At 43.2% G+C, this 57,671-nt stretch carries 41 protein-coding genes, 2 tRNA genes, 2 rRNA genes and 1 other annotated feature (2 of these 46 running past the window's edge); of the genes, 25 read left to right on the top strand and 20 right to left on the bottom strand.

Annotated elements, in window-relative coordinates; translation table 11 throughout:
* From Q9G97_RS13135 to Q9G97_RS13100, 8 genes are all read right to left on the bottom strand, one after another.
* A protein-coding gene (locus Q9G97_RS13135) for an FAD:protein FMN transferase (protein WP_305899165.1) crosses the window boundary here: on the bottom strand, positions 1–854 show its 5' portion. Its footprint begins 286 nt before the window's first position; 854 of the gene's 1,140 nt are visible here — the first part of the coding sequence; its start codon is at positions 852–854; the stop codon falls past the left edge of the window.
* Between the two features lie 140 nt (positions 855–994).
* Positions 995–1,801 (bottom strand): SDR family NAD(P)-dependent oxidoreductase, encoded by an 807-nt coding sequence (locus tag Q9G97_RS13130; RefSeq protein ID WP_371747950.1) that lies wholly within the window; start codon positions 1,799–1,801, stop codon positions 995–997.
* A 147-nt stretch (positions 1,802–1,948) separates the two neighbouring features.
* Entirely contained in the window at positions 1,949–3,184 is a 1,236-nt protein-coding gene (gene nqrF / locus Q9G97_RS13125) for an NADH:ubiquinone reductase (Na(+)-transporting) subunit F (protein WP_201570614.1), read from the bottom strand.
* A gap of 112 nt (positions 3,185–3,296) precedes the next feature.
* Positions 3,297–3,905 (bottom strand): NADH:ubiquinone reductase (Na(+)-transporting) subunit E, encoded by a 609-nt coding sequence (nqrE, locus tag Q9G97_RS13120; protein WP_201570613.1) that lies wholly within the window; start codon positions 3,903–3,905, stop codon positions 3,297–3,299.
* Positions 3,905–4,576: an NADH:ubiquinone reductase (Na(+)-transporting) subunit D gene (locus Q9G97_RS13115; protein WP_201570612.1), complete on the bottom strand. Its 672-nt coding sequence runs from the start codon at positions 4,574–4,576 to the stop codon at positions 3,905–3,907. The genes nqrE and Q9G97_RS13115 overlap by 1 nt, the downstream gene beginning before the upstream one ends.
* Position 4,577: 1 nt before the next feature.
* The gene (locus Q9G97_RS13110; protein WP_305899164.1) at positions 4,578–5,540 is read right to left on the bottom strand and encodes a Na(+)-translocating NADH-quinone reductase subunit C; all 963 of its coding nucleotides are present in this window, start codon (positions 5,538–5,540) and stop codon (positions 4,578–4,580) included.
* On the bottom strand, positions 5,521–6,756 hold the full coding sequence (locus tag Q9G97_RS13105; RefSeq protein WP_201570610.1) for an NADH:ubiquinone reductase (Na(+)-transporting) subunit B: 1,236 nt from the start codon (positions 6,754–6,756) through the stop codon (positions 5,521–5,523). The genes Q9G97_RS13110 and Q9G97_RS13105 overlap by 20 nt, the downstream gene beginning before the upstream one ends.
* Before the next feature lie 5 nt (positions 6,757–6,761).
* Complete coding sequence (locus Q9G97_RS13100; RefSeq protein WP_305899163.1) at positions 6,762–8,111, bottom strand: Na(+)-translocating NADH-quinone reductase subunit A; 1,350 nt, start codon at positions 8,109–8,111, stop codon at positions 6,762–6,764.
* 1,029 nt (positions 8,112–9,140) lie between these two features.
* Between Q9G97_RS13100 and hisA the strand changes: the two genes are divergently transcribed.
* Genes hisA through Q9G97_RS13085 form a run of 3 tightly spaced genes read left to right on the top strand, consistent with a single transcriptional unit; the run spans position 9,141 to position 11,949 of the window.
* On the top strand, positions 9,141–9,893 hold the full coding sequence (gene hisA / locus Q9G97_RS13095) for a 1-(5-phosphoribosyl)-5-[(5-phosphoribosylamino)methylideneamino]imidazole-4-carboxamide isomerase (RefSeq protein WP_305899162.1): 753 nt from the start codon (positions 9,141–9,143) through the stop codon (positions 9,891–9,893).
* A 54-nt stretch (positions 9,894–9,947) separates the two neighbouring features.
* A complete protein-coding gene (locus tag Q9G97_RS13090) occupies positions 9,948–11,615 on the top strand; it encodes a mechanosensitive ion channel family protein (RefSeq protein ID WP_305899161.1) in 1,668 nt (555 codons plus the stop codon).
* Positions 11,616–11,649: 34 nt separating this feature from the next.
* Positions 11,650–11,949 (top strand): hypothetical protein, encoded by a 300-nt coding sequence (locus Q9G97_RS13085; protein WP_201570604.1) that lies wholly within the window; start codon positions 11,650–11,652, stop codon positions 11,947–11,949.
* A gap of 108 nt (positions 11,950–12,057) precedes the next feature.
* Here Q9G97_RS13085 and rnr read toward each other — a convergent pair whose 3' ends face one another.
* The 4 genes from rnr to thrS all read right to left on the bottom strand — a co-directional run bounded on the left by rnr (position 12,058) and on the right by thrS (position 18,468).
* On the bottom strand, positions 12,058–14,313 hold the full coding sequence (rnr, locus tag Q9G97_RS13080) for a ribonuclease R (protein WP_305899160.1): 2,256 nt from the start codon (positions 14,311–14,313) through the stop codon (positions 12,058–12,060).
* 183 nt (positions 14,314–14,496) lie between these two features.
* Positions 14,497–15,741 carry a toxic anion resistance protein gene (locus Q9G97_RS13075; protein ID WP_201570601.1) on the bottom strand — a complete coding sequence of 415 codons (1,245 nt, stop codon included), beginning with the start codon at positions 15,739–15,741 and terminating at the stop codon, positions 14,497–14,499.
* A 265-nt stretch (positions 15,742–16,006) separates the two neighbouring features.
* Entirely contained in the window at positions 16,007–16,504 is a 498-nt protein-coding gene (gene infC / locus Q9G97_RS13070; RefSeq protein WP_201573624.1) for a translation initiation factor IF-3, read from the bottom strand.
* A gap of 29 nt (positions 16,505–16,533) precedes the next feature.
* Positions 16,534–18,468 (bottom strand): threonine--tRNA ligase, encoded by a 1,935-nt coding sequence (gene thrS, locus Q9G97_RS13065; protein ID WP_305899159.1) that lies wholly within the window; start codon positions 18,466–18,468, stop codon positions 16,534–16,536.
* Positions 18,469–19,688: 1,220 nt separating this feature from the next.
* Here thrS and Q9G97_RS13060 point away from each other — a divergent pair.
* The 8 genes from Q9G97_RS13060 (at position 19,689) to Q9G97_RS13025 (ending at position 28,242) form a co-directional block, all read left to right on the top strand.
* Positions 19,689–21,227, top strand: a 16S ribosomal RNA gene (locus Q9G97_RS13060).
* Positions 21,228–21,309: 82 nt separating this feature from the next.
* Positions 21,310–21,386: transfer RNA gene (locus Q9G97_RS13055), tRNA-Ile, on the top strand.
* A gap of 9 nt (positions 21,387–21,395) precedes the next feature.
* Positions 21,396–21,471: transfer RNA gene (locus Q9G97_RS13050), tRNA-Ala, on the top strand.
* A gap of 325 nt (positions 21,472–21,796) precedes the next feature.
* Positions 21,797–24,743 (top strand) — a sequence feature (mutual gap in cmsearch alignment for this rRNA model is longer than 100).
* Between the two features lie 122 nt (positions 24,744–24,865).
* Positions 24,866–24,980 (top strand): 5S ribosomal RNA (gene rrf, locus Q9G97_RS13045).
* Positions 24,981–25,179: 199 nt separating this feature from the next.
* Positions 25,180–25,986, top strand: coding sequence for a HEPN domain-containing protein (locus tag Q9G97_RS13040; protein ID WP_305899158.1), 807 nt, complete (start codon positions 25,180–25,182; stop codon positions 25,984–25,986).
* Between the two features lie 55 nt (positions 25,987–26,041).
* Positions 26,042–26,308 carry a hypothetical protein gene (locus tag Q9G97_RS13035; RefSeq protein ID WP_305899157.1) on the top strand — a complete coding sequence of 89 codons (267 nt, stop codon included), beginning with the start codon at positions 26,042–26,044 and terminating at the stop codon, positions 26,306–26,308.
* 21 nt (positions 26,309–26,329) lie between these two features.
* Positions 26,330–27,495, top strand: a protein-coding gene (locus Q9G97_RS13030) for an IS3 family transposase (RefSeq protein WP_305899156.1) whose coding sequence is annotated in 2 segments (ribosomal slippage) — positions 26,330–26,588 and positions 26,588–27,495 — 1,167 coding nt in all. Because the reading frame shifts where the segments join, the coding sequence is not laid out codon by codon here.
* A 30-nt stretch (positions 27,496–27,525) separates the two neighbouring features.
* On the top strand, positions 27,526–28,242 hold the full coding sequence (locus Q9G97_RS13025) for a hypothetical protein (protein ID WP_305899155.1): 717 nt from the start codon (positions 27,526–27,528) through the stop codon (positions 28,240–28,242).
* Between the two features lie 59 nt (positions 28,243–28,301).
* Here the strand turns inward: Q9G97_RS13025 and Q9G97_RS13020 are convergent, their stop codons facing one another.
* Positions 28,302–28,562, bottom strand: coding sequence for a DUF1289 domain-containing protein (locus Q9G97_RS13020; protein WP_305899154.1), 261 nt, complete (start codon positions 28,560–28,562; stop codon positions 28,302–28,304).
* A 220-nt stretch (positions 28,563–28,782) separates the two neighbouring features.
* Here Q9G97_RS13020 and Q9G97_RS13015 point away from each other — a divergent pair, with 220 nt between their 5' ends.
* From Q9G97_RS13015 to Q9G97_RS13005, 3 genes are all read left to right on the top strand, one after another.
* Positions 28,783–29,406 carry a YqiA/YcfP family alpha/beta fold hydrolase gene (locus Q9G97_RS13015; RefSeq protein WP_305899153.1) on the top strand — a complete coding sequence of 208 codons (624 nt, stop codon included), beginning with the start codon at positions 28,783–28,785 and terminating at the stop codon, positions 29,404–29,406.
* Positions 29,407–29,533: 127 nt separating this feature from the next.
* Entirely contained in the window at positions 29,534–31,423 is a 1,890-nt protein-coding gene (gene parE, locus Q9G97_RS13010) for a DNA topoisomerase IV subunit B (RefSeq protein ID WP_305899152.1), read from the top strand.
* Between the two features lie 151 nt (positions 31,424–31,574).
* Positions 31,575–32,255, top strand: a complete 681-nt coding sequence (locus Q9G97_RS13005) for a lysophospholipid acyltransferase family protein (protein ID WP_305899151.1) — start codon at positions 31,575–31,577, stop codon at positions 32,253–32,255.
* An 89-nt stretch (positions 32,256–32,344) separates the two neighbouring features.
* Here the strand turns inward: Q9G97_RS13005 and Q9G97_RS13000 are convergent, their stop codons facing one another.
* Positions 32,345–33,013: an SDR family oxidoreductase gene (locus tag Q9G97_RS13000; protein WP_305899150.1), complete on the bottom strand. Its 669-nt coding sequence runs from the start codon at positions 33,011–33,013 to the stop codon at positions 32,345–32,347.
* 281 nt (positions 33,014–33,294) lie between these two features.
* Here Q9G97_RS13000 and Q9G97_RS12995 point away from each other — a divergent pair, with 281 nt between their 5' ends.
* Positions 33,295–34,734: a hypothetical protein gene (locus tag Q9G97_RS12995; RefSeq protein ID WP_305899149.1), complete on the top strand. Its 1,440-nt coding sequence runs from the start codon at positions 33,295–33,297 to the stop codon at positions 34,732–34,734.
* A 124-nt stretch (positions 34,735–34,858) separates the two neighbouring features.
* Here the strand turns inward: Q9G97_RS12995 and Q9G97_RS12990 are convergent, their stop codons facing one another.
* A complete protein-coding gene (locus Q9G97_RS12990) occupies positions 34,859–36,544 on the bottom strand; it encodes a mechanosensitive ion channel (protein WP_305899148.1) in 1,686 nt (561 codons plus the stop codon).
* 611 nt (positions 36,545–37,155) lie between these two features.
* Between Q9G97_RS12990 and Q9G97_RS12985 the strand changes: the two genes are divergently transcribed.
* On the top strand, positions 37,156–37,881 hold the full coding sequence (locus tag Q9G97_RS12985) for an FKBP-type peptidyl-prolyl cis-trans isomerase (protein WP_305899147.1): 726 nt from the start codon (positions 37,156–37,158) through the stop codon (positions 37,879–37,881).
* A 97-nt stretch (positions 37,882–37,978) separates the two neighbouring features.
* Here the strand turns inward: Q9G97_RS12985 and argA are convergent, their stop codons facing one another.
* Entirely contained in the window at positions 37,979–39,301 is a 1,323-nt protein-coding gene (gene argA / locus Q9G97_RS12980; RefSeq protein ID WP_201570580.1) for an amino-acid N-acetyltransferase, read from the bottom strand.
* Between the two features lie 449 nt (positions 39,302–39,750).
* Between argA and Q9G97_RS12975 the strand changes: the two genes are divergently transcribed.
* On the top strand, positions 39,751–40,344 hold the full coding sequence (locus tag Q9G97_RS12975; RefSeq protein WP_305899146.1) for a hypothetical protein: 594 nt from the start codon (positions 39,751–39,753) through the stop codon (positions 40,342–40,344).
* Between the two features lie 111 nt (positions 40,345–40,455).
* On the opposite strand, the gene Q9G97_RS12970 is transcribed toward Q9G97_RS12975, so the two are convergent.
* Positions 40,456–41,418, bottom strand: coding sequence for a patatin-like phospholipase family protein (locus tag Q9G97_RS12970; RefSeq protein ID WP_305899145.1), 963 nt, complete (start codon positions 41,416–41,418; stop codon positions 40,456–40,458).
* A gap of 251 nt (positions 41,419–41,669) precedes the next feature.
* Here Q9G97_RS12970 and recG point away from each other — a divergent pair, with 251 nt between their 5' ends.
* Entirely contained in the window at positions 41,670–44,024 is a 2,355-nt protein-coding gene (gene recG / locus Q9G97_RS12965; protein ID WP_305899144.1) for an ATP-dependent DNA helicase RecG, read from the top strand.
* 441 nt (positions 44,025–44,465) lie between these two features.
* Here the strand turns inward: recG and Q9G97_RS12960 are convergent, their stop codons facing one another.
* A complete protein-coding gene (locus Q9G97_RS12960) occupies positions 44,466–44,630 on the bottom strand; it encodes a hypothetical protein (RefSeq protein WP_201570575.1) in 165 nt (54 codons plus the stop codon).
* A 307-nt stretch (positions 44,631–44,937) separates the two neighbouring features.
* Between Q9G97_RS12960 and Q9G97_RS12955 the strand changes: the two genes are divergently transcribed.
* Positions 44,938–46,305 carry an FAD-binding oxidoreductase gene (locus Q9G97_RS12955; protein WP_305899143.1) on the top strand — a complete coding sequence of 456 codons (1,368 nt, stop codon included), beginning with the start codon at positions 44,938–44,940 and terminating at the stop codon, positions 46,303–46,305.
* A gap of 56 nt (positions 46,306–46,361) precedes the next feature.
* Here Q9G97_RS12955 and Q9G97_RS12950 read toward each other — a convergent pair whose 3' ends face one another.
* The gene (locus Q9G97_RS12950; protein WP_201570573.1) at positions 46,362–47,432 is read right to left on the bottom strand and encodes a WG repeat-containing protein; all 1,071 of its coding nucleotides are present in this window, start codon (positions 47,430–47,432) and stop codon (positions 46,362–46,364) included.
* Between the two features lie 213 nt (positions 47,433–47,645).
* Here Q9G97_RS12950 and Q9G97_RS12945 point away from each other — a divergent pair, with 213 nt between their 5' ends.
* The 5 genes from Q9G97_RS12945 to Q9G97_RS12925 all read left to right on the top strand — a co-directional run bounded on the left by Q9G97_RS12945 (position 47,646) and on the right by Q9G97_RS12925 (position 54,822).
* Positions 47,646–49,046, top strand: coding sequence for an efflux RND transporter periplasmic adaptor subunit (locus Q9G97_RS12945; protein WP_305899142.1), 1,401 nt, complete (start codon positions 47,646–47,648; stop codon positions 49,044–49,046).
* Complete coding sequence (locus tag Q9G97_RS12940; protein ID WP_305899141.1) at positions 49,043–52,165, top strand: efflux RND transporter permease subunit; 3,123 nt, start codon at positions 49,043–49,045, stop codon at positions 52,163–52,165. Before Q9G97_RS12945 ends, Q9G97_RS12940 begins: the two co-directional genes overlap by 4 nt.
* Positions 52,166–52,200: 35 nt before the next feature.
* Complete coding sequence (locus Q9G97_RS12935; RefSeq protein ID WP_305899140.1) at positions 52,201–52,824, top strand: YceI family protein; 624 nt, start codon at positions 52,201–52,203, stop codon at positions 52,822–52,824.
* Between the two features lie 92 nt (positions 52,825–52,916).
* Positions 52,917–53,849 carry a DMT family transporter gene (locus tag Q9G97_RS12930; RefSeq protein WP_305899139.1) on the top strand — a complete coding sequence of 311 codons (933 nt, stop codon included), beginning with the start codon at positions 52,917–52,919 and terminating at the stop codon, positions 53,847–53,849.
* 283 nt (positions 53,850–54,132) lie between these two features.
* Positions 54,133–54,822, top strand: coding sequence for a hypothetical protein (locus Q9G97_RS12925; RefSeq protein WP_305899138.1), 690 nt, complete (start codon positions 54,133–54,135; stop codon positions 54,820–54,822).
* Between the two features lie 93 nt (positions 54,823–54,915).
* On the opposite strand, the gene Q9G97_RS12920 is transcribed toward Q9G97_RS12925, so the two are convergent.
* On the bottom strand, positions 54,916–56,157 hold the full coding sequence (locus Q9G97_RS12920; protein WP_305899137.1) for an amidohydrolase family protein: 1,242 nt from the start codon (positions 56,155–56,157) through the stop codon (positions 54,916–54,918).
* An 817-nt stretch (positions 56,158–56,974) separates the two neighbouring features.
* Here Q9G97_RS12920 and Q9G97_RS12915 point away from each other — a divergent pair.
* Positions 56,975–57,671, top strand: partial view of a YadA-like family protein gene (locus tag Q9G97_RS12915; RefSeq protein ID WP_305899136.1) — the 5' end (the start) only. The gene runs 16,520 nt beyond the window's last position; only the first 697 of its 17,217 coding nucleotides appear in the window; it begins with the start codon at positions 56,975–56,977; the stop codon falls past the right edge of the window.

The raw sequence follows: 57,671 nt of genomic DNA, 5'->3' as shown, positions 1-57,671 counted from the left end.
CGTTTATTATCAAAAATAACAGAATTACGATAGTTGCCCGAAGTTGCTAAATGCATTTTATTGCCCATGTTCGTGGGCTGACGGATAGCAGCAATCGTCTGACGCTCGCTAACGGTACTGCCTTCGATAGGCGCGTCAAGGGCTATTTGCCAAGGCTGCTGTTGCGCGCTGACGCCAGAGGTCGCCACTTCGCCACCGATCTCCACCATATAATTACGAATCTGATAGTCATCACGCAGTACATCAGCGATGACATCGACGCCATAGCCTTTGGCGACTGCCGAGAAGTCCAAGCCAACACCGTCTTGGGTTTTGTAGATACTATCATCACGATGCAGTACGCTTTCAAAATTGACTAGCGCCTTGGCCTCAGCAATTTCTAGTGCGGATGGTGGACTTTGCAAGCGCTCAACCGTCATCGTACTACCAAAACCCCAAGTCTCAACAAGAGGCATCACCGTCGGGTCAAAGGCTCCGTTTGACTGCTCATAGACCTGTCTAGATACTGCTAGCACTTGATTAAAATCAGCGTCAATAACTATCGGTGTGTCTTTTGCTAAACGATTAAATTTTGAGATGGTGGAGTCATCTTGATAAGTCGACATACTATCGTTGATCTGCTGCAGTCGCTTATCGATAGCGGCTTGAATATCAGCCTCGTTAGCGTCACTAGCATGGTCAGGTAGCTTATAAGTAATATGATAGCTTGTGCCCATTGTCTCGCCACTAAGATAATTATACTCTGGTGGCTGCTGGCAGGCAGTTAGGCTGATAACTGCGACAGTACTGATAGCAGCTAGTAAGGGTTTATAAGTGCTGGTTTTAGTAGGTGTTAGTAACGATAAATTTATCATAAGGAGTATTGATATAGAGTAGGGGTGAATGTGATGGGTACATTTTACACCCCTTCGACTCAAATATCTTGAACAATAACTATTGAGCAAATGGCTTATGCTTTTATGTATTGTCCAAATTTAATTTAATTGTTAATAAGCTACTTGACCTTACTTGCACGAATCATTTTATATAATCTAGACGGTGAGATTCGATTGACTTTAGTGGCAAAGTTTTCTAGTCGACCACCAACGACGATATATTCATCCCCTCTGCTTAGCGCTCTAACCACTTGCTTGGCAAAATCGCTGGCTTTTAGACCTTTCTCAGTAGCTTCATCCATGGTTCCTTGGACGCTGCCATCCCCCGTTAAAGCATTCAAAGAGACATTAGTCTGGATAAAACCTGGAAAGATAGTTGCGACTTCTATTCCCTGATCAAACAATTCAGCACGTAAACTATTGGCCCACAGATGAATAGCGGCTTTGGCAGCACTATAAGCCCCGCGATATTGCGTTCCTACAAGGCCTGCTACGCTTGATATCATAATCACTTTGCCACCATCTTGAGCGAGCATATCGGGCAATACCAATCGTGTTAGACGGGTTTGCGCAAAATAGTCTATCTCCATGATCTTACGTTCAACGTCCTCATTAGTTTCCATAATAAGAGAGCGCTGACTAATACCTGCATTATTGATTAGCCAATTGATTTGTACGTTTTGTGACTTTAACTGCTCATAAGTGTTGTTAACTTGCTCGGCATCGCAAATATCAAAAGCTGCGATAATGTGCTTATCTGAGTTTTTACAGCAGTTTTTGACTAGTGCTAACTTTTTTTCATTACGACCACTCAAGATAATTCGTGCGCCTTGCTTGGCAAATTCAAGTGCCATCGCCTCACCAATACCACTTGAAGCGCCCGTTATCCAAATTGTCAATTCTTCGTAATCTGTTTTCATAGCTATTCTTTTTATAGGATGAATGAACTAGTACTATAGCAAAGCTTAGGCAAGTTACTATTCAATTTTGTAGACTGTGCCGTTGTAAACAGCCATAAAAAAAGAGCCTCAATTGAGACTCTTATTTAAATATTATTCGTTCACTTATTAGAGTTAACCACCAAAGTCATCAAGCGCGATGTTTTCATCTTCGACGCCCATGCTATGCAGCATATCGATGACCGCAGCATTCATCATCGGTGGCCCACACATATAATATTCACAGTCTTCTGGATTTGGATGACCTTTTAGATACTCTTCCAATAAGACGTTATGAATAAAGCCGGTATAACCTGTCCAATTATCCTCTGGTAGGGGATCGGACAGCGCAACATGCCATTCAAAGTTATCAAATTGCTCTTCTAGTTGATCATAATCTTCAACATAGAACATCTCACGAATTGAGCGCGCACCATACCAAAAGCTAATCTTACGATCAGTATTCAAGCGTTTGAGCTGATCAAAGATATGCGAGCGCATTGGCGCCATACCTGCACCACCACCAACGAATATCATCTCAGCTTCAGTATCTTTGGCAAAGAACTCACCATAAGGGCCTGATACGGTAACTTTATCGCCTGGTTTTAAGCTAAACGTCCAAGAAGACATCTTACCTGGCGGAATATTAGCAGGACCACGAGGTGGCGGACTTGCAATACGAATGTTGAACTTGATTAAGCCTTTTTCTTCAGGGTAGTTGGCCATTGAATAAGCACGGATAACGGGCTCATCAACTTTTGATACATAATCAAAAATACCAAACTTATCCCAATCTTCACGATATTCTTCAGCGATATCAAAGTCTTTGTAATGCACTTCATGAGGTGGCGCCTCAAGCTGCACATAACCACCAGCACGGAAGTTGACTTCCTCGCCTTCTGGGATTTTAAGTACTAACTCTTTAATAAAGGTCGCAACGTTATCATTTGAGATAACCTCGCATTCCCATTTTTGTACATCAAAGAATTCAGGATCAATCTCAATTTCCATATCTTGCTTAACAGCAACCTGACAAGCCAGACGCATATGGTTACGGATTTCACCTTGGGTAAAATAACCTTCTTCGGTAGGTAGAATAGAACCACCACCTTCGATGACTCGGCAACGACACTGCGCACAAGTACCACCACCACCACAAGCTGAAGATAAAAATATACCTTCAGCTGCAAGGGTTTGTAATAGTTTGCCACCTGCAGGGGTTACTACGTCATTATCAGGATTTTCATTAATATGGATAGTAACGTCGCCTGAGCTGACTAATCTAGAGCGCGCTGCTAAAATAATAGCAACAAGGCTCATGATAATCACAGTGAACATAGCGACGCCACCAATCGCCGTAGCATAATCCATGGTAAGTGTCCTTAATTTATGGGGTAGGGGAGCAAATATAAATCAATTTATGATTTGCAACCTTACCGAATAAATGAATTAATTATCTCAAATAGCTAATAAGGGTTATCGTTTAGATGGACATACCACCGAACGACATAAAGCCTAATGACATAAGCCCTACGGTAAGAAACGTAATCCCTAAGCCTTGTAGAGGTGCTGGAATATCTGAGTACTTAAGCTTTTCGCGGATACCAGCCAATACAGTGATTGCTAGCGCCCAACCAAAACCTGCACCGATACCATAGACCATAGATTCGCCAAAGTTATAGTCACGCTCAACCATAAATAGTACGCCACCTAAGATCGCACAGTTAACTGTAATCAAGGGTAAGAATACACCAAGCGCGTTATACAAGGCAGGCACGAACTTGTCTAAGAACATCTCTAGAATCTGTACCGTTGCCGCGATTAGACCGATGTAGCTCAGCAAGCCTAAGAAGCTTAAGTCAATCCCTGGGAAACCTGCCCAAGCCAGTGCTCCATCTTTTAGGATGAACTGAAAGAGTAGGTTATTTAGTGGTACGGTAATAGCCATAACCACGATGACGGCAACCCCAAGACCGATAGCCGTTGAGACCTTTTTTGATACCGCCAAAAAGGTACACATGCCTAAAAAATAGGCCAAGGCCATATTTTCAATAAAGACTGAGGTTATAAATAAGCTAATATAATGTCCCATTAGTGTCCGCCTCCGTGCGCCATGCCTTTAGACTGAGGCTTCATAACGAAGTCAGCTTCTTCGATCTGTTCTGGTTTCCAGATACGTATGATGACAATAAACATAGTGATAATAAAGAACGCTGAAGGCGGTAATAGCATCAGACCATTAGGTACGTACCAGCCACCATCAGTAGCAGGCTGTAATAGCGTGAAGCCAAACCAACTGCCAGCGCCAAATATCTCACGGATACTAGCGACAAACAGTAGTACCGCAGAGTAGCCAAGACCGTTACCGATGCCATCTAAAAAGCTGGGAATAGGTGGGTTACTCATCGCATATGCTTCGGCGCGACCCATAACAATACAGTTAGTAATAATCAAGCCGACAAATACCGATAGTCCCTTACTAACATCATAAGCGACCGCTTTTAGTACCTGATCCACTAAAATAACCAAAGAGGCAATAATAGTCATCTGCACAATAATACGAATACTTGAAGGTATTTTTTTGCGAATAATTGAGATAAAAAAGCTTGAAAACGCGGTCACTAATGTCAGCGCCACACTCATGACGAGAGCATTTGAGACGCTCGTGGTCACTGCTAATGCTGAACAAATCCCTAAAATCTGTAAACCAATAGGGTTATTGTCAAAAATAGGGGAAACTAAAATCTCTTTGGTATTAGCCATCTTACGCCTCCTTGCCATTGGTAGCAGTTGTAACATTGGCAGCTGGTACAACGACTGCCAGCTTGGTTACAGAATGAGTTAGGGCAGCATCATTCTGACCTAGCTTTTGATAAGGGCTGTCTTGATGTAAGCTTTGACGAGCAACTGCATCCGTACTCTCAAGTGTTTTGCCACTCTGTTCACGCTGTGCATCTAAATAAGGCTTGTAGCCTTGCTCACCCAACCAGAACTGAATCATGTTACTGACACCACGACTGGTCAAAGTCGCACCGCTAATACCATCGACCCAGTTATCTTTTGGATTACCTGCTTTGGCCACGCCAGTAGCGACTTCGCCGTTTTCATCATACGAGTGAATACCGCTCCACGTCGCACGCCATTTTGGCTCTTCGATACGCGCGCCAAGACCTGGGGTTTCTTTATGCTCATAAAAGCTAATACCTTTGATGGTATTCATATCGCTCTCAAGCGTTAAAAACCCATAAATTGTACCCCATAAGCCGTAGCCTTGAATCGGCAATACGACCAGTTCAGGCTTGCCAGCATCATCATTTTTGACATAGACTTTGGCATATTTAGGTACACGGCCAATACTAGCGGGATCGTTATCACCCAAGTCTTCACTTAGTGCCTGATTTTTGGTCGCTTGGCTGGCATTATAAGCATTGCGATCATCGATACCGACTGCGCTTAGCGCATCATCCTCAAGATAATCGCCCGCCTTCAAATCAACAATTTCGACATCGAAGTCTTTAAAGCGTTCAGCGACATCATCATTGGTATCTTGTGCTGGATCAAACATACCAGCCGCTACTAAGATGTTCTTGTTACGGTCTAAGCGCGCGTTTTCGACTTGCGATGGCTTTAAACCAACCGCTGCCGCTGAAACGAGTACTGAACATACTAAGCATAACGTTAACGCTACGCTGACCGTTTTCATGTTATTACTTTTGGGCTTGGACATAACGAACCCTCCGTGCCGTTTGACGTTTGATATTCGCTTGTGTCACAAAATAATCAAACAATGGAGCAAATAGGTTGGCAAACAAAATAGCCAGCATGATGCCTTCTGGGAAAGCTGGATTGACCACACGGATCAATACCGTCATAAAGCCAATCAAGATACCATAAGCCCAGCGACCTTTATTGGTATGCGCCGCTGATACAGGATCCGTGGCCATAAATACCGCACCAAAAGCAAAGCCACCGATGACTAAGTGCCAATAAAAAGGCAGTTCCATCATCAGATTGTCATCAGAGCCAATCATATTAAAGATAAGTGACGTGGCTACCAAACCGATAACACAGCCTGACATGATGCGCCATGAAGCAATACGCGTCCACAGCAACACTGCCGCGCCAAACAAGATAGCTAAAGTCGATACTTCACCGACACTACCTTGGATATTACCAAAAAAGGCATCGCTCCAAGTAATCGCTTGACCATAGACGTTAGTAAAGTCAGCCGGACTTACGCCAAGAGCAGCTAGGCCAAGTGGCGTCGCTCCTGAGAACCCATCGACCGCTGTCCATACCGAATCGCCTGATATATAGGACGGATAAGCGAAATAAAGAAAAGCTCGTCCCGATAGGGCAGGGTTCAGGAAGTTCTTACCCGTACCACCGAATACTTCTTTGGCAACGACAACCCCAAAGATAATACCCAAAGCCACTTGCCATAAAGGAATATCTGGTGGCATGATCAGTGCGTACAGCACTGAGGTAACAAAAAAGCCCTCATTGACGTCATGACCACGGGTAATAGCGAACAGAATCTCACAAGTAATACCAACGACAAAGGTGACGATATAAATCGGTAAGAACTGCATCGCCCCGTAAACAAAACAAGCCCAGATACTAGTCGGATCATAGCCCACCATGCCAGTGATGATAGTACGCCAGCCATCAGCCTGTAGACCAAGCTCAGCAATAGCGGTTAGCGCTTGGTGACCGACGTTGTACATGCCAAAGAACATCGCTGGAAAAGTACACATCCACACCGTAATCATAATGCGCTTTAGATCAATACCGTCGCGCACATGAGAAGAAGTAAAAGTCGTTGAATCTGGCTGACGCAAAAACGTATCGAACATCTCAAAGATAGGATAGTATTTTTCGTGCTTACCACCCTTAACAAAAGACGGCTCCATACGATCGAACATGTTGTGTAAAAATTTCATCGTGGTTAACCCTCCAGCTCAATGCGTGTCAAATTATCACGCAAGATATCGCTGTATTCGTATTTGCCAGGGGATACAAAGGTGCACAGAGCCAAATCTTCTTCATCAAGTTCTAAGACACCTAAGTCAACAGCAGTGATAATGTCTTCAACAATGAGCGCACGTAACAGCTGCGTTGGCAGATAGTCCTGCGGCATCACCTCTTCGTAAACGCCAATTGGCACCATCGCTCGCGGTGAACCATTAGTCGTCGTAGTGAAATTATATTTTTTCTTAAAAAACTGCGAGATATAAATAGGCAGCTTTGAAAAGCGATTTTTACCAGGAGTAAAGAAGTGAAATGCTGGACGCTCATGGCCTTCGGACAACACACTGACCTGGTCATGAAAACGACCCAAATAAGCGACATTGTCAAACACTTTGCGACCCGACAGTACTGAGCCTGAGATGATACGGTTATCATCACCGACCAGTTTGCCTTTAGTCAAAGCAGTAACGTCCGCGCCGCGCTCGGTTGCGACGAGATGCGGTGCTTTTACTGCAGGTCCTGCTAGGCTCAAGAGACGACGAGTATATAGACGTCCTGTGGTAAACAGCTTACCGATAGCAATCACATCTTGATAACCGATCGTCCAAACACTGACGCCGCGCATAAGCGGGTGCAAAAAGTGAATGTGCGTACCAGCCAAACCCGCAGGGTGCTTACCACTAAAGCTATGATACTCAGTGACGTTACCGGTTGCCATATTGGTGGCAGGGGTCAAATGAGCATCGCCATGATGACAGACAAAGGTCTTTGGACTTAAGGTAGATAGAGCGGATAAACCATCGTTAAATGCTTGAGTCTGCTCATTGATCAATAGCATTGGATCAAAAGCTAATGGATTGGTATCCATGGCAGTGACAAAGATCGCTTGCGGACGCGCACCGATCTCAGGCGCACGGCTGTAAGGACGCGTACGAAATGCTGTCCATTCACCTGAAGCTAGTAATTGTTTCTCAATCACTTCAGAGTCAAGAGAAGCCAGCTGCCCAGAGTCAAAACGCTCAAACTCCACTTCTTCACCCTTAGGGTCGACAGCGATCACGAGACTCTCAAATACGCGGCGCTCACCACGTTTGATAGCGATGACTTTGCCAGCAGCAGGGGCAGTATAGATAACGCCAGCACGTTTCTTATCTTCAAAAACGGGCTGACCTTTGGCTACGATGTCGCCTTCTTTGACGTTCATAGTAGGCTTCATGCCCACATAATCATAGCCAATGAGTGCCACATGTGTTGGTTGGTGCTCAGATATCTCGCGGGAGGGCTCACCGGTGATAGGCAAATCCAAACCTTTTTTGATGGTAATCATAGGCGAAAACTTAGTCCATAGTCCAAAACGATACCAGACATCCTGTTCGGCATATCGACAGTAGCAACTTTAACATTATTAAAAGCATTCAATTCTCTATCGATGACGCAAAACAGGAATTAAATGCTTTATATATACGCTTAAGTAGTACTATTAGATAAGATGATTAACGCTGATCTTAGACTCCTAAACAACACGTTAATGTCTTATACGAATTACCAAGTGGCGACTGGCTACCAAGGTATATGCTAGTATCTGCTATCTGAAAACAGGTTGATCGTTTTAAATAACAAACAGTCTATACATATAAAGTCTTTAAAATTGTCATGTCAGTTTGATTAGATAAGCAATCATCTGAATCAGTAAATGGTCAATGTGTATTATATGGAAACAAAGCTTATATAAATCAATAGCCTACAACAATATACTTGGCTAAAATTGTAAGGGTGTTATAAGCATATGCACAATAAAATTGATTGTTAGTTAACACATTTAATGATCTGAAAATCGAAAACTATTCAATGCCTATTTTGCAATTGAAATATTAGAAATTATCTAAACTATATCTGTATATAGTGTTCTTAATAGTCTCAAGCACGCTGCTATTATTTAGTTACTAGCATTTAATGGTCTTCAATAGATACCGAAAAGCGGTCTATAAAGACGGACACTTTTAGACAACTATATAGAAACATGTACAAATTTACCTAGGATTATACGCTAAATTAACCTAAAATTGCCAGTCAGTAACTCAATTTAGCTGATATTAGTCTTGATTTTAGATAGATAAACTTATGGTTATGAGTTAGGGCGTGTTTGATAATTCAACCGTGGCACTGACAGTGACTATTTTTTGAATGTTTAACACGCCCTAATCATCAGTAGTTTATTTTCTCTTGAGTACAAAACGTGATTTGAAAGTGCTAATAATCAGACTTAAATCATAAAACACCTGTTTAAACAGGATAATCAATATTCTTAATTTTGCTTGTTTTGCTAAAAATGTAAGACTTTTATAAGGAATGCTCTATGTGTGCAGTACCAGTACCAGTACCAGTAATAATCCCAGCTATTGATCTTAAAGACGGCAAATGTGTTCGTCTAAAACAAGGACGGATGGAGGACGATACCGTGTTCTCTGATGATCCAGTTGCGATGGCAGCGCGTTGGGTGCATGAGGGTGCTCGTCGTTTGCATTTAGTAGATCTCAATGGTGCTTTTGATGGCGTGCCAGTTCATAAACAAGTCGTTCATGATATTGCCAAAGCTTTCCCTAATTTACCTATTCAGCTTGGCGGTGGTGTGCGTAATATGCGCACTATAGAGCAATACATTACCGCAGGTCTAACTTACATCATTATCGGTACCAAAGCCGTTGAAGACCCTGAGTTTGTCGCTGAAGCTTGTCGCGAGTTTGCAGGTCACATTATCGTAGGTATTGATGCCAAAGATGGCATGGTAGCGACCCACGGCTGGGCCAATGTTACGGATACTCGTGCCACTGAATTGGCTAAGCGCTTTGCCGATGTTGGCGTCTCCTCCATTGTTTATACTGATATCAACCGCGATGGTATGATGCAAGGCGTCAATGTAGAACAAACGGTCAATCTTGCCCGCGAAGGGGGTCTACCTGTTATCGCCTCTGGCGGCGTCACTGATATAAAAGATATTGAGTTGCTTAAGCCTTTTGGTGATTGTATCGAGGGTATTATTACTGGTCGTGCCATTTATGAGGGTACGCTAGACTTGGGCGAAGCACAGAACTACTTAGACGGTAAATAAGCATCGGGTTTAACCTGTCTTATTGCCTTCAATACTAGGTGACAAAGGATATCTATGGCAGCTTCTCCAAATCGCCTATCATTGGCTAAGCAATTGCTGGTTTATAGTCAAATACTGCTACTAAGCATGACTTTTGGCTTGCCAGCTTTAGCTGCTGAAGAAGCGTCTACTAGTACCTCTGATAAAGTATTAGCAGATACGGCCACAGCTTTAGGGCTACCAGAAGGCGCGTTGAGCTCCAATAAAGGGGCTGAAGCTGATCCTGAGAGTGGTGCAGCTGATAACAGTGAAGCAGGCGTAGCTCCCGTAGACTCAGTAAAGACGCCACCTGTGATCAGTGGTGAGAGCACTAATAATGCACAGATAGAAACCACCCCAACCCCGCAAAAAGATAATGATATACGCGCTCGAATTAGCGGTATCTTCTCTGAGATTGACGGTCTGCAAGCGGTTACTGCAAGCGTGACGCAAGGTGTGGTTACCCTTGCAGGAGAGACCCCTAATGAGAAAAAAGCGCAACAAGCGATTAATCTAACCAATCGCTTAACCGATGTGGTTACAGTAGAAGACAAGATTGAGCGTACGCTCGATGTGCAGGACAACGTCAATACCGTATATCAAGGCCTAAAAAACCAAGTTAAGAACTTTATGAAAGCTTTGCCACTGATACTGGTCGGCTTAGTCATATTTGGCGTAGTGACTTGGTTTGGCAGCTTTCTATCCAATCGTAAAAAGTTCTGGCAGCGCCTTACGCCCAACCCTTTTGTCGCTGAACTGCTATCGCAAACCGTTAAAGTCATTTTTATCATCTTTGGCTTAATATTAGCGTTAAGTTTGATTGGCGCAGAAACTCTACTTGGAACGCTGCTTGGTGGTGCTGGGGTTATCGGTATTGCGGTAGGTTTTGCGGTAAAAGACAGTATAGAGAATTATATAGCCTCCTTACTGCTTAGTATTCGCCAACCGTTTCGGGCTCGTGATCAAATCGTTATCAATGATAAGGAGGGCATTGTCGTGCGTTTGACGTCAAGAGCCACTATTTTGATGACTTTAGACGGTAACCAGCTGCGCATTCCTAATGCCGAAGTTTTCAAAGCGACTATATTAAACTATACCAAAAACCCTGAGCGCAGATTTACCTTTGAGCTAGGCGTTGATGCTAATGACGATCCACTAGCCGCGATTAAAGTGGGCTTAGATGCTCTACGCACTTTGGACTTCGTATTAGCCAAGCCTAAGCCAATCGCAATTATCACTAACGTTGGTGATTCAAATATTGTCCTTGAGTTTCAAGTCTGGGTTGACCAGACGCAGACAGATTATCCAAAAGCACGCAGTATCGCTATTCGTGAAACCAAGCACGCCTTAGAGAACACAGGCTTTAGCTTACCTGAACCTATTTACAAATTACGCTTCGATAGCAAAGTTGAAAAAGCACTTGAGCACCTACAAAGTAATAGTGGCGAGAATGCTTTACCCGAATTGACGGTTAAATCCATAATGCCTGACCAGACAGGTGCTAATATCATTAACAATAAAAATTCTGACGATCTGGAAAAACAACAAGCAAAAGCCCGTGCTAAGCAAATCTTGCAAGGGGCTGAGGCTGATGAAGTACTAGATGCTAGTCCTGATCAGAAGCTAAAGGAAAAGGTAGAACAAGAGATTGCGGATAATACAGGCGAGACGGATCTTTTAAATAAAAACAGTCCACAAGAATAGTACAAGATGAATCATCAAACTTAAGGTTGCAATTATGCAAAGAAAACACTTGATTGCTTTTACTCTAGCCACTATTTTTATGTTGCTTGGCTTTAACATGATTAATAACTACTTTCACGAAAAGGATAGAGCTGCGCTGTTGGATAAAGATGTAGCAGCAGTTACTGAGATAAGCTCATCTATTGCAAATGACACCACTGATGGATCAGTGGATATTGCAGCACAACCATTAGGCAAGCAACCTAAAGCGATTATTGATAATACTATTAGTCAAATTGAACAAGCTCAAAACGTTGAACAGCAGCGTCTTGAGCAGATGGATAATGCTCAATAGTGAGGTTTTATTGTAATTAACAAACGATAAAATTGTGCAAAAAAAAGGCTAACGATAACGTTAGCCTTTTTGTTTATTGTTTTGAGAGCTGTTTGAAAATCTAGTAAACTAGCTTTTTTTACTTTTACTACGAGTATTCTTTTTAGCGGGTGCTTTCTTAGCAGGGCCTTTTTTGCTTTGATTCATCTCACTCGATTTGAGTTTTTCTTTTAGATCAAAATCTATCTGCAAGAGATCCATATTGACGCCAGCTACTTTTACTTTGACCAAGTCACCTAAGCCGAATAAGTTGCCTTTATCTTTACCGATAAGCTGCTGCTGCTTTTCATCATAGACAAAGTAATCATCGCCTACATTAGAGATATGCACTAAGCCATCGATATACAGATCGGTCAAAGTCACAAATAAGCCAAAGCTTGTAACACTAGTGACCACACCTTCAAAGTCTTCACCGACATGATCTTTCATGTAATGGCATTTGAGCCATGACTCAACATAGCGTGATGCTTTTTCAGCACGGCGCTCAGTATCTGACGTTTGCGTGCCAGCACCATCGAGTGAAAAGTCCATAACAGGCTGTTGACTATTCGTCACTTTGGCTTTTATTGCCCGATGGAGCATCAGATCAGGATAACGGCGAATCGGTGAAGTAAAGTGACTGTATTCATCGTAAGCTAAGCCAAAATGACCGATATTATCAGGGGCATAGTTGGCCTGCATCATCGAGCGCAATAGCATACTATGGATACTGATAGCATCAGGACGCTCTTTAGTGGCTTCAATAATGCGCTGATAGTCTGCTTGTGTTGGGCTCTCCTCTGGGAAGGACAGGCCAAAGTTCTTGGCGTACTCATGAATACGCATGGACTTTTCGCCATCGGGCTTATCATGGTTACGATATAACACAGGCAACTCATGTTTTAGCGCAAAATTCGCCGCACAAGTATTAGCCAGCAGCATACACTCTTCGATCAGCTTATGCGCATCCCCTCGTGTACGCGGCACGATAGCTGCGATACCACCAGTCTCGTTAAATTTAATATAAGTTTCAACCGTTTCAAACTCCATCGCATGGCGCTCTTCACGTTTTTTCACCAGCAAGTCATAAAGCTGATGCAGCGTATCAACAGACTTTTTGACCTCTGCATTGCCCGTTAAAGACTTAGGAATACTAGCGTCTTTTGGATCATTAAAATAGTCATTGACTTGGTTATAAGTTAAGCGCGCTTGTGAGTTCATCACCGCAGGATAAAACTCATAGCCTGTCACTTTACCCGCGCGCGACACTTTAATATCAGCGACCATACACATGCGATCAACATCAGGATTTAGTGAGCATAGACCGTTCGATAACACCTCTGGCAACATCGGTATAACGCGATGTGGGAAATATACCGAAGTACCTCGCTCATAAGCCTCTTTGTCTAGTGGCGAGTTCGGTGTGACATAATTGCTGACATCAGCAATAGCCACGAGCACTCGATAGTTACCACCAGAGCGCTTCTCTGCAAACACCGCATCATCAAAATCACGGGCATCTTCCCCATCGATAGTGACCAGGGGCATATTACGCAGATCAGTACGACCTTTTATATCTTTTTCGGTCGGCTCTTTATAGTCATTGGCTTGTTTAAGCGTCGCTGCGCTAAACTCAAAAGGAATATCGTAGTTCAGTAAAGTGGTCTCAATAATTAACTCACGATCATTATCATCGCTGAGCACTTCAGTAATCTTACCCGTCGCAAATTCGTGCTGGTTTGGCCAATCAATCACATCTACTTTGACAGGATAACCAAGCTTTACATCCATGGCTTTTACGTTGTCATCAGTAACGGTAATCGGCTGATGGTTGTTTGGGCTACCCAGCTCAACGCAATAGCCGTCTTCATCTTTAGCCAAGGTACCAATGAATTGGTTTTGTTGGCGCTCAACGACATCAACGATACGACCTTCTGTGCGACCACGATTATCTGTAGAAGTGCCTACCGCTTCAACGGTATCGCCATTGAATACCCAGCGCATTTGCTTTTCGTGCAAAAACAAATCAGGCATATCACTTAGCAGTACAAAACCGAAGCCTTTAGCATGAGCTGAGACGGTTCCTGTGACAACATCGTGTTTGGTTACCGTACGAAAGCGCGAAGGGCGTCCTTCACGGGTAATTTGTCCATCGCGCACCATAGCTTTTAGTCGATTGGCTAAGGCTTCAATTTGATCTTCATCATCAATATTAAAGGCTTTTGCCAATTTTTGGTGCGTGGTTTCACCCAGCTCATTGATCGTGCCAATGATTAGCTCGCGACTAGGGATGGGGTTAACATATCTTTGTGCCTCACTTGAGGCGTTTGGATCATTCCAACTCATAAAGTACCGTATCTGTTTTTAGGATTATTGGTTTTAAGCTTATTAGCTCTGAAATTGTTAGCTCTAAACTTGCTAGCTCTAAAAATGTTAGTATGGCTATCTTAACACGAACATTCGCTTAATAGCTTATGTCAATTGTCCACATGTCATCGATAGCCTATTATTACTAAGTAAATGCGGTCTTTAGATATCGATATCAAGACCGTCTGATTTATTCGTTATCTTTTTACTATCCAGCTCTTTTGTAACCTCAAGCACTGTTGTTTGATTCGATTTATCCAAATACTTTTGAGCTTTGTCGACTTCAGTTGTCAAAGTATTGACCGTCTGCTTCATGTTCTCAAGCGCCTCAATCTTATAATTACTGATCATATCCATTGTGTCATAGACATTATTAAAAGCGTTTTGCAGTTTATCGAGCTCAATAGTACTACTGGTCGCCTGCTCATGAATCTCGCCAGACTGACGTTTGAGCATCGCTGAGGTTGATTCAATTAAGCTGCTAGTGGTTTTGTTCAAAGCAGTAATCTGATCTAATACTAGCTTTTGATTGGTCATCGCTTGCGCAACAATAACCGCCGTACGTAGCGCTGAAACGGTCGTTGTTGTGGCGCGATCGACCCCCTTTATCAGCTCCATATTATTACGGCGAATAGTATCTAAGGCTAAATAGCCTTGAACGTTGACGGCCAACTGAGTCAAAAAGTCGGTATTTTTTTGACGCACATAGAACAGCATCTCTTCTTTTATAATACGAGCCTTTTCAGGGTCGCTCGCTTCAATAGCATAGACCTTTTGCTCGAGTTGCTCATCGATTTTCTTTCCGACATAGACGTACTGGCGAATCGACTGCATGAGCTCCCACATATTGACTTTTTCTTGCTCGATCATAGCATTGTCTTTGAGCAGCTCATCCTTACCATTATATAGACTGGTCACCACCGCATTGATATGCGACTGTGCGGATTCATATTGACGAAAGTAATCTTGTACTTTATTACCAAAAGGAATGATGCCGAATAGCTTACGCGAGCTAGTTAACTGCTTTTTGCTAGGATCTAAATCCTCTACAATACCGCGCAAATCTGTCAATGACTTAGCAATAGGGGAGTTATCAAACAAGCTGTCGTTCAGGCTTTTAGCGGGTAGCTCAAGCATACGGTTAGAGACTTGCGCGGACTCTCGAATCTCTTTTGAGCCTAAGTTGTGGATAGATTGAACATTTTGCTGAAATTCAGGACTATGTACTGAATTATTTAGAACATGATCGACAAAGGCATCGACTTTAGCATCGAGCTCTGGGATTTGGCTTTCATCCAGCTTGACCATCTGATCCGCTTCGCTCTTTTGTACTTCTTTAACAGCAGCAGGCGGGGTTAACGAAATACTAGGCGCGGCTGCATTTTCAGGTGGGGTCAATTCTTGCATGGATATTCCTTTAATAGAGGGGATTAATTTCAAAAGGTCTACTATAAGCTTTATTATTATATTGGGGTTTGTTTACAATTAGATGATATATTCTGCTTTAGATTACCTTGTAATTAGCAAGGTTAGAAGGCTGATTTTGTAAACTCGTTTATGCGTGCTGCAACATGTTTTGCTCGGCGCAATAGTAAAAAACCATCAATACACGTACGCATATTGATGGTCAAAAAATAATACTAAATACTAACCCTAAGGTTAGGGCAAGCATTTATCTTTTCTTAGTAGGCCCTAATAGCATACCCATCTGACGACCTTCCATCTTAGGGTATTGCTCAACATTTGAGATTTCAGCGGTGTCTTCGATAATACGATCAAGCTGCTTACGACCGATCTCTTGATGCGCCATCTCACGACCACGAAAGCGAATACTAATTTTAACCTTATCCTGATCTTCCAAGAAGCTAACGATTTTTTTCAGTTTTACCTGATAATCGGCCTCTTCAGTACTAGGACGCAATTTCATCTCTTTGAGCTGAGTTTGCTTTTGGTTCTTTTTAGCCTCTTTCGCCTTTTGCTTTTGATCATACAGATAATGTTTATAATCCATGATCTTGCATACAGGCGGCTTGGCATCGGGCACCAGCTCGACCAAATCTAAATTGTCTTCGCGTGCCGCTTTCATCGCGGTTTCGATATCGACTACGCCCATTTGCTCGCCGTCTTCTTTTACTAAACGGACTTCTTTGACGCTGATATCTTCATTAATGTTTAAACGATTCGACTGTTTAATAGGTATTACTCCTGATCTATTTTTGGGGTCTGTCGGCCTTTTTCGCTGACAGCTACATTTACTAAGGTAATAAACTCTGAGACACTCATCACGCCTAAATTCTCACCTTCGCGAGTTCGGACGTTGACGGTACCTGATTCTACTTCTTTATCCCCTAATACTAACATATAGGGAATACGTTCTAATGTTTTCTCTCGTATCTTAAATCCAATTTTTTCGTTACGCAAGTCACTATTAGCACGCAGACCTGCATTTTTCAGCTCTTTTACCACGTTTTCGCAAGCTTCGGCCTGTTTATCAGTAATATTCATGACAACTACTTGTTGCGGAGCAAGCCAAACAGGCATCCAACCAGCATAGTTTTCGATGAGTATACCAATGAAACGCTCGAATGAACCTAAGATAGCACGGTGTAGCATAATAGGCACTTCACGTTCGTTTTGCTCATTAACGAATTCAGCGTCAAGACGTTCAGTCATATTAGGATCGACCTGAATAGTACCGCACTGCCAAACACGTCCTAAAGAGTCTTTGAGACTAAATTCAATCTTAGGACCATAAAAAGCGCCTTCGCCTGGCAAATAATCCCAATTGAGACCTGAGCTATCGAGCGCATCAGCTAGCGCTTTTTCTGCAAAGTCCCAAGATTCATCACTACCTACGCGCTTTTCAGGGCGAGTAGAGAGTTTCATAATGATGTCTTTAAAGCCAAAGTCTTCATAAACAGCTAAAGTCAGCTTAATAAAGTCTGCCACCTCCGCCTGAATCTGCGCTTGCGTACAGAAGATATGCGCGTCATCTTGAGTAAAACCACGTACCCGCATCAAACCATGTAGTGAGCCTGATGGTTCATTGCGATGACAAGAGCCAAACTCCGCCATACGTAGCGGCAAGTCGCGATAAGACTTTAGACCTTGATTGAATACTTGCACGTGACAAGGGCAGTTCATCGGCTTTACCGCGTAATCACGGCTTTCACTAGAGGTAGTGAACATATTGGTCGCATAGTTGCCCCAGTGACCTGAGCGCTCCCACAGACTACGATCAACGATTTGCGGCGTTTTGATCTCTTCATAGCCATTATCATTTTGTACTTTACGCATATATTGCTCAAGTACTTGATAAATTGTCCAGCCATTTGGATGCCAAAACACCATACCTGGCGCTTGCTCTTGCATATGAAACAAGTTTAAGGCTTTACCAATTTTACGATGATCACGCTTCTCTGCTTCTTCAATACGTTGAATATAAGCTTTTAGCTGCTTTTTGTCTGCCCAAGCTGTGCCATAGATACGTTGTAATTGTTCGTTCTTCGCATCGCCGCGCCAATAAGCGCCTGACATCTTAGTGAGCTTAAATACTTTTAAGAATCTAGTATTAGGCACGTGTGGGCCACGGCACATATCGACATATTCTTGATGATGATAGAGACCAAAGGCATCTTCGCCTGGCATATCATTAATCAGCTTAAGCTTATAATCTTCGCCACGCTCTTCAAATATTTTAATGACTTCATCACGTGGGGTTATCTTCTTGATGACATCGTAGTCTTGCTTGATAAGCGCCATCATACGCTTTTCGATTGCTTCCATATGCTCAGGCGTGAAGGGCGTCTCGCTAAAAATATCATAATAGAAACCATCGTCAATGACGGGGCCGATAACCATTTTTACCTCAGGATATAGCTGCTTGACCGCATGACCTAATAAGTGAGCGCAAGAGTGACGGATAATGTCGACACCATCATCATCTTTTGCGGTAACGATTTCGACTTTGGCATCGGCTACTATAGGATCGCTGGCATCTACTAGATGTCCATCAACGCGGCCAGCTATCGTAGCCTTCGCGAGTCCTGGCCCAATACTTTCGGCCACTTGCATCACTGTAGTGTGACCGTCAAACTGTTTTACGCTACCATCGGGTAAAGTGATCGCTACCATAGTCTTCAATCCAATATTATTTATACGTTATCTAATGTAGACAACTATTTATTAAAACAGAAAAACCGACACAAATGCCAGCCAAAGTATCAGTATTATAGAGTTGGCGTTATTATAAACGATTTTTAGTAGCTATTCTTGCTATTTACTTATAACTAGTTTTCTCTGTAGCCTGCTATCTTATATATAGCTTATAGATAGTACTAGGACATCGAATCTATCGAAGCCAGTGGTAAAGTTATATCTACTTCATCGCTATTTGTTGATAAAGTTCTTCTATTATAAGAGCTCTTCTATATAGAACGTTATCCTATAAGAATGAAAGCAAGATTAGCTATAGTGTATAAACAGTACATTGATCAAAAAATCAACTTTACTATATATAGAGGCAAATTGGCTGATAACTAGAGTAAAGGAAGTGATCAATAAAGCAGTGACAAAGCAGCCACAGCTAAAAGCACGCGTAGTAGGAAATAAAACTTAAAGCTAAGCCCTTGATAAGAGTAGAAGTATCTCATTAACTGAAAATAACTTAAGCAATCTCACCAAAACCGCTTGACGCTCATTCAGAACTGCGTATAATGCCACCCAGTCGAGAGGGAAGGCGGATTGGGAAAGTGGTTTACCACTTACTATTAATAGCGAAGCTATTAACCAATCAGCCGATAGATTGAATGTTAAAACCAACTATCTAGGTAGCATGATAAAAACATTCAAACTAAATAAAATAAACTCTTGACAACATAATTAAAGCGTCTATAATACGCACCTCATCAAGACGAGCTAGAAGTTAAACACTAAGAGATATTAGTGATAATGACAGCAAATCGGATGAAACAAATTATAAAGAAATAAAATAAAAGCTTGACAGACTTATCGATTGTGTTATGATAGTCAGCTCGCTAAACAGCATAAGCCACATGGTTTAGAGCCGAATAGCCAGACAAGAATACTGATACAAACTACTTACTGGACGACAGAAGTGGTTACTATTTAAAAGCTTAACTAAAGAACAACTTGTGTGGATTTTTGCTGAGTCAGGATGCATAAATAAAGTTGGTTGAGACTTCTTTTCGGAGTTGATTCTAACTATAAAAATTTATCATCTAAGACAGCAGAAAAACTCAAAGTTAATTCATTACGAACATAATTTTTAGCGATTTTGCCAGAATAGATGAGCCAAGTTTAGTGACCTCTTTAAAGGGTTACATAGCAAGATTAAACTGAAGAGTTTGATCATGGCTCAGATTGAACGCTGGCGGCAGGCTTAACACATGCAAGTCGAGCGGAAACGATACTAGCTTGCTAGTAGGCGTCGAGCGGCGGACGGGTGAGTAATACTTAGGAATCTACCTAGTAGTGGGGGATAGCACGGGGAAACTCGTATTAATACCGCATACGACCTACGGGAGAAAGGGGGCAACTTGTTGCTCTCGCTATTAGATGAGCCTAAGTCGGATTAGCTAGATGGTGGGGTAAAGGCCTACCATGGCGACGATCTGTAGCTGGTCTGAGAGGATGATCAGCCACACCGGGACTGAGACACGGCCCGGACTCCTACGGGAGGCAGCAGTGGGGAATATTGGACAATGGGGGCAACCCTGATCCAGCCATGCCGCGTGTGTGAAGAAGGCCTTTTGGTTGTAAAGCACTTTAAGCAGTGAAGAAGACCATATGGTTAATACCCATATGCGATGACATTAGCTGCAGAATAAGCACCGGCTAACTCTGTGCCAGCAGCCGCGGTAATACAGAGGGTGCAAGCGTTAATCGGAATTACTGGGCGTAAAGGGAGCGTAGGTGGCTCGATAAGTCAGATGTGAAATCCCCGGGCTCAACCTGGGAACTGCATCTGAAACTGTCGTGCTAGAGTATGTGAGAGGAAGGTAGAATTCCAGGTGTAGCGGTGAAATGCGTAGAGATCTGGAGGAATACCGATGGCGAAGGCAGCCTTCTGGCATAATACTGACACTGAGGCTCGAAAGCGTGGGTAGCAAACAGGATTAGATACCCTGGTAGTCCACGCCGTAAACGATGTCTACTAGTCGTTGGGTCCCTTGAGGACTTAGTGACGCAGCTAACGCAATAAGTAGACCGCCTGGGGAGTACGGCCGCAAGGTTAAAACTCAAATGAATTGACGGGGGCCCGCACAAGCGGTGGAGCATGTGGTTTAATTCGATGCAACGCGAAGAACCTTACCTGGTCTTGACATATCTAGAATCCTGCAGAGATGCGGGAGTGCCTTCGGGAATTAGAATACAGGTGCTGCATGGCTGTCGTCAGCTCGTGTCGTGAGATGTTGGGTTAAGTCCCGCAACGAGCGCAACCCTTGTCCTTAGTTACCAGCGGGTTAAGCCGGGAACTCTAAGGATACTGCCAGTGACAAACTGGAGGAAGGCGGGGACGACGTCAAGTCATCATGGCCCTTACGACCAGGGCTACACACGTGCTACAATGGTAGGTACAGAGGGCAGCTACACAGCGATGTGATGCGAATCTCAAAAAGCCTATCGTAGTCCAGATTGGAGTCTGCAACTCGACTCCATGAAGTAGGAATCGCTAGTAATCGCGGATCAGAATGCCGCGGTGAATACGTTCCCGGGCCTTGTACACACCGCCCGTCACACCATGGGAGTTGATTGCACCAGAAGTGGGTAGCCTAACCTTAGGGGAGGCGCTCACCACGGTGTGGTTGATGACTGGGGTGAAGTCGTAACAAGGTAGCCGTAGGGGAACCTGCGGCTGGATCACCTCCTTATAGACGCATCCACTTGGCAAGAATTCACAACAAGTTGTTCTTTAGTTAGCTTAAATATTAGCATGAGGTATATGCCTCTTACAGGCCTGTAGCTCAGCTGGTTAGAGCACCGTGTTGATAACGCGGGGGTCGGCAGTTCAAGTCTGCCCAGGCCTACCATTTTATTACGGGGCCATAGCTCAGTTGGTAGAGCGCCTGCCTTGCACGCAGGAGGTCAACGGTTCGACTCCGTTTGGCTCCACCATACATTAATAAATGCTAATATAGACAATGAGTATAAATAGAAACAAATGATTCACCTTACCTGAGGGTAAGATTGATTATTTCTTTCTGTTTTATACAGAGCTTACGACTCGACGAGAGCGTAGGAACTATTTAAAAACATAGATATGAGTCTGGGTTAGAAAGAGCGTGTTCACGCGTTTCTTTCTAACCTTAATAACTCACCTCTTAACGACATCAGTTGTTATCCCAGGGGTGGGTTATTAAAAAAGTAAAGAGAACTGAATCAAGCGTATAAATTAGGTGATATCGTTATAATTGCTGACAAAGACCCTTTGGGGTTGTATGGTCAAGTAATTAAGCGCACATGGTGGATGCCTTGGCAGTCAGAGGCGATGAAAGACGTGACAGCCTGCGATAAGCTTCGGGGAGGCGGCAATATCCTGTGATCCGGAGATTTCTGAATGGGGAAACCCACCTATCATAAGATAGGTATTCCATACTTGTATGGGAAGCGAACGAGGGGAAGTGAAACATCTCAGTACCCTTAGGAAAAGACATCAAATGAGATTCCCCAAGTAGCGGCGAGCGAACGGGGAGAAGCCGATTGTTTCTAGAATAGAAGAACAGCGTGGGAAAGCTGACCGTAGTAGGTGATAGTCCTGTATTTTAAATTCTAGAGATGACATATTAAGTAGAGCGGGACACGAGAAATCCTGTTTGAAGATGGGGGGACCATCCTCCAAGGCTAAATACTCCTGACTGACCGATAGTGAACCAGTACCGTGAGGGAAAGGCGAAAAGAACCCCTGTGAGGGGAGTGAAATAGAACCTGAAACCGTGTGCGTACAAGCAGTAGGAGCTTCAATTTATTGGAGTGACTGCGTACCTTTTGTATAATGGGTCAGCGACTTATGTTCTGTAGCGAGGTTAACCATTTAGGGGAGCCGTAGGGAAACCGAGTCTTAATAGGGCGAATTAGTTGCAGGGCATAGACCCGAAACCGAGTGATCTATCCATGAGCAGGTTGAAAGTGTCGTAACAGACACCGGAGGACCGAACCCACTGTCGTTGAAAAGCCAGGGGATGACTTGTGGATAGGGGTGAAAGGCTAATCAAACTCGGTGATAGCTGGTTCTCCCCGAAAGCTATTTAGGTAGCGCCTCGGACGAACACCATTGGGGGTAGAGCACTGTTTCGGCTAGGGGGTCATACCGACTTACCAAACCGATGCAAACTCCGAATACCGATGAGTGATATCCGGGAGACACACAGTGGGTGCTAACGTCCATTGTGGAGAGGGAAACAACCCAGACCGCCAGCTAAGGCCCCAAATTCCTAGTTAAGTGGGAAACGAGGTGGGAAGGCATAGACAGCTAGGAGGTTGGCTTAGAAGCAGCCATCCTTTAAAGAAAGCGTAATAGCTCACTAGTCGAGTCGGCCCGCGCGGAAGATGTAACGGGGCTCAAACTAGGAGCCGAAGCTGCGGATTTGAATTTGTTTTCAAGTGGTAGGGGAGCGTTGTGTAAGCCTGTGAAGGTGTGTCGTAAGGCATGCTGGAGGTATCACGTGAGTGAGGGGTGGGGGGGGGGGGGGGGGTTGGGGGGGGGGGGGGGGGTGGGGGGGGGGGGTGGGGGGGGGGGGGGGGGGGGGGGGGGGTGGTGGGGTTTGGGGGGGGGGGGGGGGGGGGGGGGGGGGGGGGGGGGGGGGGGGGGGGGGTTGTGGGGGGGGGGGGGGGGGGGGGGGTTTTTTTGGGTGGTGTGGTGGGTGGGTTTTGGTTGGGTGTTTTTTGTGTTGTTTGTGTGTTGGGGGGGGTTTGGTTGGTGGGTTGTTGGGGGGTGGTTTGGTGTTGGGTGGGTGGGGGGGGGTGGGGGTGGGTTGGGTGGGGGGGGGTGGGGGTTGGGTGATGTTGTGGGGGGGGGGGGGTTGGGTTGTGGTTGGGGTGGTTTTGTTGTGTTGTTTTTTGGGGGGGGTGGGGTGGTGTGGGTTGGGGTGGGTTTGGGTTTGTGGTTTGGGGGTGGTTTTTGGGTGGGGTTGTTGTTGGTGTTTGTGGTTTGGGGTGTGGGGGGTGTTGGGGGTGGGGTTGTTTTTGGGTTGGGGTGTTGTGGTGGGGTTGGTTTGTTTTGGGGTTAGTGTGGTGGGGGGTTGTTGGTTTGTGGTGGGGGGTGTGGGGTTTTTGTGGTGGTGGGGGTTGGTGTTTGTTTGGTGGGGGGGGTTTGGGTGGTTTTTTGTTTTGGGTTTTGTTTGGTGGTGTGGGGGGTGTTGGTGGGGGGGGGTTGGGGGGTTGGGGTTGTTGTGGGTGGTGAGGGGTTGATAATGTTTTGAGGAGGTTAGTGTTAGGGAAGTTGTGATTTGAAGGGAGGGTTGGGGAAGTAAGATTGGGTTGTTGTTGGTATAGAGGGGAGATATATGGTTAGATGGTTGGAGGTTTGAGGGATGGGGTTGGGGTGAGGGGGGTAAAGAGAGTGTAGTTTGTAAAAGGTTAAGGGTAGTATGAGGTATGGGGTTAGGTAAGGTAGGGGGATGGGTGTGGGGGGGGGTAGGGTTGGAATGATAGAGTGGGGGGGGGGGGGGTGATTGAGGGGTTTGTAATAAAGGATGGGGGGGGGAGTTAAGATGTGTTATGTAAGTGTATTGGGTTGGGGGGGGGGGTGGGGTAGGGGGGAGGGAGAAGAAGTTTTGGTTAGGTGGGGTAGTTGGGAGAGATGTAAGAGGGTTTAGGGAGGTTGGAAGAATGGCAAAAGCGCGCTTAACTGCGAGACCCACAAGTCGAGCAGGTACGAAAGTAGGTCTTAGTGATCCGGTGGTTCTGTATGGAAGGGCCATCGCTCAACGGATAAAAGGTACTCTGGGGATAACAGGCTGATACCGCCCAAGAGTTCATATCGACGGCGGTGTTTGGCACCTCGATGTCGGCTCATCTCATCCTAGGGCTGAAGCAGGTCCTAAGGGTATGGCTGTTCGCCATTTAAAGAGGTACGCGAGCTGGGTTTAGAACGTCGTGAGACAGTTCGGTCCCTATCTACCGTGGGCGTTGGAAATTTGAGAGGAGCTGCTCCTAGTACGAGAGGACCAGAGTGGACGAACCACTGGTGTTCGGGTTGTCATGCCAATGGCATTGCCCGGTAGCTACGTTCGGATGGGATAACCGCTGAAAGCATCTAAGCGGGAAGCCCACCTCAAGATAAGATTTCCCTAAAGAGCCGTTGAAGACTACGACGTTGATAGGCAGGGTGTGGAAGCACAGCGATGTGTGTAGCTAACCTGTACTAATTGCTCGTTTGGCTTGACCATACAACACCCAAGTGGTTTTGTATATAAAGCATTATATCGATATCACCTTATCCTTGATTCAGTTAGGATAGTGATACTTAGTCAAATAAGTAAAACAAACAGACTCATATCTAACCCCCTTTGCTGACGACAATAGCAAGACGGAACCACCTGATCCCTTCTCGAACTCAGAAGTGAAACGTCTTAGCGCCAATGGTAGTGTGGCTCCGGCCATGTGAGAGTAGGTCATCGTCAGCTCTCTATTCTTAGACTTGCCCCCTTCGCTAACGCGAAGGGGGCTTTTCTTTGTGCTGAATTTAGTTTAATGCTTTTATATAGTACAATATGTATAGTTTGAAAGATTGGATGATGAAGCCTTTATTGCTATATTGATGAATTGCAACTTAAGTGACTAATATAATTAAAAAAATTGTTAATAAGTTATTGAGGAATAAGCTTGAAAAGACTTAACGCTTATACGAAATCATTTTTAAAATGGAAAGAGCAAACACAAGATACTTTCGAGTTTTCTGTGCTTGTCTGTAATGCTGTTCCTACTTTAAAGCGAACTTTAACCTTACACGATAAAGGGGTAGTAACATCACTTGTAAAACCTGATTATTATGGTGCATTGGAATCTCCTGATGATAAACAACAAGAAAGAGTGAAAAAACAGTTAAGAGAGAAATCTATAGGTTATAAAACGAAGCTATCCAGATACATACTTATTAGTAATTTTAGCTTTTTCGAGTCATATGTTTCCAATGTAATTGAGGAGTTAATTGAATTTCATGGAGGAAAAAACGCTTTTGTTGAAAAAGCTAATAGCAGAGCACGTAAGCAAATTTTGCGAGATGATGATGAAATAGAATTTACTAAAAAAAAGGTTCGGTTAGGTAATAAACCTGCCTATCATCAGCGATATAAAGAAGCATCGAAGAAGCTAGACAGTACAGGTTATCGATTCCCTACTGATCTTTTTACTGGGTATGGTACTAAAATGTTATTAAGTAAGTTAGCTAATATGAGCGCTAATGATATTCCTGCTGTTCTAGTAGACGGTTTTCATTTAAACTTAAGTGATGCAGAGGTTTTAGAGTTTCATAATGTTAGAGACGCTAGAAACAAAGTAGCACATGGAGAGAGTGTAGGATTTTCCATCAGTCAAGTAACTATAATGAGTAAACAATTACGTTCAATTGCATTGAAACTAGATCAGCATCTTTTAAGGTATTACTTTATTACCGAAGACTATATTGATTAACTAAACTAAAGCAGAAAACACAGACAAGTCTTAAATAAATAATAGAGAATCATTAATGAAACTAGTAGATGAAATCATTGAAATATTAAGTTCTGATGATGGTATTCTAAGTAATGCTCTGATCAAAACAAAGGTTCTTCTTCATAAGATGGGGCACAAAGAATTAGTAATATGGGTAAATAAAGAACTGAATGGGTATAGCCAAGATGATGAATTACCTGATTACCGTATTATTCCAGCCCAAGTGCGTGTTTCGGCAGCAAATGGAGCTTATCAGGTGAGCTATGCTGAAGAAACCGTAGAGATAAACTTGGTAAACTAGCGACTCGACAAGGAGTTTACCATGACCAAGAAAGTAAGAACCTACAGCGACGAATTTAAAGCCGAAGCCGTCAAGAAGATAGCGGACAACAACGGTAATATTTCAGCGACCGCAAAGCAGCTTGGCATAGCGATGCAAACCTTATCTAATTGGCATAACAAAGCCAATCAAGGCAAGCTTAAAGGGACTGAGCAGTACGATCCACAGCTTATGGCCGTGATGGAAGAGAACAAGCGCCTCAAACGACAGCTTAAAGTTGCCGAGGAGGAACGAGAGATCCTAAAAAAGGCCACCGCGTACTTCGCAAAGCACAGTTAGTGAAGTACGTCTTTATTAAAGACAACCAGCCACTCTTTAGCATTACCATTATGTGCCGCGTGCTAAGTGTTAGGCTATCGAGCTACTACGACTGGCTGAGTCGTGATATCAGCGACCAGCGGATACATCGTAACCAGTCTGAGCTATTGGTTAGAGCCGCTCACAGCGAAACTTGTGAGCGCTACGGTGTTGAGCGACTGCATGCAAAGCTGACGGAGCAAGGGCATGATATTAGCCTGTACATGGTTAGAAGTATCAAAGAAGAACATGACATCAAGTGCCGTCGTCATAAACGCTTTAAAGTCACTACTGACTCCAATCACGATAAGCTGGTCTATCCAAATGTGCTGGATCAGAAGTTTGATGCTAAGCGTCCCAATGAGTCTTGGGTCAGTGATATTACTTATATCTGGACAAATGAGGGCTGGCTGTACTTAGCCGGAGTGAAAGATTTATACACCAAAGAGCTGGTCGGCTACGCTATCAATAAGCGTATGACCGCTGATTTAGTTTGCCGTGCACTCAATATGGCAATCAAGAACAAACACCCAAGATCAGAGCTAATAGTTCACTCTGACAGAGGCAGCCAGTATTGTAGTCATGCCTACCACAAGATCATCAAGCAGCATCAGTTTACAGGCTCGATGAGTGGTAAGGGCAACTGCTATGACAATGCGCCAATAGAAAGCTTCTGGGGCACATTGAAGAATGAGCTGGTATATCACCAAGACTATAAAACAAGGTTTGTAGCGATCAGCGATATCATTGGCTATATTGAGCTGTACTACAACCAAACGAGGATTCAAAAGGGCTTGGGCTATAAAACGCCAAGGCAAGTATGGTTTGACTTTTATCGTCAGGCTGCGTAACTAAAATCTCCCAAGTTTAGTTGTACGGATTTGACAGCAGGGGTCAAGGTAAATTCACATCCTATTCCTATGAAGCATTTAGATGATGAATTCAGGCATTCGTTAGAAGAAGCTAAAATAGCTTATTCATTAGCTATAATTGAGAAAATGGTGACCGACAGTGATGATGTCATGCTTTATAGATCATTACCAATGGAATTCAATGGGTTGCTTGGTGAAGGTTTGGCTAATTCATTTATAATTCAAAGAGCATGGTCTGAAATACCAGTAGCTAGTGTTGCAAATATTCTAATGCAGGTAAGATCACGTCTATTAGATTTTGTTCTTGAGTTAAATTCTGAGTTTTCTGATATAGAATCCGACAAAGAATTAAAGGAAGCAGTTGGAAAATTTGACGCTTCAAACCTTTTTAACAATGCTATATTTGGAGACAATGTAACAATATTGTTAGGCTCAGAAAATACTCAAAAAGTAACGAATAGCATTTTAAAAAATGATTTTGAGACTTTATCTAAAATTCTACAGGAAAATGGAGTTGATAGAAGTGACGTCGACTTACTTAAAGATGCTATTGATAGTGATCAAAGTTTTTCTATAGTTGAAAAGGATAAATTTGGTCCTTCAGTCAAATCTTGGATGGAGTCAATGTTATCTAAGGCAATTAATACGAGTTGGCAGATTGAGTTAGGCGTAGCTGGAAGTTTGCTTGCTACAGCTCTAAATAACTACTATGGTTTAATTGTATGACAAAGCTTCAATAAAAAAATTGATACTGTGATAAAAATATTATCGTTTGGTTTTATTTTCTAAAACAACTCCCTAACTTCAACCACTTCCTCAAAATCAAATCCCAACTGCTGCCCTTTAAGCTGTCGCATTTGCTCAATACGCTGTTTGCGGCCTGCTATTAGTCTTAGCACCTCACGACGCTGCTCATTAGTCATGCTTAGCCATAGCTGACGCTCGGTACGACTACGCAAGCAGCCAAAGCAATAGCCCTTTTTATTGCTCGTGCAGACGCTAACACAAGGATTTGCAATATCAAATAGTTCGATTTGTTGGGTCATGGCGATACCACGCTCATTCTGCTGTCTCTAGCTACATAATACTTTAGTTTTATAAAAAGTTCACTTATGCAAAAATAGCCAAATTAGCAGCGCCATTGTGCCACTCAAGACTATCAGTGTGCCATATTGTTATTATTAAGCTCAATACCTACGTGCTATTCTCTTTAGCATCGACTTTGTTTTTATAAAAATATAACAACCCTAATAAGTGAGATCATGCATGAACCTCATATATATTCATGGCTTAGATAGCGATGCTAATTCTACTAAAGGTCTATTATTAGACGAGTATTGCCAACAGCATCATCCTGATATCAGCGTACATCGTCCTGATCTAAACCAACCGCCACAAGTAGTATTCGATAAGCTAGTACATCTAGTAGAAGAATTGGGCAAAGGCTCTAAAGTCGTGTTAGTCGGCAGCTCATTAGGCGGTTACTTTGCCACTTTAGTCAGTAATCAAACAGGCTGTCCTGCGCTACTGATTAACCCTAGCACCCAACCACATATCACCCTACAGCGCTTTGATGCTGATAAAGGCGAAGCAAATGCTCTAAAGACAGACAGCTATCAAGATAGAGTGCTACATACTACTGATGGTGGCTGGGCATTGACTAAAGCTGACTTACAATGGTTTACGCGTCACACATTATCAACCGTCGAAAACCCAAGCGATGTTGAAGTCATGATCAAGAAAGGCGATGAATTACTCGATGCGAATTTATCAGCTGCGTTTTATCGTCAGCAAGGCGCTACCGTGACCCTACAAGCAGGTGGCGATCATCGTTTTAGTGACTTTGAGGCGCATTTGCCACAACTGCTAGAAATTTTAAAACAGTTATAGTGAGCGCTGTTCATTTAACAGACGACATTATATGACGCAAGCTATTGACTATCAGTGCTGACAGCCCCATTTTTAGCTATAATAGAGTAATAGAATTAGTAGTTTATAAAAATTAAGGATAGCATTTGTGAGTCAATATACTGCGCAATCATTAGAAGTTTTAGAAGGACTAGAGCCTGTTCGTCGTCGCCCTGGTATGTATACCGACACTACGCGCCCGAACCATTTGGCGCAAGAAGTGATCGATAACTCAGTCGATGAAGCCTTAGCAGGCTATGCTAAAACGATCAAAGTACAGCTCTATGAGGACGGCTCGCTATCGGTAGAAGACGATGGTCGCGGCATGCCAACCGATATCCATCCTGAATTTAAGCAAACAGGGATTGAAATTATATTAACCCGTTTACATGCGGGTGGTAAGTTCTCGACTTCTAATTATCAAGTATCAGGTGGCTTGCATGGCGTGGGTATCTCAGTGGTCAATGCTTTGTCGACACGCTTAGAAGTCACCGTATGGCGTGATGCTATCCAGTATGATATGGCGCTAGAGAATGGTGCACCAGTTACTGGTTTAGTAGAATCAGTCAGTCCTAATAAACGCAAGCGTGGTACTAAAGTGCACTTTTGGGCGGATGGTAGCTTCTTCGATACACCTAAATTTAACATCAAACAGCTCAAACATAATCTCAAGGCCAAAGCCGTATTAGCCGCTGGTCTGACGATTGAATTCGTTGATGATATCAATAATGAAAAGATTGTTTGGCAGTTTACTGATGGTGTAGTTGAATATTTAGCAGAGCAACTAGATGGTTTAGAGACGCTACCTGATGTGCCTTTTTATTATGATCATGAAGCTCAAGATGGCGAGCGCGCTGGGATTACTTTTGCGCTATCTTGGTTGCCTGAAGGCGGTACACCTGTGCAAGAGAGCTACGTTAACCTCATTCCTACGGCTCAAGGCGGTACGCATGTCAATGGCTTGCGTACCGGTATTTTAGAGGCGTTACGCGAGTTTTGTGATATTCATAACTTATTGCCACGCAGTGTTAAGCTGACTGCAGAAGATGTATGGGATGGGGTCAATTACATCTTATCGCTCAAGTTCTCTGAGCCGCAATTTTCGGGTCAGACCAAAGAGCGTTTATCGAGTCGAGAAGCGGCTGGCGCGGTGCAAACTTTAGCTAAAGATGCCTTTAGCTTATGGCTGAATAAACATGCGGATATAGGTGCGCAAATTGCAGAGTTGGCAATTAACAAAGCAGGTCGCCGCCTAAAGTCTGCCAAAAAGGTCGCTCGCAAGAAGATCACCCAAGGCCCAGCATTACCCGGTAAGCTGGCGGATTGTCGTGGTGACTTGCGTGATGGGGCAGAGCTGTTCTTGGTAGAGGGTGACTCCGCTGGTGGTAGTGCTAAGCAAGCCCGCGATCGTCATTATCAGGCGATATTACCCTTGCGCGGTAAGATCCTCAATACGTGGGAGGTGTCCTCAGATACGGTGCTATCGAGCCAAGAGATTCATGATATTGCTATCGCAATCGGGGTTGATCCTGCCTCGGATGATTTGTCTGAGTTACGTTATGACAAGGTTTGTATTCTTGCCGATGCCGACTCTGATGGTTTACACATTGCCACGCTGATTTGCGCATTGTTTGTGAAGCATTTTCCTGCGTTAGTTGATGCAGGGCATTTGTTTGTCGCGATGCCGCCACTGTATCGAGTTGATGTTGGTCGTGAGGTGCATTACGCGTTGGATGAAAGCGAGCTTGAGCATATATTAGCCAATGTGCCCGGCAATAAAAAAGCGCAGATTACTCGCTTTAAAGGCTTGGGTGAGATGAGCGCTGAACAATTGCGTGAGACCACAATGAATCGCGATACGCGTCGATTGGTACAGCTCGATATGGATGATATGGTATTGACCAATAGCGTAATGGATATGCTCTTAGCCAAAAAACGCTCTGCCGATCGCAAGACATGGCTTGAGCATAAAGGTAACTTGGCAGATATCGCTTTATAAGCTATGCGTTTTAAAACTCAATCTACTATAGCAGCGCTGATCAAATTTCATCCTTAAATACTGTTAAATATTTTGCTAATTATGGCAAATATTAATTCAGTGAACAGGTGTAAATGTTATGATGAATTAATTCTTTTTTTATAGTGCTGCTATGTTCTCTAAACCTACCGCCCGTTCTCAAGCGACTCGCTCCAAAATATTACCTAAGTTACGTAGAAAGGACTTAGGTAACCTTGTGCCTAAGCGTAATGGCACTATTGTACCGCCAATATCATCATGGCTAATGAAGGTAGCAGGGTGGCGTACGGTTGGTGAGATACCTAATATCTCGCAAGCCGTTGTCTTAGCCCTGCCGCATACTTCTAATGTTGACGGTGTTTATGCGTTGCCTAGCCTATTTGCGCTGGATATAAAGATCAGTATTATGGGTAAGCATACGCTATTCAAAGTACCTGTACTTAAGCAACTATTGACTTGGACAGGGATTATTCCTATTAACCGCAGTGTCAAAGGTTCAGTATTGCAAGCCAGTATTGATAAATTCAAAAGCGGCGAGCCGCTATTTTTAGGTTTGTCGCCTGAAGGCACGCGTGACTACACCCAAAGCTGGAAAACGGGCTTTTATTACTTAGCCGTAGGGGCTAATGTACCTATCTTGCCAGTAGCGCTTGATTATAATACTAAAGAGGTGCGTTTTTTGGCGTTGGTATATCCTACAGGTGATATCGATATCGACTTGCCAAAGATATATGAACAGTATCGTGGTGTGATACCTCGTCATCCTGAGCGTCTGTCAAAGCCGCTACAGGATATCAACAATAGTACCGATTAGATGAGGCTCTTCTCTCTGATTATTCTTGTGCTAGGCTGCTAATACCATGCCGAATAAGTTTTGATTAGTAGAAGATTTTTTATTGGTGATTATGTGTTTAAGGCACTGATACCACCGTCGATAGGCAAATTAACTCCCGTTATCATCGCAGCATCATTACTCGCCAAAAATACAATGGCATTGGTAACATCGTTAGGCGTGGCCGTTCTTCCTAACGGACAATGGCTGAGGAAAGGGTTAGAGCTAGTATCTGTTGTGACTAGACCTGCCGCGACAGCATTGATACGTACGCCACTTGCGGCATTTTTTAAAGCTAAGTCTTTTGTGGTTTTGTCAAAGTTATCTTTTTCGGCATTATAAGCATCAAGGTTCCAATCACTTGGTATATCTGTAAGTGTGGTAACATTAACGATATTACCTTTGGTCTTTATGAGTTCTGGAATGACAGACTGATGAATGCCAATTTCAGTATCTATATTGACCAGTACATCGATGTGGCCATACTTTTCGAGCACATGCTTTATCATCTCTTCGATCTGTGAAGATTCATTGACCTTGCAAGTTACAGTAAGGTGATTGCCTGTATTGATCCAAGTATGATCCTGTGGGAGATCTTTATAGATGTATTCTAATAAATCATGATTGATACCAACTAATACACAATTGGCTTCTTCTTTGGCAAATTTGAGCGCTGTTGAGCGTCCAATATCAGAATCTGCGCCAGTAATAATGACCACTTTATCGTTAAAACGTTTCATAATTTTTAATCCCTGTTATCATAAAAATTTCGTTATAGCATTAGGGTTATAAGTACCACATGATATATCAATATAACGGCTGAAATAAGCTGGTTATACAAATAAAATTTAGCAAATGGTTGTTTTAAATAGGGTTCATGTTTAATCCTATTTGTAAACTCATTTCATCATACCAAGTCATAGCTGTGAAAGCGATATAAGCCCAAGTAACACTACCGTTTATAAATAGAGGTCTTAATATTTTTTTATTTATTTTCAATTTATAACATGAGGTAAGCGCTGTGCCTGAACTGTTACCAACCGACTCCGACATTAGCAAAAAAATAAATGAGTTAGCTTGCTATGAGCAGATCGACGCTGAGCCTATTGCTGTTTTGGCAATGAGCAATTTAGAGGATAACTGCCAGCTGCAACAGTCCAGCTATTTATTGCCATCAGGAACGTTACGTTTATTAAACGGTACCTTGCATTTGCCTGCCGCGGCTAGTAAGGGCGCTATCGAAGGCGCACGCCAAGCCGTCATCAAGTCCGCACTAGCTTGGCAAAAGCGCTGTGTGCAAAAGGATGAACAAGATGAGCAGTCCTATTGCGTGCTCATCATCGATATCAGGCTCGATGATGCGCTAGCTAATACGTTCAAGACGAACAAAAAAAGCTCGCAGCAGTTAAGCCATAGCTTTGGTGCAAGCTACTTTATGGAAGAGCTCGTATTAGATATTAGTGAAACCAGCGGTGCATTACAAGTCTTTAGCTGGCAAGACTGGCAGGCGGCACTAGCGACTCTAAAGACCCCTTGTGATCTATGGCGATTTTTGAGCTATCATATCGAGCAGCTGCAAGATTCAATCATTAGAGGCATCGCAACATTTGACTCTGAAAAAAAGCTATTACAGCAGTTTAAAAATAGTACTAAATTGTTTGCCCAAGCTATCAGCGTAGATAATGCAGTCATTAGTTATGCTATTCAAGACAAGCCTAATGCTGCGCTCATCACTATGAGTTTGGCGCAAAAGCAAGGCAGTGCGACCGCGCAGATGTATCAGCAGCATATGCAACAGGCCGCTATGCTGTGGTCGCAGCTGAGCACACAGATGATTGAGCTTACTTATGAGAAGCTTGAAGGTTCTAACAACGTCAAAGCTACTAGCCTTGAGGCTAATAACAGTGATAAAGTCGCCGCTATGTCGGCTAAGCAGTGGCAGCAGCAGCTACTAGATGAGTCACTGTTTTCACGGCATGAGCTGGTGCGTACGATATATAAACACCCTAAGCAATCGGCTGTGATGATAGAGCAGGGATATGTAGTGCATCAGCACTCTTATGAGAGTCTAGGACGACACTATGTGTTAATATTCTATGGTCAAGGAGCCAATGCGCAGCAAAGTCGGCAAAAGATTCAACCTAACTTAGCCACCGTCGCCCAAGAAGTAGCCACACGCCTGCCACTAGAGGAGTTACATCACGTTATTGTGATGGGTATAGACTTTATAGGAGATGAAGAAGGTACTTTTATCGATATAGATCTATGGATTCAACCTATTGTTGCGATGACTGCCAAAGAGCGTCAGCTGACTAAGCAATTGCAGCGGTTAAGTCAGCAACAAAAACCTAAGCAGACGAGAGAGAAAAAGAGCCAAGTTAGTTCTAAGTCGACACCTAATCTTAAGCTGCCAAGCTTGAACCTTAGCCTTACTGTTCCAGCAAATATTCCTAATGATTAACATTCAAAGAGGGTTACTGGTTGTCTTAGTCAATCGTATTACGACAGCATTATTATAGTGAAAATAACACGCAAAAAAAGACAGCCTAGGCTGTCTTTTTTATATTTACGAAAAGATTTATAATTTACTTACTAGTGTCGTCAATCAGACCGCTACTAGGTAATGAGCCATTGTTAGCGTCATTATTGATGTCTACTGTATTGGTATTAAGATCACTAGTATCTACCGTGTCCGTACGCAGATCAGTAGCTGATGCACTTGGAGTCATCGAAGTACTAGGCGCTGCAGGCGTGTTATCGCTCACAGATTCTTTAACTTTTTCTTCAGTAGATTTGCTTGGTTGTAGCGCTGATTTAGCTTTTGCTTTCTTGCTTTCTTCATCCATTTTGTCTTGCATTTTGCTCAATAGACGAGCAGCAGCATCGCGACCACCTAGACCGAAAGATAGTGCGAAAGCAACGGCAACGGCGCCTAGCGTCAGACCGAAGGCTAGATTAACGATAGAATCAGCGATACCCATGGCTTTTAAGCCCATAGCCAGCACTAAGCCCATGATCAATACACGAACGATATTGGCTAAGAATTGTGAGCCTTTTTCAGAGCGCTCAACCACACCTGCAATGATATTAGCCAACCAAAAGCCGATAAATAAGATTATCGCGCCTAGGATAATGTTTGCGCCAAAAGCGATAAACATAGTGATAATAGCTGAGATTGCTTCAAAGCCTAACAGGTCAGCTGCAGCGATAGAAGCAAACAGCATGGCAAAGAAAATAATAGCGTAACCGACTAGATCAGAGATCTTTTTGTCGCCCATAGTTTCTTGCAAGCCGACTTTGGCGGGTAACTGGTTGATCTGAGTGTTTTCGATGAGACCCTTAACAATACCTGCAACCATACGCATGATGAAGTAGGTAACGACTAAGATAGCGATTGCCATAAAAATATTAGGCAAGGCTTCAACGATTTTGTTGAGCATATTGGTCGCAGGACGCGCGATAACTTCTATTTTTAAGGCTTCAAGTGCCGCTATAATCGTTGGGATGATAACTAACAAAAACGCTAATGAACCTGCAATATTAGGTAAACTGTTTTGCTCACTCAAACCTGCTTTTGAAGCAAGCTCTTGTACATTAACGGTAGAAACAAGGTTAGTAACAATACCACGGACAACTTTGGCAATGATATAACCGATGAATAGTACGATACCTGCTTTGAGGATATTAGGAATAGCGTCAAATATCTGGCTAACCATCAAGCTTAAAGGCGCGAATAAACCGTCGAGCTCTAGTTGACCTAATACCATCGTCAATACGATCAATAGGATAAACCAGTAGATGATATCAGCAATAGTACTACTCATAGGCTTAACGCCAGCTTGGGCACTTAAGCGTTCATCCATTGATGTCTTAGATAGTCCAGCGGTAACTGCTGTACGCACTACCGTTGCAACAACCCAACCAATCACACCAATAGCTATAGCAGCTACTAGATTTGGGATAAAGCTCAATACTTGACCAACCATATTAGCAAATGGTGCTGAGATAGAGTTTAAATTCAGCTGATTAAGCGCCGCTGAAATGGCAATAATAAAGATAAACCAAAAGACAACCTTAGAGATGATTCCCTCTATGTCATAAGATTTACCTGTTGATGAGTTCATACGCTGATTAACATTCACTTTAGCTAAAACATTGCGTACTACAGCAGCAATACCTAAGGCGACTAGCCAGCCAATAATGAAAATTAAAATGGCACCAATGATAGAGCCTATGGGCCCGCCAAGATAACCGTTGAATGATGTAAGCATTGGATTCGTCCTTTTTTCCTCAAATTATCATATGCTAGTAGCGAGGAGTATTACTCTTGAATTAATTAGCATATGAGTAGGGTTCTAATTGAAATTATTCTATTATCGCAAGAATACTTAACAGTTATCCTAAACTATCAAGCTTCGACCTAAGTATCATAACAGTATAATTAAGATCATAGTAAGGTTTGCCACTATTCAAATTTTGATAAAAAACAATTCATTTTAGGGTAAACAGTTGCGTAAAGTAACTCTTAAGCACTTTAACTCTCATTATCGATATTAACTAATACGTCGTGCCGTAATGATGTAAGTTATTAATAATCAAAATTATTATCGTATAACCCTAAGCTGTCTATCATAAAATGATTATATTAAGCTATTCAAATATAAGGCAGATACAGCTTAGCTGATATCATGTACTGAATAAAGATAGAAATCTTAACTTAGCATCATATTTGTGTGATAAGTTGTTATACAGATAGCTGTTAGTTACAAAGTATATACAATGATTTAATATTTTTATCTTATTAATGGTTCATAAAACCAAGATTTGTTATGATAGCCCTCAAATAATTATCCATACCTTTTTGATAACTCGAGAATATTTTATGAAAAAAATCACTACTTTAACAATCAGTGCTTTGAGCGCTGCTATTTTATTAACGACTGGCTGTAGCACTAACAATAAAGAAACGGCTGCTGCCAGTGTATCAATAACAGAACAAAGTACCGCTGAGCAAAAAGTAGGCTATAGCTTGGGCTACATGATGGCTGATGGTAATAAGGAATCTATAGCGGACTTAGATCTTGATACTTTTGAAAAAGGCTTTCGTGATGGCTATGAAGGTACTAAATCAGCCTTGACGCAAGAGCAAATGGAAAAAGTATTGACGGATTACCAAAAAGCTCAAGAAGAGAAGTTTGTAGAAGATATGGAAGCTAAAGTCGTAGAGAACAAAACAGCGGGCGCGGCATTCTTAGTGGCGAACGCTAAAAAAGAAGGTGTGATGGAAACGGCTTCAGGTTTGCAATATAAGATATTGACCGAAGGTACAGGTAAATCACCAAAAGCAACTGACGTAGTCGAAGTCAATTACGAAGGTAAACTGATCGATGGTACAGTGTTCGACAGCTCATATGAGCGCGGCGAGCCTGTTGAATTCCCATTGAATCAAGTTATCGCGGGCTGGACTGAGGGCGTACAGCTTATGAAAGAAGGTGCAAAGTATGAGTTCTATATCCCATCAGACATCGCTTATGGCGAAGCAGGAAATCAAGGTATCGAGCCTAACAGCACTTTAGTATTTGTCGTGGAATTATTAAAAGTAAAATAACCGACTTAGATTTTAGGTTAAAAAAAGCCCTCATAGTTTTTGCTATGAGGGCTTTTTAGTGGCTATTTTTTAGTGAATAACTGCTTAAAAGTGCAAGCTATAGCTTTTTCTGAAACACTTTTGAGTTGCGACCATTATAGTACTGCTGCTGGCGCGCCTCAGGTAAGCTGTCAGCATCAACCTCTGCAAAACCCTGCTCCACAAACCAATGCGCGGTACGCGTGGTCAATACAAATAGTTTGTGTAGTCCGTGGCTACGCGCTTGCTGCTCTAAAAACGCCAGCAAATCAGTACCGCGACTACCATTACGGTAATCAGGATGTACGGCGACACAAGCGATTTCTGCTGAGCTATCATCTAATGGATACAGCGCAGCGCAGCCTAAAATCATGCCGTCACGCTCAATGACACTATAACGATCAATCTCTTGCTCTAAGCGCTCGCGAGAACGTGCTACTAAAATACCTTGATCCTCTAGCGGTGCAAGCAATTCAGTCAATCCCACCACATCATCGATATCAGCATGGCGAATCTCTTCGTAAGGATCGTGACTGATCAAAGTCCCTGAACCATCGCGGGTGAACAGCTCTTCTAATAGCGCACCATTTTTGGCATAAGAGATAATGTGCGTGCGATGAACGCCTTGACGACAGGCACTACTTGCACAGTGCAAGAAATAATTTATCTCATTATTGACATCACGCTCACGTAAAAAGCGATCGACTTCATTAGGGATCATCTCATGCAGCGGGCGACCATTATCATTAATATCAGCTTCCTCTCCTAAGAAAATAAGCTTGTCCGCCTCCAAGGCTACCGCTGCGCTAAGCGCGACGTCTTCAGCTAATAAATTGAACACTTCGCCCGTCGCTGAAAAGCCCATTGATCCTAGTATCACGATATGATTATGAGCTAAGTTGTTTTTTATGGCATCGATATCGATGGAGCGTACTTCGCCCGTCATCTGGTAATCAACGCCATCACGGATGCCATAGGGGCGTGCAGTAACAAAGTTACCCGACACCGCATCGATACGTGAGCCGTACATAGGAGAGTTGGCCAAGCCCATGGATAACTGCGCCTCTATTTGCAAACGAATAGCGCCAACCGCTTGCAGAATCGGTGACATAGCAATACGCGGTGTGACTCGAATATCTCTATGTAGAGGCGAGTCAATACCGGCCTCTTGGAGGTTGTGCTCGATTTGCGGGCGCGCGCCATGTACGAGTACTAGCTTGATACCTAAACTATGCAGTAGCGCAAAGTCGTGAATAAGGGTACTAAAGTTAGGGTGCTTGACCGCCTCACCACCGAACATGATCACGAAAGTCTTGCCGCGATGGGTATTGATATAAGGTGCCGAGTTACGGAACCAATGAACGTATTCTGGGTTGATCTTAGGCATGGCGCAAGTCATCATAGTAGGGACAGTAAGTAGTAGAGAGAAAAAGGGGATAGCTGTAGTTTAACAACAACAAGTTTAACAACGACGATTTTAATAACTGTATTTTAACAGTCAGATTTTTAATGACTAGATTCTTGTCAATTATAGAATTACCATAGCAAAAATTATAGTTATGAGCTATCTTTTTATTTTAGCAAGTCGGTTATTATAGTGAGCCCTAATAGGTAGATAGTTGTTTTATACACAACCTCAACACGGGGTTAATGTGTTAAGAAAAAGTTTTTGTTATGCTAAGCGCTGTACCCTAATCTTTATGCTATATACTTGACTTTAAATCTGAATATTCTCGAATATAAATAATTTAAAACAATCGCCACTATTTCTTAATTTGTATTTTTAGTTTGTAAGACGCCGTATTTATCCTTATTGTTTTATCGATATCTTAATTAGGAATCTCAAATATCATGAAAAAAACCAATTCTTTTGCTAATCCTTTCGCCGCTTGGAGTGGTCATCGCTTATTTCATGTCGTTGCTGGTACGCTAGTTGGCGCTATGGTTGTCACTCAAGCCTCAGCTATGTTGCCAACGCCAGAGGGAGCAGCTGATCCTATAGCTATGCAAATAGCCGCTAGTAGCGCTTCAAATAACAGTGCTTCAAATGCGCAAGCAGTAAGCAGTAAAATTACGGCATCCTTGATCACTGTTGATGCTAATGGTCTGGAGTCGTTATCGCCAGTCACTAATAGTACTCGTCTGCAGTCAGGTAATGTGTTGGAGTATCATGGATATTTCACTAATAATAACGCTGATCGTGTACGTAAAATGACGGTTACGATGAGTATTCCTCAGCAAGTTGAGTTATTGGGCGGCGTAGCACCAGACTTCGCTTTTGCAAGTGTTGATAACAGCACCTTTGCGCGGATGCCATTACGTGGCCAGATGAATGGTCAAAATCAAGAGATCCCTTTACAGTTTTACAAGTCAGTGCGCTGGAATCTAGAAGGCGTGGGTCTCAATGACACGGTGATGGTTAAGTATCGTGCGCGCGTTAAATAGATAGTTTAACTGTCTTTTAATTAACGACGTTTTAAATTAACAGTGCTTTAAATTAATAATAGTTCCCAACTTTTAACATGCAGCACTATCCTTTTTTAGGGTAGTGCTTTTTTATAGCCTCGCATATTTGCTTTTGGATTTATCCGTAATCAACTGCTTAATATTAGCAATTTGTAGGGTGGTTGCTTGATTGCCCGCGGCGATTAAAGCGCGGCGCTGGCTGGTATCTAATGAGCTGATATGACTAACTTTTGGCGTAATAATGATATCGGCACGGTTCAGCTCTGTATTAGCACGCTTGCCGTTGGTGGTGTTCGTGGTTAAGTTTTGCTCTAACAAACCCCAAAAGCTGCCTAATGATTTAATATTCAACATCTGACTAGATGTCTTTGGCGCCCTGCTATCAGTAGCGGTTACATCGACAGCGATGACGATATCTGCGCCCAAGTCAAAGGCGCTATCGACGGGTACTAAGCTGACCACGCCGCCATCGATGTATTTTTTACCGATTTTTTCGGGAATGCGTGGCGAGATAAATATATTGGGCACGCTACAAGAAGCTTGTACAGCAAGTCCAGCATTACCTGTGCTAAAAACGGCTTTGGTTAAAGTGTCTCTGTCTGCTGCAATCGCGGCAAAGCTAATCGGAAAATCTTCTATAGACTGTCCCATGACATTGGTATTAATAAAATTCTTAAGCTTAATGCCTTCAATAAAACCTTGATTGGACCAAGTAAAATCAATCAGCTCATTATCAGCGGTTGTTAAGGCTAATTGCTCAAGTCGATTAGCAGTGATCCCGCTGGCATAGAGACTACCCACTAAGCTGCCAACGCTGGTACCTACTACTATGTCTGGGGTGATGCCGCTTTCTTCCAAAGCCTTAATCACACCAACATGCGCAAAACCCTTAGCCCCGCCACCGCCTAGCACTAAAGCCACGCGCGGCGCTTCTACCACTGGCGTTATAGGTATAATAGCTGGAGTCGTAGTGCTACAGGCACTCATTAGCAGAGCTGATGCACCAAATAAGCTGGTATAGACAATAGATCTAATCAAAGAGACACTCGCCATAAAAAGCCTTAGTATTAAATTTTTATTCCCAGTAGTAGCTTAGCATAATCTATTAAATTATCCGCTATTGTGATTTTGCATAATGGTTTGCTGGGCTAAAGTGCCAGCCTACACGACATTAGTGATATCTGTTTGAATTTCAACACGCCCTAGTTAAAACCCATTATTTATATAAAAGGTCATTTATTCATTCTGCAAAACTCTGTCGATATGCTAATCTAATTCTAAAAGTTATATGACTAGGACTTTCGATGCCAACACCTGCTATACAGACGATAAACACTCCCGTGGATAGTGAATCTTCAGCGCTAGACATGTCAGTCTCAGCGCTGCCTGGGGTTGGGCCAAAGGTCGCCGATCAGCTGACGCAGTTAGGTATCGTCCGTATATTTGATCTGCTGTTGCATCTGCCGCGTGGCTACGAGGATCGTAGTCGGCTGGTCTCTATAAATGATGTTGCGCATGGGCAGACGGCTCTCATTCAAGGACGCGTCGTACATGTCGATAATAAGCGCAGTGGCATGACCGTGATAATAGATGACGGTACGGGTACAGTGGGATTGCGATTCTTTAAAGTCTATCGCGGCCTTGAGCAAACTATGAGTCTGGGCACTGAGTTGCAGCTATTCGGAGAAGTCAAAGTCAGCCGTTATGGTAAACAGATACATCATCCTGAATATCAAATCATCACAGGCAATACGGCCTTCACTGATATTGGATTACAGCCGATTTATCCGACTGTAAAGGGCTTACATCAGAATAAACTACGGACGTTAATTAAATTGGCGCTACAAACCGTGCGCTCTCAAGGTCTGCCGATGACCTTGTTTACACGAGAGGATTTTGCGGTAGTCGCTGACTTGCCATTAGCGCCTTTTGAGCCTACAAAACCTGTCGTAGTTGAGGAGGATGCAGAAGATATCTTTTCGACCTTGGCGCGTCGAGTTCCTGACAATAGCTTCAACGACAGTGCCAATAACAGTGTTAGCAAAGCTAGCCCTACTATATATAACCATAGTAATACCAGTAGTCTAGCGCCTAATGCTATCAATAGCGCTATCAATAATAATGTCTATAATCTGACTATATTTGAAGCGTTAGTACTCCTCCATACTCCGCCAACTTATACTGACGCCAACCAGCAATATAAGCTGTTAACCCAGCTTACGGCCCGCAGCCATGCCGCTTGCCAGCGCTTAATCATTGAAGAGCTAACCGCGCATCAGCTCAGCCTATTGTATCGGCGTCAGCAACTGCATAAGTTTAAAGCGCCGAAATGTGCTAATAAGAGCCCATTGTCAGATCAGTTGTTTGCAGCCTTGCCGTTTGAGCTGACAGGCGCTCAGCAAAGAGTCATAAAAGATATTACCGCTGATATGGCAACCTCTATTCCGATGCTCAGGCTAATACAAGGCGATGTTGGTTCAGGTAAGACTTTGGTAGCAGCAGGAGCAGCAGGCTACGCGCTTGATAGTGGCTGGCAAGTGGCAGTCATGGCACCGACTGAGATATTAGCCGAGCAGCATTTATTGAACTTTAAGCAGTGGTTCGAGCCATTGGGTATTGGCGTGGGTTGGCTGGCAGGTAAACAAACGGCTAAGCAGCGCCGTGAATCACTTGCAGCGGTCGTAGATAATACGGTGCAAATCGTCGTTGGTACTCACGCGCTCTTTCAAGATACGGTGCAATTTGCCAAGTTGGGTTTAGTGATTATCGATGAGCAGCATCGCTTTGGGGTTGAGCAGCGGATGGCGTTGACTAATAAAGGCGTCGCTGGCAGTACGCCACATCAGCTGATCATGACCGCAACCCCAATACCACGGACGCTGGCGATGAGCGTCTATGGCGATATGGATACTTCTATCATTGATGAGCTACCACCAGGACGGACGCCTATTACTACCGTCACTATCGATCGTAACCGCCGTAACGATGTGATTGAGCGTATTGCTATTAACTGCGAAGAGGGCAGACAAGCTTATTGGGTATGCTCGTTAGTTGAGGAGTCTAGCGTGTTGGACGCGCAAGCGGCTGAGGCAACTTTCGAGGATCTTAATGAGCGCTTAGACATTCGCATTGGTCTGGTGCACGGCAAGATGAAGTCGGTCGATAAGCAAGCGATTATGCAGCAGTTCAAAGCTGGTGAGCTGGATTTATTGATTGCCACGACGGTCATCGAGGTCGGAGTCGATGTGCCCAATGCTTCCTTGATGGTCATTGAAAATGCTGAGCGTTTAGGACTTTCGCAACTGCATCAATTGCGCGGGCGCGTAGGACGTGGGCGGGCTAAGAGCTATTGCGTGCTGCTGTATCAAAAGCCACTCTCTGAGACAGGTACTGAGCGCTTGAATGTGCTACGCGATAGTACCGACGGTTTTGTAATCGCCCAAAAAGACTTAGAGCTGCGCGGACCTGGAGAGTTATTAGGTAAACGACAAACCGGTAATATTGGCTATTATCTAGCGGATCTAATCCGTGATGAGCAGCTATTCGCTATTGCGCAGCGTCTCGCCAAGCACTTGATTGCAGACAGCACTCGCAAAGCTGACGTCAGTCAATTGATCCACCGCTGGATGCCTGAGGCCAGTCGCTATACTAATGCTTAAAGAAAAGTTTAGCGATTAGCTTACGTATAATTCTTAACTATTATCTAGGGCGTGTTGAACATTCATAAATGAGCACTGCTGATAGCTACTAGTTTATCAAAGCCGTGTTCTAGTCTAAGTGAAAGTGAAAGTGAAAGTGAAAGTCGCAGGTAATGCAGATGCCTTGGTTAGCTGTTTTTAGTTAGACGGTTACAACGAATAGAGCGATTTTAGCATCAACCTGCAAGGACAGAACTCTTTTTTGCCGCTTCATTGCTAAAAATAGACGCTTAGAAAACTCGTCTTACCATTTTTATCTGCGAAGCGCCTAAAAAATAGTCACTGTCAGTGCCACGATCGAATGTTCAACACGCCCTATACTTTAAATAAAAAAAGGATAGCCAACGCTATCCTTCCCCCTACCCAAAAATCAACTTTCTAGAAAGCGTTTAAAGTAATACTTTACTTCTCTTTTTTCTTACTCTTAGATTTTTTCTCAGGTTTCTCTTTCTTTGCTTTCTTCAGATCCTTTTTAAGATCTTTAAGACGTTGCTGCTGAGTCTTGATTTCTTGCTTGGTTTCTTTAATGTCCTTTTTTACTGCTTTTACTTTCTCTTTATTAGCCATGATTGATTCCTTGTTTTATGATTTAAATATTAGGATATATCTTCATTCAAAAAAATCGAAAATTCAAAGTAGCGTAAGATCAAAGGGTTTTATTCAGTGATAATAAAGCCATGATTAAATAATGGTTTTAATAAGGCATATATAGATAGTAGCATATTGCCAAGATAACTCAAGGGTAAACTGAAGCCAATATGTAAATATTTCTTCAGATAGATTTTAGTTAATTTAAATCATCTAACAGCAGTCCTCACACTTTTTATTGTTATTATGACTATACATGTCTATATTTAAGAAAAGGAGAAGAGTCATGCTAACGGATAGTCAAGCGATGTATGAGGAGAAGTCTTTTTGGTTACGAGATTATGGTTTTTATCATCCTAATAAAGCCCTTGATAGCCATATTACAGCTGATGTTTGTATCATCGGTGGTGGCTTTAGTGGCCTTAGCACCGCTTACGAATTCAAAAAAGTTAATCCGAACGCCACCGTTGTCGTCATTGAAGCGGCTATTATTGGCTATGGGGCTAGTGGGCGTAATGGCGGTTTTAGTATGAAGCTGTTTGGATTAGAGCCTGAGGTAACGGTATGGCGCTGGGGTGAGCAAAAAACGGTTGAGGCGCATCATTATATGAGCAAAGCGGTCGCTCATGTACGCAAGCTTAACGAGGAGCATAATTTTCAAGCAGATTACAGGCACACGGGCATGTTTCGTGTTGCCTACAGTGATAGGCAACTAAAGAGGCTGGATAACACTTATGCACTATTTCAAAAGCTTGGCATCGACAGCGATATGTCTTGGTGCTCTAAAGATAGCCTAGCGGCAGAGTTTAAAACGGCTAAATTCCTTGGCGCAACTTATGAGTCCGAAACGGGACTGTTAAATCCTTGTAAACAAGTTCGAGAGCTTAAAAGAATCTGTTTGCAGCTAGGGGTTGTCATTTATGAATCTACTCCTGCAATAGACATTCAAGAATCCAAAACTATTAAAGTAACCACGCCAAAAGGTAGTATCACTAGCGAAAAGCTGGTGATCTGTACCAACGGTTATACGCGTAACTTACCTAGTGTTAATCTCAAAAGCGTCAACCTTAAAAAGCATCAGCTGCCAGTCTGGACTTATCAAATAGTCACAGAGCCGCTAACGGTGGAGCAATGGCAGTCTATCGGCTGGCAAAACAAACAAGCATTCGAGGACAACAGACAGTTGGTACATTATTTTCGACCGACCGTCGATGGACGTATTACCATGGGTGGGGGCATGGTCGATGTGGCTTATGGCAGCAATATGGATAAAGATATTAATCCAAAAGCATGGCAGCACTGCGAAAACCATCTGAAATGGCTTTATCCGCAACTCAGTGAGGTAAAAATCGCCTACAGGTGGGGCGGACCGACCTCTGTTAACATTGATATGACCCCAGAAATTGGGTTTTTGAATTCTAAAAAAATAATTTACACTTGTGGCTGCATCGGTCATGGTGTGTCGCTCACGCATCTTAATGGCAAGCTCATTGCGCAATTGCTCAGTGAGCAAAGTAGTGATCTAACTGACTTTTGGATCGTCAATCGCAAAGCTATTCGCCTGCCAGGTGATATCATTAGCTGGTGTAGCGCCAAAGCGATCAGCCAATCCTTAAAGCTGGTTGATAAGTTTGAAGAGCGTGGTCTTTATTAGCGCGACTGGTATAAACTTGCCAGCTTGCTATTTTTATATCGTAAATAAGCCTTATGTTATGGAAGAGTAAGCCTTTGACCCATTTGATCAATATAGAATTTTTCGCCATCGACGCTGACCTCCGCCACCCCACTATAAAAATATCGAGAGTCATCGAATTGATAAGGAATCACCAGCGCACCACTATGGTCTACGTAGCCCCATTTATCGTTTTTTTTGACTGCCATTAATCCTTCTTTAGAAGGATAAACCTTGTCATATTCTATCTCGGTTAGCCGCTGCCCTGAGGGTAGTATATAGCCATATTTGTCGACAATCATCACCGCCGCTACGCCTTCAAAAAACGGATCAGCGTTGTCATAGATAAAAGGCGTGAGCAGCTTACCTGAGGTATCAATTAGCGCATACTTATACGCCTTTCGAACAAAGGCTACGCCATCTTGAAATCTAGCAGCATTATCATAAATGAATGGAATGACAGGCTTGCCTTGTAGATCAATATAACCATCCTTACCATTGAGTTCAGCAGAGGCTCTATCGCTATTGTAATTGCTCAAAGAGTCGTAAATAAAAGGCACATGAATGTTATTGCTCTTATCGATCATGCCCCATTTGCCTTTTTGCTCAACGGCTGCATAGCCCTGCTTAAAGCCCTCATAGGCTACATTCTGATATTGCAGCGGAATCTGCACCTCACCTTTAGCATCAATAAATCCCCAACCGCCTGCATCAGGATTAAAGATACCGTTTGGTGGGTTTTGATTGACCGCCCCTAACCCTTCAGAGAATTCACGCGCATTATCAAATATAAAGTCGGTAACAAAGTCTCCTTGCTTATTAATATAAGCGTTCTTCTTGCTAGCAAAATCCATAACGACTGCAACTCCTTCTGAAAAAGGGTAAATCAGGTCGTACTTTGGCGGAATAATCTCCATCCCATCCGTATCAACGGCACCGTAATAAGGAACGTATCCAACAATAGCCATATCATCTTGCAGACAACCCAAATAGGTATAAGGGCCCGATTGAAATTCTGGATGCACGCAGTATTCGATTTCAGAACTACTGGCCTGTACATAGCCGCTAATAGCCAATGTGCTGATAATTAATAGTTTAGAAAAATGCATTAATGATCCTTATTTGTAGATGTCTAACAGACCGTACTACTATACCGTATTATCCTAGTGACTCTGCAAGTCTCAGCAACTTTCACAATAGCCCATTAAATAAAGTATAATTGCTAGTTGTTGTTATCTATCAGTTTTTTATTGCCTTTGATTCAGTGATTAGCCTTGTTCGAATGCCTACCTTTAGTTATCAGACAGATATAGAGATTGATTATGAGTGACCTTCCAGATTCTAGTGATAAGCCTACGCCGCAACCCCTAGTCGAGTCCGAGCCGATGCTTAAGTCAGTGCCAGTATCTGAGACTCAGCTGCCGCCATATCGTCAAGCAGACTCAAGCTCGCCTGCGACTAAGCTACCAGTCTGGTTAATTCCAGTACTAATCGCTGTGCTTATTGGCGGAGTGCTTCTAGGCAAATACTGGGGCGCTAATAGTGCTGATACTGATGCGCAAGAAGTCGCTACTAATGTACAGACTAATGATAAAAATGGTGAGGTTATTGATACAGAGCAAACAGTACTATCAGTCGAAACTGTGATGCCAAGCCAAGATAATATCGGCAATACTTTGAGCGCTGACGGGACGATTAGCGCGAAAGACACTGCCAATATCAGTGCCAAAGTGAGTGGTGTGGCGATTGAGCAAGTCTTAGTTGAAGAGGGTCAGCGGGTTAAGGCAGGTCAAGTGCTCGCCATCTTTGATACTGATGCGGTACAGCAGCAAATTCTGCAAGCAGAGGCCGACGAAGCAGAAGCACAAGCCACCCTTGCTAATGCCAAAGCAGATGCTGCAAGAGTGCTACCTCTTATAGACATTGATGCGATCAGCCGTCAAGAAGCAGATCGTTATCGTACCTCAGAGCTACGAGCGCGAGCGGCCTTGCAATCGGCTAGAGCACGGCTCAGTAGCCAGCGTTTAAGCTTATCTAATGCCACAGTGACTGCGCCTGTCAGCGGTATTATCAGTGAAAAGCTAATCGAAGTTGGGCAAGTAGCAGGCGGTGAGCCATTATTTACTATTATCAAAAATGGCACCTTAGAATGGCAAGCGGACATCGATCCCAAGCTCATTGGTGAGGTAAAAGTAGGTACGCCCGTCAAAGTGAGCCTATCGCAAGGACAGTCAGTAATGGGAGAGGTGCGCCGTATCGCACCAACCGCCAGTGACAATCGTCAAATTACTATTTATGCCAGTCTCGCTAGTAGTAGTAATGCTCGAGCTGGCATGTATCAAACGGGCGAGTTCTTATTAGGTAGCGTCAGTATGCAAATGGTGCCTAATAGTGCGATTATCAGTAATGATGGTTACGACTATGTGATGCTAGTGACTGATATCAAAACCACTAATGACAAAACCGTCGGGCGCGTCAAACGTGAGCGTGTGCAGCTAGGCGCGCGCTTCGGTGAAAATGTTGCGATTGCAGAGCCGTTACCAGCAGATAGTCGCTTAGTAAAGCAAGGTGGTAGCTTCTTAAATGAAGGCGATCTTGTACGTGTGGTCGAGAGTAGTACTAATAGCGAAACCAACACTAATGCTAGCGCCGTAGCTCAAGCAACAAACTCAACGGCCTCAGTACGAAAATCAGTACAGAAATCAGCGCAGGCATCCTCATGAGTATGAATGCGTCGGCTTATTCGATTCGAAATCCGCTAGTCGCTATTCTTTTATTCGTGCTCTTAACCATGGGTGGAATATACGGTTTTGGGAAGATGAAAGTGCAGGAATTTCCTGATATTGATTTCCCGTCTGTAGTAGTGACCGTAACCTTACCTGGTGCTGATCCCGTACAACTAGAAAACGACGTCGCCAAAAAGATTGAAAACAAGTTAACCAGTATCAATGGTATCGATCATATTCGTACCACCGTACAAACAGGCGCGGTAACGATTGTTTCTGAATTCGTGTTAGAAAAAGATATTCAAGAAGCGCTCGATGATATCCGCTCCGCAGTCGATGAGATTCGTGGCGATCTACCAGCTGCTGCCAATGATCCGATTATTACTAAAGTCTCGACCTCAGGGTTTCCAGTAGTGACCTATTCAGTTGCTGCGGACAATATGAGCGTTGAGGATTTGTCGTGGTTCGTCGATGATACGATTACCAAGCGTCTATCGGATATACCTGGCGTTGGTTCGGTTAATCGTATCGGTGGGTTGCAGCGTGAGATTAGAATTGCAGCAGACCCTATCGTGCTCAGTGGATTACAGCTCTCTATCGTGCAGCTATCGCAGCAGATAGCAGGTATTCAGCAAGATGGTGCGGGCGGGGAGGCTGAAGTCGGTAATGCGACGCAAACTATCAGAGTATTGGGTGCAGTTGAGCGCGCTAACGAGTTGAACAATTTACAGATTGCCGTACCGATAGGCGGGACACAAGCGCTAGGACGTATGGCAACCATCACCGATGCTCCGGCTGATCGTAGTTCAGTGGCTAAGTTAAATGAGCAAACCGTAGTGGCCTTCAACATTGTACGCTCGCGTGGTAATGGTGAAGTTGAAGTAGCAGAACGGGTCGATGCCGAGCTTGCCAAACTCAGTAGTGAGATGAGTAGTATTACTATAGAAAAGGTCTATGACCGCGCCGTACCAGTAGCAGAGGATTATAAAGCGTCGCTCACTATGCTGATCGAAGGAGGTATCTTAGCCGTCATCGTGGTCTTTTTATTCCTGCGTAATATTCGTGCAACCATCGTCACTGCCGTTGCGTTACCACTGTCCATTATTCCTACCTTTTTAGGGATGTACTTATTCGACTTTAGCCTTAATATTATTACTCTACTAGCTTTATCGTTAGTCGTTGGCGTATTAGTTGATGACGCTATCGTTGAGGTTGAAAACATTATTCGCCATTTACGAATGGGCAAAACACCTTATGAAGCGGCGATGGAAGCGGCTGATGAGATTGGCTTAGCAGTAGTGGCTACGACCTTTACGCTGGTCGCAGTATTTTTACCAACGGCCTTTATGGGCGGTGTTGTCGGTCAGTTCTTCCGTCAATTTGGTTGGACGGCTGCTATCTCAATCGTGATGTCTTTGCTAGTCGCACGTCTGATAACGCCGATGATGGCGGCTTATATATTGCGGCCTGAAAAGCATCGAGTCGAAAAGCAAAGTAGAGTCATGACAGGCTATCTTAAAGTGGTTTCGTGGACACTGAGTCATCGCTGGATAACCATGGGCACAACGCTGCTGTTATTTGTCGGTTCACTAAGCTTAGCAGGACTATTGCCGACGGCGTTTATTCCAGATGACAATGGCAATCAGACGCGCGTATCGATAGAGCTGACGCCTGATGCTGAGCTGGCTGATACTGAGCGCGTCGCTGAAATGGCTAGTAGCCGTATCTTGGCAATGCCTGAGGTTAGCAACATTTTTACCTCTGTTGGAGAGGCACAAGCCACTATGGAGGCAGGCTCTAGCGGCGGTAGCAAAGCCAAAAACATTGCCAATCTAGATATCGTGCTCGTAGCGAGAGATGAACGCGCTTTCAAAAAATCGATAGAACGTGAAATCAGTGCTTTGATGGAAGAGGTGCCTGGTGCGCGCTTTACCGTTGGTATAGGCAGTGGCGGCGGTAGTGGCTATAACTTCTCTTTAACCAGTAGTAGTCCAGAGATTTTGGAGCAAACCGCTCAGAAAATTATGACCGAGGTGCGTGCGCTACCAGCCGCAGGAGCGGTCACTAGCGATCGAAGCTTACCTAGACCGGAGCTGACGGTCATTCCCGATCGATTAGCCATGGCTGACAAAGGCGTGACGACGCAAGATATCGCCTCAACGCTACGCATAGCGACAGTTGGCGATTATGAGCAGCGTCTCTCCAAGCTCAATCTCGATACGCGTCAGATACCTATCGTGGTGCGTCTACCTGATGTCGCCAAACAAAACGTTACGCAGCTAGAAGGCTTATACGTGCTCAATAGTCGTCCGACAAGCGAAGGCGTGCGTCTCGGTGAAGTCGCTGATTTAGATTTTGGTACAGGGCCTGCGCAGATCAAACGCCTAGATCGTGAACGAGCTATTAGTGTCACGGTGCAACCTGCGGATGGTGAGCTTGGTGAGTTAGTAGAAGCGGTCAAACAGACTCCTACGATGCAGAATTTACCATCAACAATCAGTATCGTTGAACAAGGTCAAGCTGAGAACATGGCTGATCTATTTAGTGGCTTCATTATCGCGATGTCGGTTGGTATTGTTTGTATTTTAGGGGTGCTTATTTTACTTTTTGGCAAATTATTGCAGCCTTTTACTATTTTGATGGCGCTACCACTATCGATTGGTGGTGCGCTTGCAGGTCTAGTTATCACGGGCAGCAGCCTATCGATGCCATCGATGATTGGCTTTATTATGCTAATGGGTATCGCGACCAAAAACTCAATTCTGCTCGTTGACTACGCTATCATCGCGCAAAATCGTGGGCTTGCACGTCTCGACGCTATTATTGATGCTTGTCGCAAGCGTGCGCGGCCGATTATTATGACCACAATTGCTATGGGCGCTGGTATGTTGCCACTAGTGTTCGGTTGGGGTGACGCTGATCCGACTTTCCGTCGTCCGATGGCGGCAGCGGTATTAGGTGGTTTAGTAACGTCAACGTTGCTTAGTCTAGTGGTTATTCCTGTGGTTTATACCTTGATGGATGATGTGTCAGGATTTTTTACTAAGTTGCTAATGCCGCAGGATAAAAGTAAAAAGCAAGCGACTGATAGTCCATCTGTTGATAACACTAATTAACGCTACAGAAATTAATACTACAAAGGAGTGTTGTCATGAGTCATTTTTTATCGAACGTCGCCGCGCATTATAAGAAGCCATTGCTCAGCATAGCACTATTAGCAGGATTGATCGGTAGTACACACGCTACCACTTATCTAATTGTGCCTGATAATAGCAATGCGCGCTTTGAAATTGATCATTTCAATACTTCAACCAATACGGGTGGTTTTTACAATATAACAGGTCAACTGCAATATGACCCTGATGCTAAAATAGGTAATATCTCAGTTGTCATTCCAGTAAATAGCTTAAACACGGGCAATAAAGCTTTTGATAATGTGCTTATTAGTCCTGACTTTTTTGATGCTGACAAATATCCGCTGATTTCTTTTGAATCCACTAACTGGCACTTTGTAGATACTAATGCTAATGGTGTGGGAGTTGGCGATGTGGTAAAAGTCGATGGTAATTTGACCATGCACGGTAGCACTCATCCTGTCACTCTAAGTGCTACTAAGTTTAACTGTTACTTTAGCTTTATTGCCAAAAGCCAAGTCTGTGGTGGTGATTTTACCACCACTATTGACCGCCGAAAATGGGATATCAGCAAATATACTTTGCTTGGTATTACCGAAATGGTCAAATTAAAAATTCAAATCGAAGCGGCAAAACAGTAAGTGTTTACCGTATAACTATTTACCCTATGGAAAAGGCCAAAACTTAACCTAAGTTTTGGCCTTTTTAATCATTAAGACAGGTGAGCGCAGCTATGCAACATAAGATATCTAATCGTAAAAATACTTGGCTGATTCCGTTCGCTTGTCTATTAGTCGGTGGTGTGTTTTTAGGAATATCTACTAATCTTGCCAAATTCGCTATTGAAATTGGTTTGACGCCATTGGGTTATTTATTTTGGTCAATAGCAGGGGCGGCGCTAATTTTGCAGATTGTTGCTTTGATACAACGAGATACTCTACCCTTAAATAGCCGAAATCTAGAATATTATGTCATCGCTGCATTAGTTAGTGTTGCAGGCTCTAATCTGATTTTTTTCTCAGCGATTCCTCATGTCGGGGCGGGTTTTGTCGCGCTGATTATTGCGCTACCTCCTTTATTAACCTATTTGGGCGCTTTATTACTCAGTATTGAGCGCTTTGATAAATGGCGCGCTCTTGGGGTAGCCGCAGCCTTAGCGGGCGCTGGGGTGTTAGCCGCTCGTAAATTTGCAGCGCCTGATGCTAGTCTGTTTTGGATAGTGCTAGCACTTTGTGGGCCTGTACTGCTCGCTATAGGTAATATATATCGCTCACTGCGCTGGCCTGCTGACGCTTCTGCTATCGCCTTAGCCCCTGGAATGCTGATTGCCGCCGCTTTAATGTTAGCAGCAGTCACTTTGCTACCAAGTTTCTCACTGACTATTCCATTTAACCAAGCTCAACCCGTAATACTAATCACAGTACAGGCTTGTATATTTGCCGCGCAGTTCTTATTACTATTCTTATTACAAAAGACAGGCGGACCAGTATTGCTTAGCTTACTTGGTGCAATTGGTGCCGTCGTTGGCGTCCCTGTTGCGGTATTTTTGCAAGGAGAGGCACCACCAGAAGGGCTGATATTAGGAGCTTCTTTGATTGCGCTGGGTGTGGCTTTAGTGACTTGGGGTGGGGTTAGAATGGCAAAACCTATTAGTGATAAACTTTAAAATACTTCACTGTTTCTGAAAAGTACTTTTATTGATACAAATAATATTTACCTCAAAATAGATGACCTTTATCATTTCATATAAGTGATAAAGGTCTTTTTATTGATAGATAATTAGTAAAGCATGTACATTATATTCGATTTTTTGAATATAAAGCTGTAGCTTAAACAGTAAGTAGTTATTTTTAATAAATTATTTATCGATTGATCACCTAAAAGCGTGGCCTAATGAGTTCACTAGGACAGGGAAGTTGTAGAAAAAATTTATTAACTAGGAGAATATTATGAGAGATGCCAAGATTAAAAATGAGGATAAAAAGGCCATCGCTGCTGAACAGGAACAAAAACAAATTACGAGTATCCAAGAAATCTATGAAGATAAAAAGCTAAGTGAAATGAAAGATATGCGGTTTGATTTTTGTGGTCTTATCGGCAACTCTATAAATAACTATTTAAATTACCTCAAAGAGCAAAAGTTAAATACCCTAGAGCACTGTAATGGAAAAGATCAATCTTGTTCTTGCATTGGACCTGATGGAGGCAAATGCAAACAAGTTCGATTACCTAATTTCGAGCCTTGCGTATCTATAGCATGGGGCGATAGCGACTGCGCCTGTTTTGAGACGGACGATGTTGAAGTTGCGATGATCTCAATCTGTAATTGCTACTCAAACATTACTTTTAGCAATGTGCGTATCTCATACCTTTACGTCACTATGGCTGACGGCTCGCCTGTACCCCTGATGCCTGATGGTACGCCTTCGGTACAAGTCATACCTGTAGGACCTATATGCTTTGGCGATGTAGGACCTTGTATAGAGGGCGGCAATAACTGCGTATCACGAGAGATCGTCATACGGACTCGTGGCGCAAAAAGTGGTAAGTATAGAATCAATGTGGTCGGAATTTGCTATGAAGTGGTGCTCAAGCAACTTCATAATACTTGTCTAGAGTTAGAGCTATGTAAGGACTGATACGATAGAGTGTTATGGTAAAAACATAGTCCCACAAAAAAGCGCAGTCAAAATAGGACTGCGCTTTTTGCATTCAGTGGTTTTAAAATAACTTTACTCAAAGCAAATATAGGCAGCCTCATTACAAAAGGTCTGCTTGCCATTCTTAAATCCTGCTAAAGCTTGCGAGTTGGTTCTAATAGCCTCAATAGCATCTTTTGCTTCTATAACGACTAAAGTTGCTGGCACTCCTACCTTTATTTCAGTCTCAAAAGATAATAGCTTAGCTGCATTTTTAGTAATCATTGCAAAAGCGTCTTTCATTTCATCGTCAGTCGATAGCTGAGCGATATTGACATACATATTAGCCATACGAATTAATGAAGCATCACCGAAAGGCGTAAAAGCATTTAAAATATTATTACTAGAGATGGTCGTATTGATACCCAGATCGGCAAATTGATTGGCGTTGACTGTGCCTCTAGGAATGAGCTTCTCATAGTCACTACCATTAATATAAATATCAGTGGCTGGCAAGACGATCAAGGTGATGTCTGCCTGCTTCAATAGTCCTGCCATCTCGCCACGTTTCATATTATCCATTGCCGCAAGCTTAGTCACATGACCGATAGAGACGCGACCTTGATAATTACGCTTGATCGTCTCCTCAGCTACTTTTGGAATAGTTGAACCCTCAGGATCTAAGTCAAAGTCTAAATGAAAATCCACATCAACATCGAATTGTTCAGCGATATCAAATATCATCTCGATGTGCTCATCAGGATTATCATCTTTATAAGGACAGCCACCGATCAGATCAGCACCTTCTGCTAGGGCTTGTTTGAGTAGTTTTTGAGTTAGAGGCTTAGTGGTTAGTCCTGATTGCGCAAAGGCACAAAGCTCTATATCAATAGCAAAGGCATACTTTTTTTGCACTCTCTTTAGTGCTACAAAACTACGCATCTCTGTTTTTTCGTCAGTCTCAACGAAGCTACGCAGCCCGACGGTGCCCTTCTTGATAGCCATCTCTACCACTTTTGAGGCCCGTTCAAAGACGTCATCTTCTGTGAAATCTTCTTTTGCATTACCCGTTTCATCAACTGCTTCTTTTAAAGTACCTTCAGTGACGCTACAGCGATCTAGAATACAGGCTTTGTCCAGATGAATATGGCTTTCATAAAATCCTGTGCAGACAAAGTGACCTTTAGCATCATAAATTTTAGAAGCAGTTGTTTCGCTATCATCAGCTCTATCTCTGGAGTCTGCAATGTCAGTGATCACTGCCTCTTTTACGTGGATATCGACTAAGTGCTCTCGTCCTGCTAGTTGGGCATTTTTTATAATTAAATCGGTCATTGTTGTTCTATCCATAATAGTTAGCGGTTATCAGTGATAGATAACAGGTTAAAAACTCAGTCCTCAATTTAACAATATAAGTCTCAGCTATCTGTAGGTTTCTATTGTAAGAGCTGTATAGATTTCACACATAAATACGGGGTATTTTTGCTCAATTTCATCTCAAAACCGTGTTATCGCCATTGAACAATAGCAGGATTTTATTTGAAATACGTCCATTTGATATTTTTATCTAACAATTCAATTACCTACCAACTTTATACCAGCATATTGAACAGTAGTCAGTGACTCAGAAAAGGAATGTTATTTCTATTAAATTGAATCGTAAAGTATTGATATTTTAGCTAAATGCATGTTTGTAATAATGTTTACTATTTTTTTTAACAGTCTTACAAGCATGATGCTACAAAAAAATTATAAAAACAGTTAAATGTTTCTAATAAATAGATCTTTTACTCTACAGTGATTCGATCATCAGGCAGCATAAAAATAAGCCCACCCACAATAGGATGTTTTTATAATTTAAAAGACAATTGTTTATAAATTAAGTCAGTAATAGTCAAAATGAGTAAAATTTTAAGCTTGCGACTATCTATTCATATTTTAATTAGACAAGCGGTATTAAATCTCATATGGGTGACATTGATATGGTTGGTCTTTCTAACTAACATTATATATAACTTACAAGAAATCACATATTCAACTAATTATTGAACCATTCGTTACCAATTTAGCTCATTTTTTAGAGCTCACTCATTCGCTAAACGCATTTGCTCATTAACTAATACAAACGTTTGAATACACAGGGAGCACTCTCATGAATCGTAATTATAAAGTTGTTTGGAATCGCTCATTAGGCTGCTTCACTGCTGTTGCAGAGTATGCCAAGAGCCAAGGTAAGTCATCAAGCGGAGCGGTCAGTTCAGGTGCTAACGCTTTGGATGTCATCAACTCAAATAGTAACGCATTACGTCTGAGTGCGATATGTGCAGGACTGGCAGCCTCAGGGTTCGGTATGCAAGCTAGCGCAACCTATAATAATTCCTATTGTATAGGAACTACTGCGGTGACTTGTGGTTATGGCGCCAGCTCTGGTGATTACGGTGTTGCAATAGGCAAAGACGCCAAAGCGAGGGGCCATGGTGCTACCGCAGTTGGCGCCTACTCTGAAGCGACAGACCAGTATGCTTCAGCCTTCGGTAAGATAGCAAAAGCAAAAGCATACGCTTCTACCGCAATTGGAGCACAATCTGAGGCGTTAGAAAAATATGCTACCGCTTCTGGTTATAAGGCAAAAGCGAAAGAATATGGCTCTACTTCTATTGGTTCATACTCTGAGGCATCAGCAAACTATGCTACTGCTCTTGGTAAGGCGGCAAAAGCGACCAAACACGGTTCAGTTGCTATTGGAGCAGGCTCTGTTACGGATAAAGATGCTAATAGTGTTAGTAGTGCCAAAGTCGGTGATGTGACTTTTGGCGATTTTGCTGGTTCAAAAGATATTCATGCGGGCG

The sequence above is a fragment of the Psychrobacter sp. M13 genome (assembly GCF_030718935.1).
Classification (GTDB): Bacteria; Pseudomonadota; Gammaproteobacteria; order Pseudomonadales; family Moraxellaceae; genus Psychrobacter; species Psychrobacter immobilis_G.
This window is presented reverse-complemented; position numbering and strand designations above follow the sequence as displayed.

Coding starts and splice junctions, on each gene's coding strand:
- Q9G97_RS12935 (WP_305899140.1), top strand. CDS start 52,201: ATGAGTCATTTTTTATCGAACGTCGCCGCGCATTATAAGAAGCCATTG.
- Q9G97_RS13075 (WP_201570601.1), bottom strand. CDS start 15,741: ATGCAAGAATTGACCCCACCTGAAAATGCAGCCGCGCCTAGTATTTCG.
- Q9G97_RS13115 (WP_201570612.1), bottom strand. CDS start 4,576: ATGGCTAATACCAAAGAGATTTTAGTTTCCCCTATTTTTGACAATAAC.
- Q9G97_RS12960 (WP_201570575.1), bottom strand. CDS start 44,630: ATGGCTAATAAAGAGAAAGTAAAAGCAGTAAAAAAGGACATTAAAGAA.
- Q9G97_RS12955 (WP_305899143.1), top strand. CDS start 44,938: ATGCTAACGGATAGTCAAGCGATGTATGAGGAGAAGTCTTTTTGGTTA.
- Q9G97_RS13035 (WP_305899157.1), top strand. CDS start 26,042: ATGAAACTAGTAGATGAAATCATTGAAATATTAAGTTCTGATGATGGT.
- recG (WP_305899144.1), top strand. CDS start 41,670: ATGCCAACACCTGCTATACAGACGATAAACACTCCCGTGGATAGTGAA.
- Q9G97_RS12930 (WP_305899139.1), top strand. CDS start 52,917: ATGCAACATAAGATATCTAATCGTAAAAATACTTGGCTGATTCCGTTC.
- Q9G97_RS12940 (WP_305899141.1), top strand. CDS start 49,043: ATGAGTATGAATGCGTCGGCTTATTCGATTCGAAATCCGCTAGTCGCT.
- Q9G97_RS13085 (WP_201570604.1), top strand. CDS start 11,650: ATGCAAAGAAAACACTTGATTGCTTTTACTCTAGCCACTATTTTTATG.
- Q9G97_RS13105 (WP_201570610.1), bottom strand. CDS start 6,756: ATGAAATTTTTACACAACATGTTCGATCGTATGGAGCCGTCTTTTGTT.
- argA (WP_201570580.1), bottom strand. CDS start 39,301: ATGATGACTTGCGCCATGCCTAAGATCAACCCAGAATACGTTCATTGG.
- Q9G97_RS13020 (WP_305899154.1), bottom strand. CDS start 28,562: ATGACCCAACAAATCGAACTATTTGATATTGCAAATCCTTGTGTTAGC.
- hisA (WP_305899162.1), top strand. CDS start 9,141: ATGTGTGCAGTACCAGTACCAGTACCAGTAATAATCCCAGCTATTGAT.
- thrS (WP_305899159.1), bottom strand. CDS start 18,468: ATGGTAGCGATCACTTTACCCGATGGTAGCGTAAAACAGTTTGACGGT.
- Q9G97_RS12925 (WP_305899138.1), top strand. CDS start 54,133: ATGAGAGATGCCAAGATTAAAAATGAGGATAAAAAGGCCATCGCTGCT.
- Q9G97_RS12990 (WP_305899148.1), bottom strand. CDS start 36,544: ATGCTTACATCATTCAACGGTTATCTTGGCGGGCCCATAGGCTCTATC.
- Q9G97_RS13110 (WP_305899164.1), bottom strand. CDS start 5,540: ATGTCCAAGCCCAAAAGTAATAACATGAAAACGGTCAGCGTAGCGTTA.
- rnr (WP_305899160.1), bottom strand. CDS start 14,313: ATGAGTTGGAATGATCCAAACGCCTCAAGTGAGGCACAAAGATATGTT.
- Q9G97_RS12985 (WP_305899147.1), top strand. CDS start 37,156: ATGAAAAAAATCACTACTTTAACAATCAGTGCTTTGAGCGCTGCTATT.
- Q9G97_RS12950 (WP_201570573.1), bottom strand. CDS start 47,432: ATGCATTTTTCTAAACTATTAATTATCAGCACATTGGCTATTAGCGGC.
- Q9G97_RS12970 (WP_305899145.1), bottom strand. CDS start 41,418: ATGGCGAGTGTCTCTTTGATTAGATCTATTGTCTATACCAGCTTATTT.
- nqrF (WP_201570614.1), bottom strand. CDS start 3,184: ATGGATTATGCTACGGCGATTGGTGGCGTCGCTATGTTCACTGTGATT.
- Q9G97_RS13100 (WP_305899163.1), bottom strand. CDS start 8,111: ATGATTACCATCAAAAAAGGTTTGGATTTGCCTATCACCGGTGAGCCC.
- Q9G97_RS12945 (WP_305899142.1), top strand. CDS start 47,646: ATGAGTGACCTTCCAGATTCTAGTGATAAGCCTACGCCGCAACCCCTA.
- Q9G97_RS12920 (WP_305899137.1), bottom strand. CDS start 56,157: ATGACCGATTTAATTATAAAAAATGCCCAACTAGCAGGACGAGAGCAC.
- Q9G97_RS13090 (WP_305899161.1), top strand. CDS start 9,948: ATGGCAGCTTCTCCAAATCGCCTATCATTGGCTAAGCAATTGCTGGTT.
- Q9G97_RS13015 (WP_305899153.1), top strand. CDS start 28,783: ATGAACCTCATATATATTCATGGCTTAGATAGCGATGCTAATTCTACT.
- nqrE (WP_201570613.1), bottom strand. CDS start 3,905: ATGGGACATTATATTAGCTTATTTATAACCTCAGTCTTTATTGAAAAT.
- Q9G97_RS12975 (WP_305899146.1), top strand. CDS start 39,751: ATGAAAAAAACCAATTCTTTTGCTAATCCTTTCGCCGCTTGGAGTGGT.
- Q9G97_RS13005 (WP_305899151.1), top strand. CDS start 31,575: ATGTTCTCTAAACCTACCGCCCGTTCTCAAGCGACTCGCTCCAAAATA.
- Q9G97_RS13000 (WP_305899150.1), bottom strand. CDS start 33,013: ATGAAACGTTTTAACGATAAAGTGGTCATTATTACTGGCGCAGATTCT.